At 73.5% G+C, this 55,560-nt stretch carries 52 protein-coding genes and 1 pseudogene (1 of these 53 only partly in view); 12 read left to right on the top strand and 41 right to left on the bottom strand.

Annotated elements, in window-relative coordinates:
• The 3 genes from pcrA to ACPC54_RS21585 form a co-directional block, all read right to left on the bottom strand.
• Positions 1-410, bottom strand: partial view of a DNA helicase PcrA gene (gene pcrA / locus ACPC54_RS21595; protein WP_498966851.1) — the 5' end (the start) only. It extends 2,278 nt beyond the left edge of the window; the window shows 410 of its 2,688 coding nt (coding positions 1-410); the start codon lies at positions 408-410; the stop codon falls past the left edge of the window.
• 122 nt (positions 411-532) lie between these two features.
• Positions 533-1,210, bottom strand: a complete 678-nt coding sequence (locus ACPC54_RS21590) for a LuxR C-terminal-related transcriptional regulator (RefSeq protein ID WP_498966849.1) — start codon at positions 1,208-1,210, stop codon at positions 533-535.
• Complete coding sequence (locus ACPC54_RS21585; RefSeq protein WP_498966847.1) at positions 1,203-2,675, bottom strand: PspC domain-containing protein; 1,473 nt, start codon at positions 2,673-2,675, stop codon at positions 1,203-1,205. Before ACPC54_RS21585 ends, ACPC54_RS21590 begins: the two co-directional genes overlap by 8 nt.
• A 134-nt stretch (positions 2,676-2,809) precedes the next feature.
• Between ACPC54_RS21585 and ACPC54_RS21580 the strand changes: the two genes are divergently transcribed.
• Positions 2,810-4,231 carry a PspC domain-containing protein gene (locus tag ACPC54_RS21580; RefSeq protein WP_498966845.1) on the top strand — a complete coding sequence of 474 codons (1,422 nt, stop codon included), beginning with the start codon at positions 2,810-2,812 and terminating at the stop codon, positions 4,229-4,231.
• Positions 4,228-4,434, top strand: a complete 207-nt coding sequence (locus tag ACPC54_RS21575) for a hypothetical protein (protein WP_498966843.1) — start codon at positions 4,228-4,230, stop codon at positions 4,432-4,434. The genes ACPC54_RS21580 and ACPC54_RS21575 overlap by 4 nt, the downstream gene beginning before the upstream one ends.
• Positions 4,435-4,450: 16 nt before the next feature.
• On the opposite strand, the gene ACPC54_RS21570 is transcribed toward ACPC54_RS21575, so the two are convergent.
• The 7 genes from ACPC54_RS21570 to ACPC54_RS21540 all read right to left on the bottom strand — a co-directional run bounded on the left by ACPC54_RS21570 (position 4,451) and on the right by ACPC54_RS21540 (position 17,204).
• Positions 4,451-5,470, bottom strand: a complete 1,020-nt coding sequence (locus tag ACPC54_RS21570) for a Rieske (2Fe-2S) protein (RefSeq protein ID WP_498966842.1) — start codon at positions 5,468-5,470, stop codon at positions 4,451-4,453.
• Between the two features lie 188 nt (positions 5,471-5,658).
• Complete coding sequence (gene guaA, locus ACPC54_RS21565) at positions 5,659-7,254, bottom strand: glutamine-hydrolyzing GMP synthase (protein WP_498966840.1); 1,596 nt, start codon at positions 7,252-7,254, stop codon at positions 5,659-5,661.
• A gap of 1,172 nt (positions 7,255-8,426) precedes the next feature.
• Positions 8,427-10,472 carry a hypothetical protein gene (locus tag ACPC54_RS21560; RefSeq protein ID WP_498966838.1) on the bottom strand — a complete coding sequence of 682 codons (2,046 nt, stop codon included), beginning with the start codon at positions 10,470-10,472 and terminating at the stop codon, positions 8,427-8,429.
• 120 nt (positions 10,473-10,592) lie between these two features.
• A complete protein-coding gene (locus tag ACPC54_RS21555; RefSeq protein ID WP_498966837.1) occupies positions 10,593-12,386 on the bottom strand; it encodes a GMC oxidoreductase in 1,794 nt (597 codons plus the stop codon).
• Positions 12,387-12,440: 54 nt separating this feature from the next.
• Positions 12,441-14,084 (bottom strand): succinic semialdehyde dehydrogenase, encoded by a 1,644-nt coding sequence (locus ACPC54_RS21550; protein WP_498966835.1) that lies wholly within the window; start codon positions 14,082-14,084, stop codon positions 12,441-12,443.
• Positions 14,085-14,174: 90 nt separating this feature from the next.
• Positions 14,175-15,950, bottom strand: coding sequence for a serine/threonine-protein kinase (locus ACPC54_RS21545; protein ID WP_498966833.1), 1,776 nt, complete (start codon positions 15,948-15,950; stop codon positions 14,175-14,177).
• A gap of 162 nt (positions 15,951-16,112) precedes the next feature.
• Positions 16,113-17,204: a protein kinase domain-containing protein gene (locus ACPC54_RS21540; RefSeq protein WP_498966831.1), complete on the bottom strand. Its 1,092-nt coding sequence runs from the start codon at positions 17,202-17,204 to the stop codon at positions 16,113-16,115.
• 58 nt (positions 17,205-17,262) lie between these two features.
• Between ACPC54_RS21540 and ACPC54_RS21535 the strand changes: the two genes are divergently transcribed.
• Positions 17,263-17,841 carry an SHOCT domain-containing protein gene (locus ACPC54_RS21535; RefSeq protein ID WP_498966829.1) on the top strand — a complete coding sequence of 193 codons (579 nt, stop codon included), beginning with the start codon at positions 17,263-17,265 and terminating at the stop codon, positions 17,839-17,841.
• A 34-nt stretch (positions 17,842-17,875) separates the two neighbouring features.
• Here the strand turns inward: ACPC54_RS21535 and ACPC54_RS21530 are convergent, their stop codons facing one another.
• Positions 17,876-19,837: a serine/threonine-protein kinase gene (locus ACPC54_RS21530; protein WP_498966828.1), complete on the bottom strand. Its 1,962-nt coding sequence runs from the start codon at positions 19,835-19,837 to the stop codon at positions 17,876-17,878.
• Positions 19,838-20,089: 252 nt separating this feature from the next.
• Here ACPC54_RS21530 and ACPC54_RS21525 point away from each other — a divergent pair, with 252 nt between their 5' ends.
• The gene (locus ACPC54_RS21525; protein WP_498966827.1) at positions 20,090-20,665 is read left to right on the top strand and encodes a hypothetical protein; all 576 of its coding nucleotides are present in this window, start codon (positions 20,090-20,092) and stop codon (positions 20,663-20,665) included.
• A 68-nt stretch (positions 20,666-20,733) separates the two neighbouring features.
• Here ACPC54_RS21525 and ACPC54_RS21520 read toward each other — a convergent pair whose 3' ends face one another.
• The 4 genes from ACPC54_RS21520 to ACPC54_RS21505 form a co-directional block, all read right to left on the bottom strand.
• Positions 20,734-21,861: a GuaB3 family IMP dehydrogenase-related protein gene (locus ACPC54_RS21520; protein ID WP_498966826.1), complete on the bottom strand. Its 1,128-nt coding sequence runs from the start codon at positions 21,859-21,861 to the stop codon at positions 20,734-20,736.
• Positions 21,862-22,009: 148 nt separating this feature from the next.
• Positions 22,010-23,512, bottom strand: a complete 1,503-nt coding sequence (gene guaB / locus ACPC54_RS21515) for an IMP dehydrogenase (RefSeq protein WP_498966825.1) — start codon at positions 23,510-23,512, stop codon at positions 22,010-22,012.
• 247 nt (positions 23,513-23,759) lie between these two features.
• Positions 23,760-24,485, bottom strand: a complete 726-nt coding sequence (shbA, locus tag ACPC54_RS21510; protein ID WP_498966824.1) for an RNA polymerase sigma factor ShbA — start codon at positions 24,483-24,485, stop codon at positions 23,760-23,762.
• A gap of 338 nt (positions 24,486-24,823) precedes the next feature.
• Positions 24,824-25,435: a response regulator transcription factor gene (locus tag ACPC54_RS21505; RefSeq protein WP_014136228.1), complete on the bottom strand. Its 612-nt coding sequence runs from the start codon at positions 25,433-25,435 to the stop codon at positions 24,824-24,826.
• Positions 25,436-25,998: 563 nt separating this feature from the next.
• Here ACPC54_RS21505 and ACPC54_RS21500 point away from each other — a divergent pair.
• A complete protein-coding gene (locus ACPC54_RS21500; protein WP_498966823.1) occupies positions 25,999-26,325 on the top strand; it encodes a WhiB family transcriptional regulator in 327 nt (108 codons plus the stop codon).
• A gap of 83 nt (positions 26,326-26,408) precedes the next feature.
• On the opposite strand, the gene ACPC54_RS21495 is transcribed toward ACPC54_RS21500, so the two are convergent.
• From ACPC54_RS21495 to groES, 3 genes are all read right to left on the bottom strand, one after another.
• Positions 26,409-27,404, bottom strand: a complete 996-nt coding sequence (locus tag ACPC54_RS21495; protein ID WP_498966822.1) for a LysR family transcriptional regulator — start codon at positions 27,402-27,404, stop codon at positions 26,409-26,411.
• A 171-nt stretch (positions 27,405-27,575) separates the two neighbouring features.
• Entirely contained in the window at positions 27,576-29,204 is a 1,629-nt protein-coding gene (gene groL, locus ACPC54_RS21490; protein WP_498966821.1) for a chaperonin GroEL, read from the bottom strand.
• Positions 29,205-29,337: 133 nt separating this feature from the next.
• Positions 29,338-29,643, bottom strand: coding sequence for a co-chaperone GroES (gene groES, locus ACPC54_RS21485; protein WP_014136232.1), 306 nt, complete (start codon positions 29,641-29,643; stop codon positions 29,338-29,340).
• Between the two features lie 249 nt (positions 29,644-29,892).
• Here groES and ACPC54_RS21480 point away from each other — a divergent pair, with 249 nt between their 5' ends.
• The 3 genes from ACPC54_RS21480 to ACPC54_RS21470 are packed head-to-tail and all read left to right on the top strand — an operon-like array spanning position 29,893 to position 31,687.
• Positions 29,893-30,207 carry a hypothetical protein gene (locus ACPC54_RS21480; protein ID WP_498966820.1) on the top strand — a complete coding sequence of 105 codons (315 nt, stop codon included), beginning with the start codon at positions 29,893-29,895 and terminating at the stop codon, positions 30,205-30,207.
• Positions 30,204-30,479, top strand: coding sequence for a hypothetical protein (locus ACPC54_RS21475; protein ID WP_498966819.1), 276 nt, complete (start codon positions 30,204-30,206; stop codon positions 30,477-30,479). The genes ACPC54_RS21480 and ACPC54_RS21475 overlap by 4 nt, the downstream gene beginning before the upstream one ends.
• An 8-nt stretch (positions 30,480-30,487) precedes the next feature.
• On the top strand, positions 30,488-31,687 hold the full coding sequence (locus ACPC54_RS21470) for a THUMP-like domain-containing protein (protein ID WP_498967018.1): 1,200 nt from the start codon (positions 30,488-30,490) through the stop codon (positions 31,685-31,687).
• On the opposite strand, the gene ACPC54_RS21465 is transcribed toward ACPC54_RS21470, so the two are convergent.
• From ACPC54_RS21465 to tsaB, 5 genes are all read right to left on the bottom strand, one after another.
• Positions 31,684-32,583: a polysaccharide deacetylase family protein gene (locus ACPC54_RS21465; RefSeq protein ID WP_498966818.1), complete on the bottom strand. Its 900-nt coding sequence runs from the start codon at positions 32,581-32,583 to the stop codon at positions 31,684-31,686. The genes ACPC54_RS21470 and ACPC54_RS21465 overlap by 4 nt on opposite strands.
• 94 nt (positions 32,584-32,677) lie before the next feature.
• Entirely contained in the window at positions 32,678-32,938 is a 261-nt protein-coding gene (locus ACPC54_RS21460; RefSeq protein ID WP_498966817.1) for a hypothetical protein, read from the bottom strand.
• On the bottom strand, positions 32,935-34,026 hold the full coding sequence (gene tsaD, locus ACPC54_RS21455; protein ID WP_498966816.1) for a tRNA (adenosine(37)-N6)-threonylcarbamoyltransferase complex transferase subunit TsaD: 1,092 nt from the start codon (positions 34,024-34,026) through the stop codon (positions 32,935-32,937). The genes ACPC54_RS21460 and tsaD overlap by 4 nt, the downstream gene beginning before the upstream one ends.
• Positions 34,019-34,525 carry a ribosomal protein S18-alanine N-acetyltransferase gene (gene rimI / locus ACPC54_RS21450; RefSeq protein WP_498966815.1) on the bottom strand — a complete coding sequence of 169 codons (507 nt, stop codon included), beginning with the start codon at positions 34,523-34,525 and terminating at the stop codon, positions 34,019-34,021. Before rimI ends, tsaD begins: the two co-directional genes overlap by 8 nt.
• Entirely contained in the window at positions 34,522-35,178 is a 657-nt protein-coding gene (gene tsaB / locus ACPC54_RS21445) for a tRNA (adenosine(37)-N6)-threonylcarbamoyltransferase complex dimerization subunit type 1 TsaB (protein ID WP_498966814.1), read from the bottom strand. Before tsaB ends, rimI begins: the two co-directional genes overlap by 4 nt.
• Before the next feature lie 157 nt (positions 35,179-35,335).
• On the opposite strand from tsaB, the gene ACPC54_RS21440 reads away from it, so the two are divergent.
• The gene (locus ACPC54_RS21440; RefSeq protein WP_498967017.1) at positions 35,336-35,902 is read left to right on the top strand and encodes a hypothetical protein; all 567 of its coding nucleotides are present in this window, start codon (positions 35,336-35,338) and stop codon (positions 35,900-35,902) included.
• 9 nt (positions 35,903-35,911) lie between these two features.
• Here the strand turns inward: ACPC54_RS21440 and ACPC54_RS21435 are convergent, their stop codons facing one another.
• Entirely contained in the window at positions 35,912-36,106 is a 195-nt protein-coding gene (locus ACPC54_RS21435) for a hypothetical protein (RefSeq protein ID WP_498966812.1), read from the bottom strand.
• Positions 36,107-36,253: 147 nt separating this feature from the next.
• Positions 36,254-36,748: a tRNA (adenosine(37)-N6)-threonylcarbamoyltransferase complex ATPase subunit type 1 TsaE gene (gene tsaE, locus ACPC54_RS21430; protein ID WP_498966811.1), complete on the bottom strand. Its 495-nt coding sequence runs from the start codon at positions 36,746-36,748 to the stop codon at positions 36,254-36,256.
• Positions 36,749-37,036: 288 nt separating this feature from the next.
• On the opposite strand from tsaE, the gene ACPC54_RS21425 reads away from it, so the two are divergent.
• Complete coding sequence (locus ACPC54_RS21425; RefSeq protein ID WP_498966810.1) at positions 37,037-38,080, top strand: LPXTG cell wall anchor domain-containing protein; 1,044 nt, start codon at positions 37,037-37,039, stop codon at positions 38,078-38,080.
• A 48-nt stretch (positions 38,081-38,128) separates the two neighbouring features.
• Here ACPC54_RS21425 and ACPC54_RS21420 read toward each other — a convergent pair whose 3' ends face one another.
• The 3 genes from ACPC54_RS21420 to ACPC54_RS21410 all read right to left on the bottom strand — a co-directional run bounded on the left by ACPC54_RS21420 (position 38,129) and on the right by ACPC54_RS21410 (position 42,231).
• Complete coding sequence (locus ACPC54_RS21420) at positions 38,129-39,373, bottom strand: alpha/beta fold hydrolase (protein WP_498966809.1); 1,245 nt, start codon at positions 39,371-39,373, stop codon at positions 38,129-38,131.
• Positions 39,370-40,569: an alanine racemase gene (alr, locus tag ACPC54_RS21415; RefSeq protein WP_498966808.1), complete on the bottom strand. Its 1,200-nt coding sequence runs from the start codon at positions 40,567-40,569 to the stop codon at positions 39,370-39,372. The genes ACPC54_RS21420 and alr overlap by 4 nt, the downstream gene beginning before the upstream one ends.
• Before the next feature lie 186 nt (positions 40,570-40,755).
• Positions 40,756-42,231, bottom strand: a complete 1,476-nt coding sequence (locus ACPC54_RS21410; RefSeq protein WP_498966806.1) for an NAD(P)H-hydrate dehydratase — start codon at positions 42,229-42,231, stop codon at positions 40,756-40,758.
• A 170-nt stretch (positions 42,232-42,401) separates the two neighbouring features.
• Here ACPC54_RS21410 and ACPC54_RS21405 point away from each other — a divergent pair.
• Positions 42,402-42,958: pseudogene (locus ACPC54_RS21405) on the top strand (Uma2 family endonuclease).
• 33 nt (positions 42,959-42,991) lie between these two features.
• Here the strand turns inward: ACPC54_RS21405 and glmS are convergent.
• Positions 42,992-44,848: a glutamine--fructose-6-phosphate transaminase (isomerizing) gene (gene glmS / locus ACPC54_RS21400; protein WP_498966804.1), complete on the bottom strand. Its 1,857-nt coding sequence runs from the start codon at positions 44,846-44,848 to the stop codon at positions 42,992-42,994.
• A gap of 99 nt (positions 44,849-44,947) precedes the next feature.
• On the opposite strand from glmS, the gene coaA reads away from it, so the two are divergent.
• On the top strand, positions 44,948-45,943 hold the full coding sequence (gene coaA, locus ACPC54_RS21395; RefSeq protein WP_498966802.1) for a type I pantothenate kinase: 996 nt from the start codon (positions 44,948-44,950) through the stop codon (positions 45,941-45,943).
• Between the two features lie 83 nt (positions 45,944-46,026).
• Here the strand turns inward: coaA and glmM are convergent, their stop codons facing one another.
• The 12 genes from glmM to mscL form a co-directional block, all read right to left on the bottom strand.
• Complete coding sequence (gene glmM, locus ACPC54_RS21390) at positions 46,027-47,391, bottom strand: phosphoglucosamine mutase (protein WP_498966800.1); 1,365 nt, start codon at positions 47,389-47,391, stop codon at positions 46,027-46,029.
• 168 nt (positions 47,392-47,559) lie between these two features.
• A complete protein-coding gene (rpsI, locus tag ACPC54_RS21385) occupies positions 47,560-48,063 on the bottom strand; it encodes a 30S ribosomal protein S9 (protein WP_224273932.1) in 504 nt (167 codons plus the stop codon).
• Between the two features lie 46 nt (positions 48,064-48,109).
• Positions 48,110-48,553, bottom strand: coding sequence for a 50S ribosomal protein L13 (rplM, locus tag ACPC54_RS21380; RefSeq protein WP_045693033.1), 444 nt, complete (start codon positions 48,551-48,553; stop codon positions 48,110-48,112).
• Positions 48,554-48,806: 253 nt separating this feature from the next.
• Positions 48,807-50,465, bottom strand: a complete 1,659-nt coding sequence (locus ACPC54_RS21375; RefSeq protein ID WP_498966798.1) for an ABC-F family ATP-binding cassette domain-containing protein — start codon at positions 50,463-50,465, stop codon at positions 48,807-48,809.
• 42 nt (positions 50,466-50,507) lie between these two features.
• The gene (gene truA / locus ACPC54_RS21370) at positions 50,508-51,443 is read right to left on the bottom strand and encodes a tRNA pseudouridine(38-40) synthase TruA (protein ID WP_498966797.1); all 936 of its coding nucleotides are present in this window, start codon (positions 51,441-51,443) and stop codon (positions 50,508-50,510) included.
• A gap of 79 nt (positions 51,444-51,522) precedes the next feature.
• The gene (rplQ, locus tag ACPC54_RS21365; protein WP_498966795.1) at positions 51,523-51,999 is read right to left on the bottom strand and encodes a 50S ribosomal protein L17; all 477 of its coding nucleotides are present in this window, start codon (positions 51,997-51,999) and stop codon (positions 51,523-51,525) included.
• A 127-nt stretch (positions 52,000-52,126) separates the two neighbouring features.
• Positions 52,127-53,149, bottom strand: coding sequence for a DNA-directed RNA polymerase subunit alpha (locus ACPC54_RS21360; protein WP_030055844.1), 1,023 nt, complete (start codon positions 53,147-53,149; stop codon positions 52,127-52,129).
• 152 nt (positions 53,150-53,301) lie between these two features.
• Positions 53,302-53,709 (bottom strand): 30S ribosomal protein S11, encoded by a 408-nt coding sequence (gene rpsK / locus ACPC54_RS21355; RefSeq protein ID WP_030232513.1) that lies wholly within the window; start codon positions 53,707-53,709, stop codon positions 53,302-53,304.
• 72 nt (positions 53,710-53,781) lie between these two features.
• Complete coding sequence (gene rpsM, locus ACPC54_RS21350) at positions 53,782-54,162, bottom strand: 30S ribosomal protein S13 (RefSeq protein ID WP_316523629.1); 381 nt, start codon at positions 54,160-54,162, stop codon at positions 53,782-53,784.
• A 177-nt stretch (positions 54,163-54,339) separates the two neighbouring features.
• Positions 54,340-54,453 carry a 50S ribosomal protein L36 gene (rpmJ, locus tag ACPC54_RS21345; protein WP_003956441.1) on the bottom strand — a complete coding sequence of 38 codons (114 nt, stop codon included), beginning with the start codon at positions 54,451-54,453 and terminating at the stop codon, positions 54,340-54,342.
• Positions 54,454-54,485: 32 nt separating this feature from the next.
• Entirely contained in the window at positions 54,486-54,707 is a 222-nt protein-coding gene (gene infA, locus ACPC54_RS21340; RefSeq protein ID WP_003956442.1) for a translation initiation factor IF-1, read from the bottom strand.
• 196 nt (positions 54,708-54,903) lie between these two features.
• Positions 54,904-55,329, bottom strand: coding sequence for a large conductance mechanosensitive channel protein MscL (gene mscL / locus ACPC54_RS21335; RefSeq protein WP_498966791.1), 426 nt, complete (start codon positions 55,327-55,329; stop codon positions 54,904-54,906).
• Between the last annotated feature and the right edge of the window lie 231 nt (positions 55,330-55,560).

Genomic DNA, 55,560 nt, shown 5'->3' with positions numbered 1-55,560 from the left:
GGCTGCACACCGCGCGCGCCCAGCAGGTGGGCGATCCGGTGGGTCAGCACCCGGGTCTTGCCGGAGCCGGCGCCGGCCACGATCAGCAGCGGCGAGCCGGCGTGCAGCACGGCCTCGCGCTGCGGGTCGTTCATGCCCTCCAGCAGCTGCGCCGGATCCACCACCGTCCGGGCGGCGCCGTTGCGGTACCAGGCGTCCCGCTCGGCCTCCGCGGCGTGGTCGGTCTGGAACAGCCCCTCCGGGATGGCCTCCTCGTAGGCGTCGTACGACTGCTCCTCCCCGTACGGCTGGTCGTCCTCGTACGGCGGGGGCTCCTCGTCGATGGCGTCGATCGGCGCGGCGGGCTGCTTCGACCCGGCGGCAGGAGCCTCGAAACCGGGGAGCGGGAGGTCGTCAAAGAGGCTATTCATGGCACTGCCGAGTCTATGGCCACCCACCGACAAGCCCGCCCGCCCGAACGGAACCGGGGCGGACGGGCTCGACGACCGGGCGCTCAGGCCGGGTGCTCAGGCCGGGTGCTCAGGCCCGGTGCTCAGACCAGGCGGCGGGCGGTGGCCCAGCGGGTCAGCTCGTGGCGGTTGCTGAGCTGCAGCTTGCGCAGCACGGCGGAGACGTGGCTCTCGACCGTCTTCACCGAGATGAACAGCTGCTTGGCGATCTCCTTGTACGCGTAGCCGCGGGCGATCAGCCGCAGCACCTCGCGCTCGCGCTGGGTGAGCCGGTCGAGGTCCTCGTCCACCGGCGGGGTGTCGGTGGCGGCGAAGGCGTCCAGCACGAAGCCCGCCAGCCGGGGCGAGAACACCGCGTCGCCGTCCGCGATCCGGAAGATCGCGTCGACCAGGTCGGTGCCGGTGATGGTCTTGGTGACGTAGCCGCGCGCACCGCCGCGGATCACGCCGATGACGTCCTCGGCGGCGTCCGAGACGGACAGCGCCAGGAACTTGACTCCCCCCTGATCCCCCATCACGCCGACCGAGCGGCGCAGCACCTCGACGCCGCCGCCGCCGGGCAGGTGGACGTCGAGCAGCACCACGTCCGGCCTGGTCTCGGCGACCACGCGGACCGCGGAGTCGACGTCGTCGGCCTCGCCGACCACGTCGATGCCGGTCACCTCGGTACGGCCGATCTCGGCCCTGACCCCCGTCCGGAACATCCGGTGGTCGTCCACCAGGACGACCCGTGCCGCACGCTCCGGAGCTGCCTCAGTCATTCGTTCTCTCCATCTCCAGCTCGACCTCGGTACCGCCACCCGCCGCCGGCCGCACCCGGGCGGTGCCGCCGTGGCGCTTCATCCGGCCGATGATCGACTCCCGTACGCCCATCCGGTCCTCGGGCACCGTGTCGGGGTCGAAGCCGGGGCCGTGGTCGCGCACGAACACCGACACCTTCCGCCCCTCCACCTCGGCGTAGACCTGGACCGGTCCCCCGCCACCGTACTTGGCCGCGTTGACGGTCGCCTCCCTCGCGGCCTGCATCTGTGCCGCGATCTTCTCGTCCATCGGGCAGTCGCCGACGACGACCAGCTCGACCGGGACACCGTGCCGGTCCTCGACCTCGGCGACGGCGGCGCGCAGGCTCTCCGCCATGGTGTCCGGCGCGGCCTCCGCGGCGGCCTCCGGGCGGTACAGCCACAGCCGCAGCTCGCGCTCCTGCGAGCGGGCCAGCCGCTGCACCTCCTTGGGGTCCTCGGCGCGGCGCTGGATCAGGGTCAGGGTGTGCAGCACCGAGTCGTGGATGTGCGCGGCGATCTCCGCGCGCTCCTGGGCGCGGATGCGGGCGGTGCGCTCGGCGCCGAGGTCCTGCCACAGCCGCAGGCCGTACGGGCCGAGCAGCACCAGCACGCCGGCGAGGACCGCGAGCGAGGCCTGGATCACCGAGCCGATGGTCGAGCCGCTGCCCTGCACGGCGAGCAGCGCGATGGTGCCGGCGACCACGAGCAGCACGCCGCCGCCGACCCGGGTGTAGGCGCCGCGCCGCTTCTCGCCCTCCTCCAGGCCGAACCAGCGCTGCCAGCGCGAGTCGTCGGCCTGCCGCCAGACCAGCGCCACGCCGACGCCGATCGCCAGCAGCGGCCAGGTGTACGGCTTGGCGGGCTGCCAGCCGAGCACGTTGAGCAGCACGATCAGGCCGATCACCAGCACGACCAGGGCGGCGAGTTGGCCGAGCCCGCCCTGCCCGCCGCGGCCGGCCGGCGCCGCCGCGGCCTCCTCGCCCTGGCCTGCGGCCGGGGGCACCGGCGCGAGCGGCTCGCCCTGCAGGGTGTGCTGCAGCAGTTCGCGCAGCCGCCCGAGCCGGCCGCCGCCGCGGCCCTTGGTCAGCGGGCTGCCCTGCTGCCCGCCGCCGGCCGGGACGAAGCCGCCGTTGACGTACACCCACTGCGCGGCGCCGCGCCGCGCGGGCTCGCCGATGCCGATCGGCACCACGAACCAGAACGCGGCGTACAGCAGCGCGCCGATCCCCTGCGCGAAGAACAGCAGCACGAACGCCAGCCGCACCCACCGCACCGGCAGCCCGAGGTGCACCGCCAGGCCGTGCGCGACGCCGCCCATCATCCGCCCGTGCGGGCTGCGGTAGAGCCGGCGGTACGGCGGGCGCTCGCCGGGTGCGCCGGGGTCGGCGCCGGCCGAGCTGCTGTCGGGGGCGAGGGGGCGGGGATCGGTACCGGGTGCTGCCACGGCACCGATGGTTCCACGCGGGCGCCCGCGGGCGCATCAGGGTGTCTCCCTACCCGTTATCAGGGACAAGTCAGGGTACGGGCAGGGCTGCTCCCGGTTGGGCGCGGCCGGGACCAGCCGGAAGGATGGTCCCCATGACCGAGGACCACCGCATCGAGGAGGCCGGGCCCGCCGCCCCGCCGGAGCCGGACCGCCCCCCGCTGACCAGGGCCGAACACCACCGCGTGGTGGCCGGAGTCTGCGGCGGCCTCGGACGGCACCTGGACATCGACCCGGTGGTCTTCCGGGTGGTCACCGTGGTGCTCTGCCTCTCCGGCGGCCTCGGGCTGTTCCTGTACGGCCTGGCCTGGCTGGTCGTCCCGACCGAGGGCAGCACCGACGCCGCGGGCAAGGGCGGGCGCACCGAACTCCAGCGGGTGCTCACCGGCCGGGTGGACGGCCAGTCGATCGGCGCGGTGCTGCTGACCGTGATCGGCACCGGGGTCTTCTTCTCCTCGATGGGCGACGGCGACCAGATGTTCCCGCTGCTGCTGCTCGCCGGGCTGGTGTTCCTCGCGGTGCGCTACGACCCGGAGCGGCGCCGCGGCCGCCGGCGCGGGCGCCGTCGCGGCGGCCCGTACGACCGGCTGTACGCCGAGGCCGGCGGGTACGCCTGGCCGCGGCCGGGCGAGGACGAGGCGGCCCGGGCCGCGCACGCCGCCGCCCGGGCCGCCGGGACCGTCCCGTCCGACACCCCGGCCCCCGGCCCGAGCGGCTACCTGTGGGACCCGCGCCACCCCGAGCGCAACCCGTACGGCACCGACGCGACGCCCGCTGCGCCGTACAGCCCGCCGACGCCGGTCGGCGCGGCCCGTCCCTGGTGGCAGCGCCCCGACCTGCCGGAGGGCGACCCGCTGCGCAAGGACGGCCCGCCGCGCCGCCGCGAGCCGGCCGTGGTCCGCCACCCCAAGGAGCGCTCGGCGCTCGGCTTCTTCGGCTTCGTCCTGGCGATCGGCGTGGGCGCCGCGATCTGGTCGGCGAACTACGGGCACACCGACGTCACCAAGCTCAGCCAGGTGGCGCTGGCCGGCGGGCTGCTGGTGGTGGGCCTGACCCTGCTGCTCGCCGCGAAGTTCGGCAAGGCCCGCAAGCTCGCGGTGATCGGCCTGCTGGCCACCCTGGCGCTGTCCGCCGTCGGCCGCTCGCCGCACTCGATGCAGAACGCGGTCGGCGAGCGCACCTGGACCGTCGCCACCGCGAGCGACCTGCGGGACCGCTACAACCTCGGGGCCGGCGAGATCAGGCTCGACCTCTCCGGGCTCGACCCGGCCGGCGCCGCCCTCGCCACCAAGGTCGACCTGGGCGTCGGCGAGGTGACCGTCGTCCTGCCGCCGGACGTCGACGTGACCGTGGTGGCCCGGGTGGGCCTCGGCAACGTCTCCGTCCCGGACGGCCACGAGGACGGCACCGGGCGGCACACCTACCAGCTGTCCCCGGCGAACGGCCGGGCCGCGAAGGGCACTCTCAACCTCCAGCTCGGCATCGGGCTGGGCGACATCAAGGTGGTCCAGCAGTGAGGAAGCACCGGCTCGACGTGTTCTCGCTGATCGCGGGCGCGCTGTTCACCGTGATCTCCGTCGTCTACCTGGTCGCGGCGCTCAACGACCAGTCGGTGAACGGACGGATCGTCATCCCGACCGCCTTCATCGTGCTCGGCGCCGGCGGCCTGATCGGCGCGGTGGTGGCGGTCGCCCGGCGCGGCCGCGGCGAGCGCGAGTAGGAGCTCCCGCCCCGGCTCAGCTCTGCAGCGGCCCGAGGTTCAGCTGGTCGCCGTTTCTGGTCACGGTGTACTTCGGCAGCGGCTTGGTCGCCGGGCCGTTGACCACCGCGCCGGTGGCGGCGTCGAAGCGCGAGCCGTGGCACGGGCAGTACAGCTGGCCGTTCTTCGGGGCGTCCACCGCGCAGCCGGAGTGGGTGCACACCGCGGAGAGGCCGCAGTACTGGCCCGCCTTGGGCTGCACGATGTAGACGGCGTCCCCGGTGGCCGGGTCCTTGACCTGGGCCGAGCCGCCGACCGGCACGCTCGCCGCGGCCACCGCGGGGGCCTGCGCCGGGGCGGCGGAGACGGGGGCCGCGGACTGCTTGGGGGCGGCCGTCCTGTCCCGGCCGAAGGTGCGGGTCAGCGAGCCGGCGAGCAGCCCGGCGCCGCCGATCGCGACCGCCGCGATCCCGCCGTCCATCACCGCCCGGCGCCTGACGTGCTCCTCGGTCAGCCCGCGCGAACGGTCCCGCCCGGCCCGCCGGGCCAGGTAGCCGTCCACCGACAGGTACGGCGTGCCGGCCAGCAGCAGCGGCGTCCAGGCCATCAGGTAGGCGAGGTCGTTGCCGAGGTAGTACGGCGAGACGTTCCAGCTGACGGTCAGCCAGAGGCTGAGGCTGATCAGCGCGCCGCCGAGCGCCGCCATCCGGCCCCAGAGGCCGAGCAGGGTGCCGAGGCCGACCGCCAGCTCGCCGAAGGCGATGGCCAGCGAGAACAGGGTGGAGTGGTCGAGGGCCGGGCCGAGCAGGAAGGAGATCAGGCTGCCGCCCGCCTTGGCCGCCCGGGTCTGCGAGACGAACGAGGCCGGGTCGCCCGCGCCGGCCAGGAAGTGCGCGTCGGAGAGCTTGTCGAGCGCGGCGTAGACGAGGGTGACGCCGAGGAACAGCCGCAGGGGCAGCAGCGCGTACCGGGACGCGAGCGCCCGCCGCTGCGCCGCCCGGTCGGCCCGGCCGGCCGCTCCCCCGTCGACCGGCACGGAGTTGCTGGCCTCCGACATCCCTCACACCTTCCCTCGCGGCCTGCCACTGCCTGACAGGTCCGCCCCGCATTCTGCCCGGTCCTGAACGCTTTCGGTGGGAGGTCCCACCCCCGGGACCGCGAACGGCCGCGCCGCCGCTCCCTCGGGTCAGGGAACGACGGCGCGGCCGTCGAGGCTCCGGTCGGGTCAGCGACCGGCGGGAGTGATCACTCCCACTCGATGGTGCCCGGCGGCTTGCTGGTGACGTCGACGACGACGCGGTTCACGTCGCGGACCTCGTTGGTGATCCGGGTGGAGATCTTGGCCAGCACGTCGTACGGCAGGCGCGACCAGTCGGCGGTCATGGCGTCCTCGGACGAGACCGGGCGCAGCACGATCGGGTGACCGTAGGTGCGGCCGTCGCCCTGCACGCCCACGCTGCGGACGTCGGCGAGCAGCACGACCGGGCACTGCCAGATCTCGCGGTCCAGACCGGCCGCGGTCAGCTCCTCGCGGGCGATCGCGTCGGCGTCGCGGAGCAGGTCCAGCCGCTCCTCGGTGACCTCGCCGACGATCCGGATGCCCAGGCCGGGGCCCGGGAACGGCTGGCGCTGGACGATCTCCTCCGGCAGGCCCAGCTCCTGGCCGACCATCCGGACCTCGTCCTTGAACAGCTTGCGCAGCGGCTCGACCAGCTGGAACTGCAGGTCCTCGGGCAGGCCGCCGACGTTGTGGTGGGACTTGATGTTGGCGGTGCCGGTGCCGCCACCGGACTCCACCACGTCCGGGTACAGGGTGCCCTGGACCAGGAAGTCCACCGACTCGCCCTGCTCGCCGGCCTCGGCCACGATCTCGGCCTGGGCCTGCTCGAAGACCCGGATGAACTCGCGGCCGATGATCTTGCGCTTCTCCTCGGGGTCGGTGACCCCCTTCAGCGCGTTCAGGAAGCGCTCGGAGGCGTCGACGACCTTCAGCTGCACGCCGGTGGCGGCCACGAAGTCCTTCTCGACCTGCTCGGTCTCGCCCTTGCGCATCAGGCCGTGGTCGACGTAGACGCAGGTCAGCCGGTCGCCGATGGCCTTGTTGACCAGGGCGGCGGCGACCGCGGAGTCCACGCCGCCGGACAGGCCGCAGATCGCGCGCTTGTCGCCGACCTGCTCGCGGATCAGGGCGATCTGCTCCTCGACCACGCTGCCGGTGGTCCAGGTCGGGGCGATGCCGGCGCCGCGGTAGAGGAAGTGCTCCAGGATCTGCTGGCCGTGGTCGGAGTGCAGCACCTCGGGGTGGTACTGGACGCCGTACAGGCGGGCCTCGTCGTTCTCGAAGGCCGCGACCGGGACGAGGTCGGTGGAGGCGGTGACGGTGAAGCCCTCCGGGGCCGCCGAGCACGCGTCGCCGTGCGACATCCACACCGAGTGCTGCGCCGGGACGCCCTCGAACAGGGTGGAACCGCTCCGGGACACCGTCAGCGGGGTGCGGCCGTACTCGCGGGCGCCGTTGTTGTCGACGGTGCCGCCGAGGGTCTTGGCCATCAGCTGGAAGCCGTAGCACATGCCGAAGACCGGGACACCGGCCTCGAAGATCGCACGGTCGAGCTGCGGCGCGCCCTCTTCGTAGACCGACGACGGACCGCCGGAGAGGATGATCGCCTTCGGGTTCTTGGCGAGCATCTCGGCGACCGGCATGCTGCTCGGCACGATCTCGCTGTAGACCCGCGCCTCACGCACCCGACGGGCGATGAGCTGGGCGTACTGGGCACCGAAGTCGACGACCAGGACGGTGTCGTTGTCCGGTACGGGCTGGACGGGAATTGCAGAGGACACGGACGGCCTTCCGGCAGCGGTATCGAGGGTGTCTCGCCGGACCACCTTCCCGGCGGGGCGGGCGGCGGCGGACGGGTGTGGGGTGTCTGGACACCGATTCTACCGGGCTGTCCGGTTTCACTCGTCTGCCCGTCCGAACGACCGTGACCGGGCGGGCCTCCGGTTCGTTGCTTCCTACGACCGTACGGCCGCGCCGCGCCCGCCAGACGCGCCGCCGCCGCCCCCGGCCGGGGGCACGCCGCACGGGCAGCAGGACCACGCGTGGAGCTCCACCCCAGTCCACCGGCGCATGTGGCGCCGCCGCCCCGGCCCGCCGGGGAGCGCGGCACCGTGGGACCGTGCGCGGGTGTCGCGGCCGGCCAGCAGGGGACAGCGACCCCGGCCGCGACTGGGTCAGCAGAGGTGGGGCGGCCGGCCCTCGGGGACGCCCGGACCGGCCGTCGCACCCCGGTACGACCCCGCACGACCCGTCGCGACCCCGGGGTGCGCCCGGGCGCACCCCCGCCCCCGTCCCGTACCGCTACGCGCGTCCCCGTGCGCCGCAACCGAACGTTCCGCTACGCACCGTGATCATTCGCGTCCCGGTCCGCGCAGCCCCGCAACCGGCCGGACGGGCCGGGGCCGCGCCCGAGGCTACTCGCCAGTCGTGAAAGAGACTGAAGCGAACTGTGCCGAATCGGTTGCAGAGCAAGCCCTTCGTCCAGCACGATGCTGCGTGTAAGCGGTTCTCCCGGCGGCCGGACGGCTCAACGGGAGGCCGGACCACTGTCGCCGCCCAGGGAAGCGGCAGCGGTAAGCTCCTCACGCTCCGTGAGCGAAGGTCAGGCGCGAAGCCGCGCGCCGACCCGCCCCCAGCCGCCGGCCGGGGGTGCCCCCACCGCGACACGGACACGCCCGCCCCGCGCCCCGGCCCGTGCCGGGACCGCGTCGGCGGCCCGATGCCAACCGACACGACGGCGCCCCTCCCCCGGCGCCGTCACCACAGCACCCGGCGCGGCCCTGACGCCGAGTGCTGAGCGACAAAGGGCCCCGTTCCCCCGCGGGGCCCTTTGCCCTGTCCGGACCCATTTTCGGCCGCTGCCCGGCCGCCGCCCCGCCGCTCCCGGGCGCGAAACCCCCGCCGCCCCGACCGGGGAACGGGCGGGGCGGCGGGGGTCGCGGAACGGAAGGTGTTACGGGTGGTCGCGCCAGACGCTCGGGTCGACCGGCGCGTCGCCGGTCGGCGGAGCGGCGGGAGCGGCCGGCGGCTCGTGCGAGCCCAGCACCTCGCCCACCCCGCCCGCGGGCGCGGCCGGCGCGGCGGCCGGGGGCGCCGGCAGCGCGTGCGGCTCCGGCGCGGCGGCCGGGTGCGGCACCCCGAACGGCACGGGCGCCTGCCCGGGCGGCGGCACCGGGACGCCGTACGCCGGCCCGCCCGGGTACGGCGGCTGCGGCGGCACGGGGGCACCGGCGAAGCCCGGCGTGCCCGGGTAGTCCGGCCCGCCCGGGTACGGCGGCTGCGGCGGCACGGGGGCACCGGCGTAGCCCGGCATGCCCGCGTAGCCCGGCGCGCCCGCGTAGTACGGCCCGGCCGGGTACGGCTGGGCGCCGCCCCGGCGCAGGCCCGTCAGCAGCGCCGGGACCGCCAGCGCGCCGACCGCCGCCCAGACCACGCTCGCCAGCAGCACGGTCGGGAAGCTCAGGCTGACCGACATCTCCGTGGACATGGACGAACGCGCCGCCGAGGCCCAGCCGGCCATGCTGATCGACACGGTGATGATCCCGCCGGCCAGCATCGACAGCAGGACGAGCGCCGCCGCGTACACGGCCGCCAGCCGCAGCCGGTCCGCGGACTCCAGCCGCCGCCGGACCGCGACCCAGCCGAGCACGGCCACCGAGACGAGCGCCAGCAGTCCGGCCAGGCGCCACTCGCCGCCGAGCTCGTGCAGGTCGAAGAAGGACACGTCCGTGCCGCTGGGGCCCGTGTCCCGCGTCGAGGAGCCGAAGCCGCCCGTCCGGTCGGCCTCGCCCTGGAAGGTCGCCCCCGAGCCGAAGCCGAGCAGGGCGAGGCCCAGGTTGGGCATGAAGGCGAACGCGGCGCCGATCTCCCAGCCGTTGTCGCTGTTCGCCGCGGCGATCACGAAGCCGGCCACCGAGGCGATGCCCCAGGTCAGGGCGAGCGCCTGGCCCGCCGTCAGCGCGGCCACCGCCCAGCCGCGCACCGCCGCGCTGCGCCAGGCGGCCCAGCGCAGGGCGTCGGTGCCGTAGACCGCGAAGGCCACCAGGAAGGCGAGCAGGACCGTCCAGCCGAGCGCCTCCGCCCAGCCGGTGTCCGCGAAGAAGGACATTCCGGCGTCCCGCTTGCCGCCGGAGCCCGGGCTGGAGCCGTAGTCCCCGAAGTCGCCGTAGTCGTAGCCGGAGAAACCGCCGCGACCGCGCTGCTCGGGCTTCCAGGTCGTCCCGGCGACCAGGCCGAGCAGCAGCGTCACCGCCCCCATCACCAGGGCGGAGCGCAGCGCCTCCCCGGCGGCCTGCGCCCGGGTCAGCTGGACGCCCTTGGCCCTGCGCCGCCGCAGGCCGGCCCGCAGGCCGAGCCAGAGCGTGAGGATCCACAGGACGGTGACGGTCAGCGGCAGGGCACGGATCTCGTACTCCATGCCCGTGCCGAAGCCCGTGTTGCCGTGGTAGCCGATCCGCAGCGGCGCGCCGAGCGCGCCCAGCGCCGCCCCGAGGGCCGCGCCGTAGACGTTGCCGAACCCGGGCGCCGAGCCGGCGCCGTCCGGCCGGTAGTCGGCCGGCGCGGCCACGGCCAGCGCGGCCACCAGCAGCACCAGGGTCGGCGCGATCGCCGAGACCAGCGCCGGGCGCCAGTCCGAGCCGGTCAGCCAGCGCAGCAGCGGCGGCTGGCCGACCCGCGGCTGGACCGGCTGCCCGGCACCCCAGTTGCCCAGCGAGGGCGGGCCGCCGGCGGCGGGGTACCCGGCGAAGCCGGGCGCGCCGGGCGGCACGAAGCCGGGGCCGCCGCCGGGCGGCGGCGGGAAGCCGGGCGCACCGGGCGGCGGGAAGCCGGGGGCACCGGGCGGCGGCCCGTACGGCGGCGGGGCCGCCGGCACGGCGTCGACCGGCGAGATCGCGGGCGCCGCGACGGCGGTCGGCGGTGGGGCCGCCGGCTGTCCGCACGACGCGCAGACCGACCCTCCTCCCGTCGAAGTCGCCCCGCACCATGCGCAGTTGGTCATGGACCGCTTACCCCCGCTCGACGAATTCCTGGTCCCCCCAGAAAGCCCGTTTATCCCACCGGACCCGAACTGGTGTCAACCGAGAACCGCACCGGCAGGTTTGCCCCCGGAAAACCGGTGTCAGCCCTGCTGACGCGGCACTTCCGGGACGGGCAGCAGCACCGGCGGCCGCAGCGCGCCAAAGGCCCCCGCCGGCACCGCCGGCCGCACCGGCGCCACCGCGGCGACCGGCCGGTAGGCCTCGCCCGGGGCCGGGCGCGGGTCGGTCTCGCCCTTGTTCGGCCACATCGACAGGGCCCGCTCGGCCTGCGCGGTGATGGTGAGCGAGGGGTTGACGCCGAGGTTGGCGGAGACGGCCGCGCCGTCCACCACGCTGATCCCGGGGTGGCCGTACAGCCGGTGGTAGGGGTCGACCACGCCGGTCTCGGGGGCGTCGCCGATCGGGCAGCCGCCGAGGAAGTGGGCGGTCAGCGGGATGTCGAAGATCTCGCCGACGGTGCTGCCCGCGAAGCCGTTGATCTCCTCGGCGAGCGCCTGGGCGCCCTGCTGGGCGGCCGGGATCCAGGTCGGGTTGGGTTCGCCGTGGCCCTGGGTGGAGGTGAGCCGGGGCTTGCCGAGCGGGCCCTTCTTCAGCGAGACGGTGATCGAGTTGTCCAGGGACTGCATGACCAGCCCGATGATCGTCTTCTCGGACCAGCGGTGCTGGTTCATCGAGCGGGCGAAGGTCACCGGGTGCAGCACCGAGTTGCCCAGGTAGCGCAGCCAGCGCGGGGTCTTCCCGCCGCCCCTGACCTGGGCGATCGACAGCGCGCCCATCGCGTTGGAGCCCTTGCCGTAGCGGACCGGCTCGATGTGGGTGTTCTCGTCGGGGTGCACCGAGGAGGTGATCGCGACGCCCTTGGTGAAGTCCGCCTTGGCGCCGTAGCGCCGGTCGGTGGTCTGCGCGCCGACGATCGCCTCGGAGTTGGTCCGGGTCAGCTCGCCGAGCCGCGCCGAGATCCGGGGCAGGTGCCCGCCGTCGCGCATCCGGTGCAGCAGCGACTGGGTGCCGTAGGTGCCGGCCGCCACCACCACCTTCGCCGCGGTGATGGTCCGGGCGCCGGCCTTGACCCGGTCGGTCCTCGACCGCGAGTCGGTGCGGCGCACGTCCACCGCGAAGCCTCCGCCGTGCTCCCGGATCCGGGCCACCGTGGTCAGCGGGTGGATCTCGGCGCCGCCGCGCTCCGCCAGGTACAGGTAGTTCTCGGTGAGCGTGTTCTTGGCGCCGTGCCGGCAGCCGGTCATGCACTCGCCGCACTCCACGCAGGCCTTGCGGGCCGGGCCGGCGCCGCCGAAGTACGGGTCGGCGATCTCCTCGCCGGGCGCCGCCTTGGCGGTGCCGTCGGTGTCCTTGCCGTCGCCGAAGAACACCCCGACCGGCGCCATGTGGAAGGTGTCGCCGACGCCCATCCGCTCGGCGGCCGCCTTGAGGTGGACGTCGGAGGGGGTGACGGTCGGGTTGAGCCGGACCCCGAGCATCCGCTGCGCCTGGTCGTAGAACGGCGCCAGCTCCTCCTGCCAGTCGGTGATGTGCCGCCACTGGCGGTCCTCGAAGAAGGCCTTCGGCGGCACGTAGAGGGTGTTGGCGTAGTTCAGCGAGCCGCCGCCGACCCCGGCGCCGGCCAGGATCAGCACGTTGGCCAGCAGGTGGATGCGCTGGATCCCGTACAGGCCGAGCTGCGGCGCCCACAGGTAGTTCGCCAGGTCCCAGGAGTTGCGGGGCAGTTCGTCCCGCTCGAAGCGGCGCCCGGCCTCCAGGACGGCGACCCGGTAGCCCTTCTCGGTCAGCCGCAGCGCGGCGACCGAACCGCCGAAGCCGGAGCCGACCACGACCACGTCGTAGTCGAACTCCGCCGCATCGCCGGACTCCACCATCTGCACCGCTCCTTCGGGGGTCGAACCTGTCGTGGGGGAAAGCCGGCCGGGGGCCTACTTGAAGCGCAGGGCCTTCAGCGCCCGCAGCCCGCCGGTCATCACCGCGGCGAACTTCCGGTCGTCCAGGCCGAAGGCGGGCGCGATCGGCATCAGCCGCTGGGTCGCGATGGTCTGCGCCTCGGTGAAGCGCAGGATGCCCTCGGAGCCGTGCCGGCGGCCCAGCCCGGAGTCGCCCATGCCGCCCATCGGGGAGGCGACCGAGCCGTAGGTGGCCGCGTAGGCCTCGTTGACGTTGACGGTGCCGGTGCGCAGCCGGGCCGCGACCGCCCGGCCGCGCCGGTGGTCCCTGGTCCAGACGCTGGAGTTCAGGCCGTACGGCGTGGAGTTGGCGGCGGCCACCGCCTCGTCCTCGGTGTCGAAGCGGTAGACCGACACGACCGGGCCGAAGGTCTCCTCGGCGCAGACCGCCATCTCCGGGGTCACCCCGTCGAGAATGGTCGGCTCAAAGAAGTACGGGCCGAGGTCCGGCCGGGCGCGGCCGCCGGCCACCACCGTGGCGCCCGCCTTGACGGCCTCCTCGACGTGCCGGGTGGTGGTCTCCAACTGCCGGACGGAGACCAGCGATCCCATGTCGGCGCCGTACGCGAGCCCGCCGCCGAGGCGCAGCGCCCGGGTGCGGGCGGCGAAGCGCTCGACGAACTCGTCGGCCACCGAGCGGTGCACCAGCAGCCGCTCGATCGAGATGCACAGCTGCCCGGCGGAGGAGAAGCAGGCCCGGACGGCGCCTGCGGCGGCGGCGTCGAGGTCGGCGTCGGAGAGCACCAGCATGGCGTTCTTGCCGCCGAGTTCGAGCGAGGCGCCGACCAGCCGGGCGGCGGCGCGCTGGGCCACGTCGCGGCCGGTGCGGGTGGAGCCGGTGAAGGAGACGTAGTCGGCGTGCTCCACCACGGCGGGGCCGATCACCGGTCCGTCGCCGACCACGATCTGCCACAGGTCGGCCGGCAGCCCGGCCTCGATCAGCAGCTCGCGGGCCCACAGGGCGGTCAGCGCGGTCTGCGTGTCGGGCTTGTTGACCACCGCGTTCCCGGCCACGAAGGCGGGCAGGGCGTCGCCGACGGACAGCTCCAGCGGGTAGTTCCAGGGCGAGATGTGGCCGACCACGCCCTTGGGGCGGCGGGCCTCGACGGTGTGGGTGAGCACCGGCAGCGCGCCGCCGCGCCGCTTGTCCCGCAGGTAGCCCTGGGCGGCGCGCCCGTAGTGCCGGGCGGCCATGGCGACGGCCAGCACCTCCTCGAAGGCGTGCAGCCGGGCCTTGCCGGTCTCGGCCTGGACGAGGTCGAGCACCTCGTCCTGCCGCTTCAGCAGCAGGTCGTGGAAGCGCAGCAGGACGGCGGCGCGGCGGCGCACCGGCTGCGCGGCCCAGGCGGGCTGGGCGCGGCGGGCCAGCTGGAACGCGACCTCGACGTCCGCCGGGGTGGACTGCGGCAGGCCGGCCAGCCGCTCGCCGGTCAGCGGGGCGACGGTCTCCACCAGGCTCGGCTCGCCGGTGGCGGTGATGCCCGCCGCGAGCCGGGCGACCAGGGACGACGGCACGGCCGACGAGACCGTCCGACCGCCGCCGGGGGCGGCCGGGTTACCGCCGGCCGGGCCGGCGTCGGGGTGTTCGGGGGCCGCTGCGCCTGCTGTGAGGTCCGACATACGGCGCAGCCTAGGCGCTCGGCGGCCGGTCCGGTACCCATGGGTAACAAGAATCTGCCACTATCGGGCGAACGCGGCGAACCCGCACCGTCAGCGGGTCGGGGTGAAGGCGTTCAGCACCGTTCTGAACCGGTGCTCGGCATCGGTCCACTCGCCGCCCTTGTCGGGGCTGGAGGAGTAGACGGCGTACCCGGTGCCGTCCTCGTCGATGAACTCGGCCTCGATCGCGCGCCGCCGGCCGCCCTCCTTGGCGAGGTAGCTGAACTCCCAGACGGCGGCCTCGTGGCTGTTCACCGCGGCGCCGGTCAGCTGGTGCTGCTTGTAGTCCTTCAGCGACTTGGAGACGCTGCCCTCCATCTGCCGCATGTGGTCCAGCGGCTTGACGGACTGGCCCACGGTGACGGCGAACTGCAGGTAGTGCACCTTGTCGTCCGGCGTGTAGAAGATCTGGTTGCCGTCCGGGGAGGTGACCCGCTGCCAGGTCGGGGTGCCGTTCGGCAGCGGGAAGCGGAAGCCGGCCGGGTCGTCCACCCAGTGGTAGCCGGCGGGCGCCGCCTGGCCGGGTCCGGCCGGGGTGCTCGGGTCCGAGTCGGTCGGGGTGCCGGTGGGCGCGGGGTCGGCGGTCGAGGGGCCGACCATGTGCCGGGTGGCGAAGAAGGTCGCCCCGGCGGCCAGCACGCCCACGGCCAGTCCGACCGCGGCGAGCTTCAGCAGGTTGCGGCGCCGGGCCGGGCCGCGCGCGGGCGCGACGGGGTGCGCGACCGGGTGCATGCCGGGGCCGGCGACCGGCGCATCGGCGTGCGCGACCGGCGCGACGGCCGTGGTGGGCGCGTGCGCCTGCGCGAGCGCGCCCCCGGCGGTGTCCACCGCGACGGCCGGCGGGCGCGGCTCGGTCGGCTCCTCCGACCCCTCCGGGCCGTCCTCGGCCGACTGCGCCTCCCCCTCCGGGCGGTCGCTGCGGTCCACCACCGGGACGGACTGGGTGGGCGTGCGCGTCGACGGCACGGACTTCAGGCCCATCGTGTGCCCGGACCGCACCTCGGCCAGCATCCGGGCCGCCTCGTCCGCGCTCGGCCGGTCGGCCGGGTCCTTGGCCATCAGCGCGGCCAGCACCGGCCCGAGCGGCCCGGCCCTGCGCGCCGTGGGCAGCGGCTCGTCGACCACCGCGGCCAGCGTGGTGATCGGCGAGTCCCGGCGGAACGGCGACCGGCCCTCGACGGCCGCCCACAGCGTCGCACCGAGGCCCCACAGGTCGGAGGCCGGCCCGGGCCGCTCGCCCTGGGCGCGCTCCGGCGCCAGGTAGTCCGGCGACCCGACCAGGTCCCCCGGCCGGGTCAGCTCGGTCGAGCCCTCGTACTTGGCGATGCCGAAGTCCAGCAGCACCACCCGCCCGGTGCCGCGCTCCAGCAGCACGTTGGCCGGCTTGACGTCCCGGTGCAGCACGCCCAGCTGGTGGCCGCGGTGCAGCGCCGCCAGCACCTGGCTGCCGACCTCGGCGGCGGCGCGCGGCTGCAGGGTGCCGTCCTGGCTGATCACGTCGGCCAGCGAGCGGCCGTCGACCAGCTCCATCACGATCCACGGCCGGCCGTCCTGCTCCAGCACGTCGTGCACGGTGATCACGCCGGGGTGCTTGATCCGCGCGGCCGCGCTGGCCTCGCGCTTCATCCGGGTGTGCAGGATCTGCAGTTCCTCCTCGGGGAGGTGGTTGACGGTCAGCTCCTTGACCGCGACCTCGCGGTCCAGCATGCGGTCCCAGGCCCGCCAGACCGTCCCCATCCCACCCCGGCCGAGCCGCTCACCGAGCTCGTACCGCCCGGCCAGCAGCCGCTCCGCCTCGGCCGCCTCCGGCCGGTCCTGCCCGCCCATCGGCGACCGCTCCCCCGCTCATCCGCCTGCCGTCACCGCGACGGAGGAGGGCCTGTGCAGACCACTGTTCGAACTGATTCCACGCACAGATTAGGCGCACCTTGCCAAGCCCGGTAATCACGTCCACGAGGCGTGTCGTCCGAGCGGTGCGCATCCGGGCCGTCAGCCTGCGAACAGCACCACGGCGGCCAGCGCCACCGCCAGCAGCACGAACACGCCCCCCACCAGCAGCGGGCCCAGCAGGGCCGGGGGTATCCGGGGCGGCTTCGCCCGGTCGTCCGCCGTCCGCCCGGCCCGGGCCGGCCTCCGGCGGGGCCGCTGCGGCACCAGCGGCGCGTCCGGCTTCAGCGCCACCTCCCGCGTCACCGGCTCGCGCCCCGCCCGTCCCTCGTCGACCGGCTCCGGCGCGCCCGCCAGCAGCGCCGCCAGCTCCCGCCGGACGTCCTCGGCGTTCGGCCGCAGCGACGGGTCGGGCTGCAGCAGCCGCTCCGCCAGCGGCGCCAACGGCCCGCACACCACGCTGGGTTCGCGCCGCCCGTCCCGGACGGCCGTCACCAGCTCCGGCACGCCGCCCTCCGGGAACGGCGAGCGGCCGGTGACCATCCGCTGCAGCAGCACGCCGAGCGCCCAGCAGTCCCCCGCCGGGCCGCCGTCCAGCGGCCAGCGCTCGGCGACCGGGCCGACCAGGGCGGCCCGGACGTCGTACCGTCTGCGCCCGCCCGGCCCGCCGAGGTCCTCCGCCAGCGCCTCCTCGGCGACCCCGGAGAGCAGCCCGCCGAGCATCGCCGCGCCGTCCTCGCAGACCAGCACCGACTCGGCGGTGAGGTTCCCGTGCGCGAGCCCGGCGCCGTGCAGCGCGCGCAGCGCGCCCGCCAGATCGGCCGCCAACTCGGCCGCCCGGTACGGCGGCACCGGCCCCACGGCGAGCAGTTCGGCCAGCGAGCAGCCGGCCGGCCGCTCCTCGACCGTCCACAGCAACTCACCCTCGGCGAAGGCCCCGAGGCCGCGCAGCAGCCGGGGGTGCCAGGCCGGCGCCGCGGCACCGGCCGCCGCCACCCGGCGCACCAGCCGGTCCGCCTGCGCGGGCAGCGGGTCGTCCAGGCCCTGACCGGCGGCCAGCAGCGCGGGCAGCTCCAGGGCGCGGAGCAGTACCGATTCGCCGTTCTGCTCGTCCACCGCCCGGGCGCGCAAGGGTTCGGGACGGTCCGTCAGCCGGTACCGCCCTGCCAGCAACTGCCCGGGGCCGCCTCGCATGCCAGTTCCTCTCGCTCACCGAGCAGCCTACTGAGCGGCTCCTTATACGCTCGATCCCATGGACTGGACCGATCTGATCGACACCGCCTTCAAGGTGGCGGGCAACAGCAACCAAGCCAACCAGGCCGCGGCCCTGCGCACGGTCGAAGCCACCGTGATCACGGGCGAGTCGCCGGTCGCCTCCACCGCCGGGCGCCACCCCGACCACTTCCGCAGGGGTGCGCTGGTGCTGACGACCCACCGGCTGCTCTTCCTGAAGGACGGGAAACCACCGGTCGCGGTTCCGCTTGCCGCCGTCACCGACGCCTCCGTGGTCCGGACCACGTTCAACGGCGAGGTGCTGACGGTCGTCGCGCTGACCGGCGCGCACCGCTTCGAGGACGTGGTCAAGGGCGAGCCCTTCGCCGAGCAGATCCGGGAGGCCGCCCGGCGCGCCCGCACCGCCCCGCCGGTCGACGCCGCCCCGCCCGTCGACGCCGCGCCGGCCTGCGCCGCCCCGCCCGTGGACGCCGTCCCGGCCGAGCTCGGCGCGGGCGAGCAACTCCTCGACCAGCTGGAGAGGTTGGCCGCCCTGCACACCTCCGGGGCGCTCACCGACGAGGAGTTCGGCCGGGCCAAGCAGCGCCTGCTCGGCTGAGCCCGCGGCGGTCGGCCCGGCCGGCCTGCCGGCCCTACGGCGCCGGCTGGAAGCTGTTGAACACGACGTCCCGGGCCGGGGCCTGCGCGGCCCACTGCGCGTCCGGGACGATCCAGTAGATCGAGTAGCCGTACTTGGCCGGACTGCTGGTCACGAAGCCGCGGTTGAGCGAGTGCGTCTTGGGCGTGCCGTTGGTCCACTCCCAGTCCGCCGCGTTGGTCCACTGCCGGTAGCTGATCGCCGCCAGGTTCAGCCGCTGGTAGTTGGTGACCTGCCCGCGCACGTTGGGCTCGGAGTCCTGCCAGTCGGCGACGGCGCTCGCGCCGGGCGAGGTGGTCCACTCGATCCGCAGCTGGCTGCCGTCCGCGGGGTTCTTGAAGATCCGCCGGTTGCCGTCCGAGCCGGCCGGCTGCAGCCAGTCCGGCAGGACGACGGAGAAGCCGCTCGGGTCCTTGTACTCGTGGAACCCGGCCGGCACCGGCCCGCCCGGCGCGGCCTGGGTCGTGGCCGGGGCGGGCGCCGGGGGCTGGGCCGCGGGCGTGGTGGCGGCCGGGGTCGGCGCGGCGGCCGAGCTCGCGCCGGTGGCCGGCGGCTCGGTGGGGGCGGGCGTGGTGGGGGCGGGCGTGGTGAGGGCGGGCTCGGTGGGCGCGGTCGTGCTCTGGCCCGGGGTCGGCTCGGTGGTCGCCACGACGGGCGCGGCGGAGCCCGCGCCGTGCGCGCTCCCACCGGTCGAGCCGTCGTTCCCGCCGACCGCCCGGACCACCGCGACCACCCCGGCGATCAGCAGAAGCACCAGGATCACGGTGACCAGGGCCAGCCGCCGCCGGCCCTTGCGCGGGTCGGCGCCGGCCGCCTGCGTGGCGCCCCTGGTCCATTCGCTGGTCACCGGCCGGATCGACTCGGGCTCCGGCGCGGCGGCCGAACCGGCCGACTCCGCCGCCGGCTCCACGGCGGCCGCCGACTCCTCGTCCCGCGCCCGGCTGCCCACCCGGACGGTCCCGAGCAGCCCGCCCACGGTCCGCCGACGCTCCTGCGCGGGCTTCGCCGGCTCGCTCTCCGCCTGCTCGGTCCGCGCCGACTCGGTCCGCGCCGGCTCGCCCTTCGGCTCCTCGGCGGCCGGCGTCAGCGGCACCGCGTGCTCGGTGGTCGACTCCGCCTTCGCGGTGGCCTCCGCGACCACCCGCTTCAGCATCGACCGGGTCTGCGAGGCGTCCAACCGCTTCGCCGGGTCCTTCTCCAGCAGCCCCTCGATCACCGGCAGCAGCGGCCCGGCGTTCTCCGGCACCGTCAGGTCCTCGGTCATCACCGCGGTCAGCGTGGCCAGCGCCGAGCCCCGGTCGTACGGCGGCCGGCCCTCCACCATCGCGTACAGCGTGCCGCCGAGCGACCACAGGTCGGCGGGCGGGCCGGGCTTCTGCCCGCGCGCCCGCTCCGGGGATATGTAGGACGGCGCGCCGACCAGCATCCCGGTGGAGGTGACGGAGGCGTCGCCCTCCACGCTGGCGATGCCGAAGTCGGTCAGCACCACCCGGCCGTCCTCGCCGATCAGCACGTTGGACGGCTTCACGTCGCGGTGCAGGATGCCCAGCGCGTGCGCGGAGATCAGCACGCCCAGCACGTCCAGCGCGATCTCGGCGGCCCGGGCGGGCTCCAGCGGCCCGTCCTCGCGGACGACGTCGGCCAGCGAGCGGGACTCGACCAGCTCCATGACGATCCACGGCCGGTCGTCCTCCTCGACCACGTCGAAGACGGTCACCGCCGAGTTGTGCCGGATCCGGGCGGTCGCCTTGGCCTCGCGCAGCGTCCGGACGATCAGCCGGTGCTTCTCCTCCTCCTCGACGCTGGCGTTCATCCGCAGTTCCTTGACCGCGACGGTCCGGTCCAGCATCTCGTCCTCGGCGCGCCAGACGGTGCCCATGCCGCCGCGCCCGAGCACCGCGGTCAGCCGGTAGCGGCCGGCCAGCAGGCGGCCGGTGGAGCCCTGCGCCTCGGTCATTCGGAACGTTCCCCCATGTGCTGCCGGCGGTCGTGGTGACGGCGCGTCGGTCCTGCCGGGCCCGGACGGCCAAGCCTCCATCATCCCCTGTCCCGAGGGCCCGCGGCCACCCACCCCCTGCCCAGAGCCCGGACGAACCGGAACGCTCGCGGCGCTCCGTGCCCGATCTGTGATCGAAAACTCGCCGAGATCCGTCCGAAACGCTGCTACCGTTCGGCAGCTTCATCGTCTTTCCGGGGGGACTCGACGCCCATGACCGCACCCGCACCGGACGCTGACGGCCAGTCGGTCCGCTCGCGAACCGCACAGCACTACACGGTCGCGCCGCTCCCGGCCGCCCCCGAGGGGTACGTCGCCCCCGGCATGCCCGGCGCCCCGGTCGCGGGGTACGAGCCCGACGCCCCCGCCGGCCGGGCGAGCCGGCGGGCGGCCCGGCACCACCGCACCGCCCCCGCGATCGCCCTCGCCCTGCTCGCCGCGCTGCTCGGCGCCCTGGCGTACGGCTGCGCGCCGCTGCGGGCGGCCGACAGCCTCGGCTGGCTGGCCATCGCCCAGGCCGGCCTGATCGCGCTGCCGCTCGGCCGGTTCGGCGGCCCGGGCCGCCTGCTGCCGCTGCTCGGTGCCCTGCTCGCGGCCGCCGCCCTGTTACTCGGTCAGCTGACCCAGCGGCTGCGCCTGGTCCATGCGGACGGCCCCGGGCCGGACGGCCTGCTGCACGACGCGCTGGCCGGCTGGCGCGCCGGCCTCCGGCCCCTCGACCTGGCCTTCTACGCCATCGCCCTGATCGGCGGGTACCTGCTCACCCGCCGCACCGCCGTCCGCCCCTGACATGCCGCAGGCCCCCGCCGGGCCCCGGAACAGAGCTCACGGGGTGGCGGGGGCCTGCGTCAGCGGACTCAGCGGTGGTTGAGCGCCGGGTTGACCGTCACCTCGACCCGCTGGAACTCCTTGAGCTCCGTGTAGCCGGTGGTGGCCATCGCCCGGCGCAGCGCGCCGAACAGGTTCATCGTGCCGTCCGGGGTGTGCGACGGCCCGGTCAGGATCTCCTCGGTGGTGCCGACCGTACCGAGGTTCACCCGCTTGCCGCGCGGCAGCTCCTCGTGGACGGCCTCCATGCCCCAGTGGAAGCCCTTGCCCGGCGCGTCGGTGGCCCGGGCCAGCGCGGCACCGATCATCACCGCGTCGGCGCCGCAGGCGACGGCCTTCGGGATGTCGCCGCTGTAGCCGACGCCGCCGTCCGCGATGACGTGCACGTAGCGGCCGCCGGACTCGTCCATGTAGTCCCGGCGGGCGGCGGCCACGTCGGCGACGGCGGTGGCCATCGGCACCTGGATGCCGAGCACGTTGCGAGTGGTGTGGGCGGCGCCGCCGCCGAAGCCGACCAGCACGCCGGCCGCGCCGGTGCGCATCAGGTGCAGCGCGGCGGTGTAGGTGGCGCAGCCGCCGACGATCACCGGGACGTCGAGCTCGTAGATGAACTGCTTGAGGTTCAGCGGCTCGGCGGCGCTGGAGACGTGCTCGGCCGAGACGGTGGTGCCGCGGATGACGAAGACGTCGACGCCCGCGTCCACGACGGCCTTGGAGAACTCGGCGGTGCGCTGCGGCGAGAGCGCGGCGGCGGTGACCACGCCGGAGTCGCGCACCTCCTGGATGCGCTGCTTGATCAGCTCGGCACGGATCGGCGCGGAGTAGACCTCCTGCAGGCGGCGGGTCGCGGCGGCCTCGTCGGTGATCGAGGCGATCTCGTCGAGCAGCGGCTGCGGGTCCTCGTAGCGGGTCCAGAGGCCTTCGAGGTTCAGCACCCCGAGGCCGCCGAGCCGGCCGATGGCGATGGCCTGCTGCGGCGAGACCACGCTGTCCATCGGGGCCGCCAGGAAGGGCAGCTCGAAGCGGTAGGCGTCGATCTGCCAGGCGATCGAGACCTCCTTCGGGTCCCGGGTGCGGCGGCTGGGGACGACGGCGATGTCGTCGAAGGAGTACGCCCGTCGGCCGCGCTTGCCTCGCCCGATCTCGATCTCAGTCACTTCGAGCCCTTCTGGTTTGTTGCTCATGCCCGCCGGGTCACCCCGGCCGCCCCCCAGTATCCCGTACGGGAGGGACCGCCGCCCGGACGGCCCGGCCCCCGGACACGCGGAAGGGCCCGCCGGAGCGGGCCCTTCGTGGTGCGGTGCGTCAGCGGGCCGAGTAGTTCGGCGCCTCGACGGTCATCTGGATGTCGTGCGGGTGGCTCTCCTTGAGGCCCGCCGCGGTGATCCGGACGAAACGGCCCTTGCTCTCCATCTCGGCGATGGTGGCGGCGCCCACGTAGCCCATGGTCTGGCGCAGGCCGCCGACCAGCTGGTGCAGCACGGCCGACAGCGGGCCGCGGTACTGCACCTGGCCCTCGATGCCCTCGGGGACGAGCTTGTCGTCCGAGGCCACCTCGGCCTGGAAGTAGCGGTCCTTGGAGTAGGAGCGGCCCTGGCCGCGGGACTGCATCGCGCCCAGCGAGCCCATGCCGCGGTAGGACTTGAACTGCTTGCCGTTGATGAACAGCAGCTCGCCCGGGGACTCCTCGCAGCCGGCCAGCAGCGAGCCGAGCATCACGGTGTCGGCACCGGCGGCCAGCGCCTTGCCGATGTCGCCCGAGTACTGCAGGCCGCCGTCGCCGATGACCGGCACGCCGGCCGCCTGGCAGGCCTGGGCGGCCTCGTAGATGGCGGTGATCTGCGGGACGCCGATGCCGGCGACCACGCGGGTGGTGCAGATGGAGCCGGGGCCGACGCCGACCTTGACGCCGTCCACGCCGGCGTCGATCAGCGCCTGGGCGCCGTCCCGGGTGGCGACGTTGCCGCCGACCACGTCGACCTTGACGGCCGACTTGATCTTCTCGATCCAGGCCAGCGCGTTGTGGCTGTGGCCGTGCGAGGTGTCGACGACCAGGAAGTCCACGCCCGCCTCGACCAGGGCCTGGGCCCGGTCGAAGGCCTCGGCGCTGGCGCCCACGGCGGCGCCGACCAGCAGCCGGCCCTCGGAGTCCTTGGCGGCGTTCGGGTACTGCTCGGCCTTGACGAAGTCCTTGACCGTGATGAGGCCCTTGATCCGGCCCTCGTCGTCGACCAGCGGCAGCTTCTCGATCTTGTGGCGGCGCAGCAGCGCCATCGCGTCCTCGCCGGAGATGCCGACCTTGCCGGTGATCAGCGGCATCGGGGTCATGATCTCGCGGACCTGGCGGCTGCGGTCCGACTCGAAGGCCATGTCGCGGTTGGTGACGATGCCGAGCAGCTTGCCGGCCTCGTCCGCGATCGGGACGCCGGAGATGCGGAACTTGGCGCACAGCGCGTCGGCCTCGGCCAGCGTGGTGTCCGGGCCGACCGTGATCGGGTCGGTGACCATGCCGGACTCGGAGCGCTTCACCAGGTCGACCTGGTTGGCCTGGTCCTCGACCGACAGGTTGCGGTGCAGCACGCCGACGCCGCCCTGACGGGCCATCGCGATGGCCATCCGCGCCTCGGTGACCTTGTCCATCGCCGCGGACAGCAGCGGGATGTTGACGCGGACGTTGCGCGAGACCCGGGAGGAGGTGTCCACCTGGTTCGGCAGCACCGCGGAAGCCCCGGGCAGCAGCAGGACGTCATCGAACGTGAGCCCGAGCATCGCGAACTTCTCGGGTACGCCTGCGGCGTTGTAAGACATTTCGGGGGTACCTTCCGTGGCCGGCTTGATCCGCTCGCGCCCTGAGGGTGGGGGCGCATACATCGCTCACTCGTCCGGACCGCCGAAAGCCGGGTGGAGTTGGAGGAACCTCCAAGGGAACCCCGTGCTCACCCGCGAAACTTTGGCAACCCGCCCAGGCGCCGATACCCCATGGTACTGGCACCGCGAATGTGTCCTCGTGTGCCCTTGACAACAACCACACCCCATGGGCCATTCCGGCCCACGGTCAGGACGACTCCTCCGCGAGCGCCCGCAGCCGGCTGAGGGCCCGGTGCTGCGCCACCCGGACGGCGCCCGGCGACATCCCCAGCACCTCGCCGGTCTCCTCCGCCGACAGCCCGGCGGCCACCCGCAGCAGCACCAGCTCGCGCTGGCGGGCCGGCAGGTTGGAGAGCAGTTCCTTGGCCCAGGCCGCGTCGCTGCTCAGCAGCGCCTGCTCCTCCGGGCCGAGCGCCTCGTCCGGCACCTCCGGCAGGTCGTCCTGCGGCACGACGGTCGAGCCGGGTCCGCGCATCGCGGCCCGCTGCAGATCGGCGATCTTGTGCGCGGCGATCCCGTAGACGAAGGCCTCGAACGGCCGCCCCTGGTCCTTGTACCGGGGCAGCGCGCACAGCACGGCGACGCAGACCTCCTGCGCGACGTCGTCCACGTGGTGCCGGGCACCGCCGGGCAGCCGGGCCAACTTGGCCCGGCAGTACCGCAGCGCCAGCGGGTGGACGTAGGCGAGCAGCGCGTCGATCGCCGGCCCCTCGCCCCGGACGGCGTCCGCGACCAGCTCTCCGACCAGCGGCGAGCCGCCCGTACCGAGCACCGGCGGGCGGCTGGGCCTCACCGGCACGCCGGGCTCGCCGGCGGCGCCGGTGTCGGTGTACGACGGATCGAGACCCGGCGCGGAGGGCTCGGCCTCCACCGGGTCCGCCTGGCCGGCCGCACCGGCGACGTCGTCACGCATCGGTCCATGGTGCCTGGTCGATCGGGAAAACGCGGCACCGCGTCCGGAGTTGTGCACCGGAACGTTATGCGCTGCGACACCGTACGGCATGCCGCCGCGCACCACCGGCCCCTCCTGCACCGTGCCGCCTCCCGCCCCGCCGTGGTCGGCGGTCCCGTCCGTCGCGCCGTCCGCCGAGTGTCCTGCGGCTGCGTGGTTCGCCGCAGTGCCTGTCCGCTGGTCCCCGAGGTGCTCCACTCCTCCATGGTGCAACCTCGGGGCCGCGACGTCACACGCCCGTGCGGTGTCCGCCTCCGGATTCGAGGGCGGCGCGCCGCAGCCGACGACGCCGCCGGCGGTCAGCGGACCAGGCCCCAGCGGAAGCCCAGCGCCACCGCGTGCGCGCGGTCGGAGGCTCCGAGCTTCTTGAACAGCCGTCGGGCGTGGGTCTTGACGGTGTCCTCGGAGAGGAACAGCTCGCGGCCGATCTCGGCGTTGCTGCGGCCGTGACTCATGCCTTCGAGCACCTGGATCTCACGCGCCGTCAGGGTCGGCGCCGCGCCCATGTCCGGGCTGCGCAGCCGGCGCGGGGCGAGCCGCCAGGTCGGGTCGGCGAGGGCCTGGGTGACGGTGGCCCGCAGCTCGGCGCGCGAGGCGTCCTTGTGCAGGTACCCGCGGGCGCCGGCGGCCACCGCGAGCGCGACACCGTCGAGGTCCTCGGCGACGGTGAGCATGATGATCCGCGCGCCCGGGTCGGCGGACAGCAGTCGCCGGACCGTCTCCACCCCGCCGAGGCCGGGCATCCGGACGTCCATCAGGACGAGATCGGAGCGGTCGGCCACCCAGCGGCGCAGGACCTCCTCCCCGTTCGTCGCGGTGGTGACCCGGTCCACACCGGGTACGGTCGCGACCGCGCGGCGAAGCGCCTCGCGGGCGAGCGGGGAATCGTCGCAAACGAGAACGGAAGTCATGACCGTCGTCCTCCGCAGCTGATCCGCGTCACGTTGAGCCTCCTGGCTGGTACGAACCTCTCCGACACGGCCGATCGGCGACAGACTCCGTGCTGATCGCCCCAACTCGTCCGCGATCGTTCCCGACGTCCGGCGCCCGCTAACCGCCTCCGCACTTCCAACGACCGTCACTCGAATGAGTTACGGCCTTCAGGGCCATCTCCGCCACTGTACGTGGCCAACCCATTACCGATCAGCCGCATCGCGGTGCACACGCCGCACTTTTCCGCAGCTCGCGCGCGGTGGGCGTGCGACCCGCACACCGGTGCGGAGCGTCGCGCGCCCGCGAGCCACCCGATTGCCACGCCCCGTGCCCGCCGAAACCCTTGCCCCCTTTGCCCGTTTTTATAGCTTTCGTATGGTCATTGACTGTTGTGCCAGTCTGTGGGTGACTTGTCCATGGAGTTGCCTTAAGTCATATTTCCAGGTGTCCACACCGGTGCATCGACGCCCCGCCGCAACGCCCGGCAGCAGCCCGCCGAGCGTCCGGCCCACGGCAGACGAGCCTCTGAAGGGAATGAGCCATGGCAGATTTCTCCCGCCTCCCGGGCCCCAACGCGGACCTCTGGGACTGGCAGCTCTCCGCGGCCTGCCGTGGCGTGGACAGCTCGCTCTTCTTCCACCCCGAGGGCGAACGCGGCGCGGCGCGCAGCTCGCGCGAGACCAGCGCCAAGGAGGTGTGCATGCGCTGCCCGGTGATCGCCGAGTGCGCGGCGCACGCGCTGGCGGTGCGGGAGCCGTACGGCGTCTGGGGCGGGATGACCGAGGACGAGCGCGAGGAGATGCTGGGACGCTCGCGGCACCGGCTGGTGGAGGTCCCGCTGACCCCGCCGGCCGTCGCGCGGCACTAGGTCCCAGCCGCCACGACGCGCCGTGGAGAAACGTTTCTTCGCGGCGCCGCAGGCCGAGGGCGTGCCGCGCCGACCGTCCGCCGTCAGCGGTCGGCAGCCGCCCCCGCGAGCCGCTCCAGCATCAGCGCCACCGCCGGCACCTCGGCGAGGTCCGGCAGGGTGAGCGCCACCACCTGACGCACCGCCGGCGCCCCGGAGGCCGTCCGCACCGGCACCGTCGACACGCCGTCAGGACGCACCGACTGCAGCGCCAGCCGGGGCAGCACCGCCACCCCGAGCCCGGCCGCCACCAGGCCGACCACCGCCGGGTAGTCGTCGGTCGCGAAGTCGATCCGGGGCTCGAAGCCGGCCGCCGCGCACAGCTCCACCAGGTGGCCCCGGCACTGCGGGCAGCCGGCGATCCACTGCTCCCCCGCCAGTTCGGCCAGCCCCACCGGCCCGGCGCGCCCGGCCAGCGGGTGCGCGGCGGGCAGCAGGCCCACCAGCGGGTCGTCCAGCAGCGGGGTGGCCACCAGGTCGGACCAGTCGGCGCCGGCGCTCAGCTGCTGCGCCTCCAGGTTGGCCTCGGCGCGAGCCTCGCGGGCCGTCCCGTGCGCGGGCGCCGCCGGCGCACCGCCGTCCGACTGCGGGTAGCGGAAGGCCAGCGCGATCTCGCACTCGCCGCCGCGCAGCATCGCCAGCGACTCCGGCGGCTCCGCCTCCACCAGCGACACGCGCACCCCCGGATGGCCGTCCCGCAGCCGGGCGACGGCCGGCGGCACCAGGGTGGAGCTGGCGGTCGGGAAGGACACCAGCCGCACCCGCCCGGCCCGCAGCCCGGCGATCGCGGCCACCTCCTCCTCGGCGGCGGAGAGCCCGGCGAGGATCCCGGTGGCGTGCTTGAGCAGGACCTTCCCGGCCTCGCTGAGCTGCATGCCGCGGCCCGAGCGGACCACCAGCGGGGTGTCCACGGACTTCTCCAGGGCCTTCATCTGCTGGCTGATGGCGGGCTGCGTGCAGCCCAGCTCGCGGGCGGCCGCGGAGAAGGAACCGGTGCGGGCGACGGCACGCAGGACGCGCAGATGGCGGGCCTCGATCATGCCTCAGTTATAAGGCAATCTTTGCCGAGAGCAAAATTACTCTGATAGTTGAGTCTTCAAGCGGATCGTACCGGGAAACACCGGAGGCCCGGACCGCGGCCCCGAGGGGCGCGGACCGGGCCTCCGGTCGGGCGTTCAGGCCTTCAGGCGTTCAGGCCTTCAGGGCCGCACTCAGTGGGAGTGGCCGTGGCCGCCGTGCGAGTGACCGGCGTCGGCCTCCTCCTCCTTCTTCTCCACCACGAGGGTCTCGGTGGTGAGCAGCAGGGAGGCGATCGAGGCGGCGTTCTCCAGGGCGGAGCGGGTGACCTTGACCGGGTCGATGACGCCGGCCTTCACCAGGTCGCCGTACTCGCCGGTGGCCGCGTTGTAGCCCTGGCCGATCTCCAGGTCGGCGACCTTGGAGGTGATGACGTAGCCCTCCAGGCCGGCGTTCTGGGCGATCCAGCGCAGCGGCTCGTGCAGCGCCTTGCGGACGACGGCGACACCGGTGGCCTCGTCGCCCGACAGGCCCAGGCCGTCGTTCAGCACCTTGGCGGCGTGCACCAGGGAGGCGCCACCACCGGCGACGATGCCCTCCTCGACCGCGGCACGGGTCGCCGAGATGGCGTCCTCCAGGCGGTGCTTGCGCTCCTTCAGCTCCACCTCGGTGGCGGCGCCGACCTTGATGACGCAGACGCCGCCGGCCAGCTTGGCCAGGCGCTCCTGCAGCTTCTCGCGGTCCCAGTCGGAGTCGGTGGCGGCGATCTCACCCTTGATCTGGGCGACGCGGCCGGCCACGGCCTCGGTGTCACCGGCACCGTCGACGATGGTGGTCTCGTCCTTGGTGATGGTCACGCGGCGGGCGGTGCCCAGCACGTCCAGACCGGCCTGGTCGAGCTTGAGGCCGACCTCCTCGGAGATGACCGTGCCGCCGGTCAGGACGGCCAGGTCGCCGAGGATCGCCTTGCGGCGGTCGCCGAAGCCGGGGGCCTTGACGGCGACGGCGTTGAAGGTGCCGCGGATCTTGTTCACGACCAGGGTCGACAGCGCCTCGCCGTCGACGTCCTCGGCGATGATCAGCAGCGGCTTCGAGGCACCGCTCTGCAGGATCTTCTCCAGCAGCGGCAGCAGCTCCTGGATGGAGGAGATCTTGCCCTGGTTGATCAGGATGTACGGGTCCTCCAGGACCGCTTCCTGACGCTCCGCGTCGGTGACGAAGTACGGCGACAGGTAGCCCTTGTCGAACTGCATGCCCTCGGTGAAGTCCAGCTCCACGCCGAAGGTGTTCGACTCCTCGACGGTGATGACACCGTCCTTGCCGACCTTGTCGATCGCCTCGGCGATCAGCTCGCCGACCTGGGTGTCCTGGGCGGAGAGGGACGCGACGGCGGCGACGTCGTCCTTGCCCTCGATCTCGCGGGCCACGGACAGCAGGTGCTCGGAGACGGCGGCGACGGCCTTGTCGATGCCCTTCTTCAGGGCGGCCGGGCCGGCGCCGGCGGCGACGTTGCGCAGACCCTCGTTGACCAGGGCCTGGGCCAGCACGGTGGCGGTGGTGGTGCCGTCGCCCGCGACGTCGTTGGTCTTGGTGGCGACCTCCTTGACGAGCTGCGCGCCAAGGTTCTCGTACGGGTCGTCCAGCTCGACCTCACGGGCGATGGTCACGCCGTCGTTGGTGATGGTCGGGGCGCCGAACTTCTTGTCGATGACGACGTTGCGGCCCTTGGGGCCGATGGTCACCTTGACGGTGTCGGCCAGCTTGTTGACACCGCGCTCCAGCGAGCGGCGGGCGTCCTCGTCGAACTGCAGGATCTTCGCCATGTTCCCTATTCCCTCGGGGCTGCGGCCGGCCGACCGGCCGCCGAACTACGTGAACCAACAACCACGCCCCGGGCCCCTGTCACTGGGACACGGATCCGGGGCGGGTCGGAACGACTTACTTCTCGATGCCGCTTTACTTCTCGATGATGGCGAGAACGTCGCGGGCCGAGAGGACGAGGTACTCCTCGCCCTGGTACTTCACCTCGGTGCCGCCGTACTTCGAGTACAGGACGATGTCACCCACGGCGACGTCGAGCGGCAGACGCTGGCCGTCCTCGAAGCGGCCCGGGCCGACAGCCAGGACGACGCCCTCCTGGGGCTTCTCCTTGGCGGTGTCCGGGATAACCAGGCCGGAGGCCGTGGTGGTCTCGGCGTCGAGCGGCTGGACCACGATGCGGTCCTCGAGCGGCTTGATGGCAACCTTGCTGCTGGTGGTCACGTCCGAGCTCCCCTTCGGAGATTACGGGGTTTTCTAACGGGTAGGGGCGAACCTGCGAGCCTGCCGTCGCGGGGGTCAGACACGCGTCTTCGCGTTAGCACTCCCCCAGTGGGGAGTGCCAAGGACGACCATAGGCCGGTGTTAGCACTCAGTCAACCAGAGTGCCAACGGCGCGCCCCCGGGGTCCGGTGCGACGGTTGAGTAGCCGTACTCATGTGCGACACCGCCCCCGCGCCCGACACTCGTGCCATGCCCCAGAAGCCCAAGCGCATCGGCCCGGCGCTGTCGGACGACCTGCTCCCCGCGGTACTGCTCCTGCCCCTGCTGACGGTCCTTCCGCTCGTCGCCGTCTCGCTCACGGTCGCCCTCGTCCTGAACGCGCCGGGGCACGCCCAGGAGCTGGTCCTGGCCGTCACCCTGCTCCTCGACACGGCGCTCGTCCTCGGGGTGCCCGGCATCCTGGCCTTCCGCACCTGGCGGAAGGGGTACCGCGTCCTCCCGGTCGCCGCCGCACTGGCCCCGTTCGTCCTGCCGGTGCTGTTCTGGTCGGGCGCCCTCCGGTGACCGCGCCGGCCCGGGCGCGGGACGCGGCGGTCGCGCTGCTCGCGGCGGTCGCGGTGCTGGTCGCCGTGGTGGTCGAGAGCGCGGTGACCATCGTCCTCATGTGGGACGGCGCCCCGCACTCGGCGACCACCGTCGCCACCGTCGAGGCCGTCTGGTTCGCGCTCCCGCTCCTGTCCGCCGGGTGGGCGGCCCGCGGCAGCCGGCGGCGCGGGTACCGGATCACCCCGGTCGTTCTCGTGGCCACGCCGCTCACCCTCGATCTGGCGCTGTGACTGATCGACTGACCGGCGAGAATGGCCCCGTGGACACCGAGAACCTCCAGCCCCTGCTGACCTCCGAGGGCCAGGCCCTGCTCGCCGAGCTGCGCGAGTTCGCGCCCGAGGAGGAGCTGGCGCTGGCCACCAGGCTGCGGCGCGAGCACCCGGCGGAACTGGTGTCGGCGGCGTTCGGGCAGGCCCGGCTGCGGCAGCGGGCGCGGGCGAAGTTCGGCACCGACGCCGACCTGATGTACTTCACGCCCAACGGCGTCGAGCAGTCCACCCGGCGCAGCGTGGCCGAGTGGCGGGCCCGGCGGTTCGCCGAACTGGGCGTACGGCGCCTCGCGGACCTGTGCTGCGGCATCGGCGGCGACGTGCTGGCGCTGGCCCGGGCGGGCATCGAGGTGCTGGCCGTCGACAAGGACCCGGCGGCCTGCGCCGCGACCGCCGCGAACGCCGCCGCGCTGGGCCTGGCCGAGCTGGTCGAGGTGCGCTGCGCGGACGTCGCCGACGTGGACGTCACCGGCTACGACGCGGTGTTCACCGACCCGGCCCGGCGCACCGCGCGCGGCCGGGTGTTCGACCCGGAGGCGTACGCCCCGCCGCTGTCCTGGGCGATCGAGGCCGGCCGGCGGACCCCGATCGGCGCGCTGAAGGTGGCCCCGGGCATCCCGCACGAGGCCGTGCCGGCGGACGCCGAGGCCGAGTGGGTCTCCGACCACGGGGACGTCAAGGAGGCCGTGCTCTGGTTCGGCACCGGGGCCGCCCGCCCGCACCGCGCCACCCTGCTGCCGCAGGGCGCCAGCCTCACCGGCGGCGACCTGCCCGACCCGCCGGCCGGCCCGGTCGGGCGGTACCTGTACGAGCCGGACGGCGCGGTGATCCGGGCCCACCTGGTGGCCGAGGTCGCCGGGGCGGTCGGCGGCCGGCTGATCGACCCGAAGATCGCCTACGTGACCTCGGACCGGCTGGTCCCGACCCCGTACGCGCACGCCTTCGAGCTGACCGACGTGCTGCCGTACAACGTCAAGAAGCTGAAGGCGCTGCTGCGCGAGCGCGCGGTCGGCACGGTGGTGATCAAGAAGCGCGGGATGGCGATCACCCCGGAGGAGCTGCGCCGCCAGCTCAAGCCCTCCGGGCCGAACACCGTCACGGTGATCCTCAGCCGCACCGACCACGGGCCGCTGATGATGCTGGGGCAGCCCGTCCAGGCCCGGGCCTAGCCGGCGGGCGCCTGGATGTAGTCCTCCAGCCGGGCCACCGAGAAGCCCTGCTCCTGGATCCGGGCCAGCAGGTCGCCGAACATCTGGGTCATGGTGGCGCCCTTGAGCTCCTTGGGGCCGCGGAAGTGCGCCAGGATGATGTCGCCGGGCTTCAGTTTCTTGTCCGCCGCCTGGTACTGCATGTCGTGGATCTGCATCGACTCGCGCCACAGCACGATCGCGCGCGGGCCGCACTCCTGCACCGAGGTGTTGAGCATCGCGGTGTTGGCGCCGTCGCCGAACGGCGGGCGGAACAGCAGCGGGGCGGCGCCGTACTGCTGGGTGAGCGCGGTCTGGTCGTCGCAGATCTCGGACTTCTGCTTCTCCGCCGGGATCTTGCTCATCACCGGGTGGTCCACGGTGTGGTTCTGGATGTGGTTGCCGAGCGCCTGGAGCGGCTTGAAGTAGCCGTAGTCGTTCTTGACGATGTCCTTGGTCAGGAACATCGTGATCGGCACCTTGAGGTCGGTCAGCATCTCGACGAACTTCGGGTCCTTCTCGGCACCGTCGTCGATGGTGATGAAGACGACCTTGTCGCTCGTCCTCACGTCGCTGAACACCGGCACGGTGCCGGTCTTCTCCAGCTTGATCGGCTTGTCCGCGGGCGCCGCGGGAGCCGGGGCGAGCGGCTTGAGGTTCCACTTCGCCCAGGCGGCGTCGCCGGCCGCCGGGGCCGCGCCGGGCGTGGTGGCCGCGGCGGTCGGCGCGGCGGTGCCGCCCGCGGGCTGGGGCGCGGCCGTGGTGGCGGCCGGCTTGGCGCCGCCGTCCCCGTTGTCGCCGCACGCGGTGGCGAAGGCCAGCAGGGCCAGCGCCCCCGCCGCGTACGTCCTGGTCCTGCTCAGCCCGTCCCTGTTCACCGCAGCGCGCTCCCGGCTTCCGTCCAGCTCTTTCCCAGCTAGCACGGTAGCGGCCGCGGCGGCGGTTCCCGGTCTCCGCCCATTCGGTCGGGGCCTACTCGACGTGCTCGCTGGTGAAGGACCAGCGGTGCACCGGGCGGCCGAGCAGTTCGGCCGGCGGCTCGGCGACGGGCACCGGATCGCCGCTCCACCAGGCGATCAGCAGGACGCGCTCGCCGGGCGCGGAGAGCAGCTCCAGCCGCTCCAGCCCGGCCCTGCCGCGCAGCGCGGGCAGCGCGGACTCCCGCGCCCAGGCGGCGAGTTCGGGCCCGCGCCCGGCCGCCGCCCGGGCCTCCCACATCGCGGCGACGGTCACTTCGCGCCGCCGCCGAGGGCGTCGTAGGCCTGGTCGTGGAAGTGGGTGTGCGGCACGTGCACCTCGGTGACGGGCAGCGAGGAGTCCGCCGACAGGTCGAAGGCGGACGGCGCGCGGTCGCGCCACACCATCTCGGCGCCCAGCGCCGCCACCATCGCGCCGTTGTCGGTGCACAGGCCCGGCCGGGGCACCCGCAGCCGGATGCCGGCCCGGTCGCAGCGCTGCTGGGCCATCTCGCGCAGCCGCGAGTTGGCCGCGACGCCGCCGCCGATCATCAGGTGGTCGACGCCGTTGTCCTTGCACGCCTTGACGGCCTTGCGGGTGAGCACGTCGGTGACCGCCTCCTGGAAGGACGCGGCGACGTCGGCGATCGGCACCTCCTCGCCGGCCCGGCGCTTGGCCTCCACCCAGCGGGCGACGGCGGTCTTCAGGCCGGAGAAGGAGAAGTCGTACGCGGGGTCGTTCTTCCCGGACAGGCCGCGCGGGAACTGGATCGCCTTGCGGTCGCCCTCGCGGGCCGTCCGATCGACCACGGGGCCGCCGGGGAAGCCCAGGCCGAGCACCCGGGCGACCTTGTCGAAGGCCTCGCCGGCCGCGTCGTCGATGGTCGCGCCGAGCGGGCGGACGTCGCTGGTGATGTCCTCGCTGAGCAGCAGCGAGGAGTGCCCGCCGGAGACCAGCAGGGCCATCGTCGGCGAGGGCAGCCGGCCGTGCTCCAGCTGGTCGACGCAGATGTGCGAGGCGAGGTGGTTGACCCCGTACAGCGGCTTGTCCAGCGCCCAGGCGTACGCCTTCGCCGCGCTGACGCCGACCAGCAGCGCGCCGGCCAGGCCGGGCCCGGCGGTGACGGCGATGCCGTCCAGGTCGCTCGCCTTGATCCCGGCGGTGTCGAGGGCGCGCTGGATGGTCGGGACCATCGCCTCCAGGTGGGCGCGGCTGGCGATCTCCGGGACGACGCCGCCGAAGCGGGCGTGGTCGTTGACGCTGGAGGCGACCGCGTCGGCCAGCAGCGTGGTGCCGCGCACGATGCCGACGCCGGTCTCGTCGCAGGAGGTCTCGATGCCGAGGACGAGCGGTTCGTCAGCCATGGTGGGTGTCCTCAATGTCCTTCGGTTCGGTGCTCGGGTGGTCGAGGCGCATCACCAGCGCGTCGACGTTGGCGGGCTGGTAGTAGCCGCGCCGGATGCCCACCGGCTGGAAGCCGTAGCGCTCGTACAGCCGCTGGGCGCGCGGGTTGTCCACCCGGACCTCCAGCAGCAGTTCGGCGCAGCCCCGGTGGGCGGCCTCCCGGATCAGATCGGTGAGCAGGGCCGCGCCGAGGCCGGCGCCCTGGTGGGCCTCGGCGACGGCGATGGTCTGGACGTCGCCCTCGCCGGAGATCGCCATCAGGCCCGCGTAGCCGACGATGGTGCCGTCCTCGGCGGTGGCGACGGTGTAGTGGCGGGAGCCGCCGGGGTGGGTCTCGGCGAGTTCGGACCAGTACATCCCGTGGGACCAGGCGTCCTCGGGGAAGAGCTTCAGCTCCAGTTCCATCACCGGCTCGATGTCCCACCAGCGCATCGGGCGCAGGGTGGTGCGCTGCCTCACGCCGGGAGCACCGCCTTGTAGCCGGCGGGCACCTGGGCGTCCGGGCGGCGCAGGTACAGCGGGACGTTCGGCAGCAGCTCGCGCCCGGCGGCCAGTTCGGCGGCGGCGAAGCCGGCCAGCGCACCGGCCGAGACGTGCTCGGGGCCGTGCGCGCCCGGGAAGGCGTCGGGGTAGAGCAGCGCGCCGGCGCCGACCGAGCGGGCCGCGGGCGTCAGCTCGGCCGGGCGGTCCACGCCGGGGCCCTCGGTGCGGCGGCCCTCGGCGTCGTAGGAGGCCCAGTAGACCTCCTTGCGGCGCGCGTCGGTCGCCACCGTGAAGGGCTGCCCGGCCAGGCCCTCGGCGCGGGCCTGGAAGGCGATCGCGTCCAGGGTGCAGACGCCGTGCACCGGCAGGTCCAGCGCGTGGCCGAGCGCGGCGGCGGTCACCAGGCCGACCCGCAGGCCGGTGTACGGGCCGGGGCCGACGCCGACCGCGATGCCGGTGAGCTCGCGTTTGTCCGCGCCGGCGGCCCGCAGCACCTGGTCGATGGCGGGCAGCAGCAGTTCGCCGTGCCGTCTGGCGTCGACCTGGTGGGTCTCGGCGAGGACGGCCGTGCCGTCGTGGACGGCGGCGGTGACGGCGGGGGTGGCGGTGTCGAACGCGAGCAGCAGCACGGGGTCAAGGTTAGACCGACGTTGGTCCGACCGGCCGATCGAGCTGGTGTACCCATTCGGAACACACGTGCCGGGCGCTGCGAACCGGCCGGACGGACCTGGCACGATAAGGGGCGTTACGTACAGAGGACGGCGGCGGGAGCGGCACGTGGCGAAGATGGGTCCGGGAGTGGTGGTCACCGGGCTGACCCTGGGGGCCCTGGCGGCGGTCAGCCTGCTGGCCTTCCAGGCCAACGGCGCGCAGGACCGGGCCGGCGGCGCCAAGCCCGTCGCCAGCACCTCCGCCGCCGGCGGCCCGACCTCGGCGGCGCCGAGCGCCTCGGCCACCCCGACCGCGCCGACCCTGCCGGCCTCCTCGGGCAGCGGCACCCGGGTCGTCTACTCGGTGAGCGGCCACTTCGTCTGGCTGATCGACCCGAAGAAGAACCCGCAGGTCACGGCCGCCTTCCCGGTCGCGCCCGGCTCGGTCGAGCCGACCCCGGGCAGCTACTCGGTGTACAGCCGCGCCCAGAGCGGCACCGGGACGGACCAGAAGCAGATCGAGCACGTGGTGCGCTTCGCGCAGCAGAACGGCGTGGTGTTCGGTTTCAGCTCGGCCGTGGACGGCTCCACCCCGACCACCGACCCGAAGGGCAAGACCGGCGGCATCCGCAGCAGCCGCCCGAACGGCCAGCTGCTCTGGGACTTCGCGCCGAACGGCACCAAGGTGGTCGTGGTCGCCTAGCGGCGGCCGTCAGGCGGCCCGGGGCGTCCGCGCCTCGGGCTCCTCGGCATGCCGGGGCGCGGGCTCGGGCGGGGTGGACACCGCCTCGGCGGCCGCGCAGGCGGCCAGCAGCGCCCGCATCGGTTCGCCCGGAGCACGGCGGGCGGGCTCTCCGGCCCCGGCGGGACGCACGGCCCGCTCCGGGGCGGGGGTGGGGCTCGACATGGCGCCTCCCTAGTTAGGCAGACCTAACCGCAGCACCCATCCCACCACGCCCGGCGCCCCGCCCGCAACACCTTGCCGACAGCCTGTCGGCAAAACGGCGTACGGGCCGCCGCGAGCGCCCCCGGCGGGCGACGCGCGGCGCGGGCCCTATCCGAGCGCCCCCAGCTGGACGTCGTCCCAGCGCGAGCCGATCCCGGTCAGCACCACCCGGCGCGGGTCGTGGTCCTCCCCGGCGTCGTCGCCGATCGCCCGCTCGATCCGCACCTCCAGCCGGTCCTCGGAGAGCCGCTCGACCTTGCCCTCGCCCCACTCGACCACGACCACCGACTCCGGCAGCGAGACGTCCAGGTCGAGGTCCTCCATCTCGTCCAGGTCCCCGCCGAGCCGGTACGCGTCCACGTGCACCAGCGCCGGGCCGCCGACCAGTGAGGGGTGCACCCGGGCGATCACGAAGGTCGGCGAGGTCACCGCCCCGCGCACCCCCAGCCCCTCCCCCAGGCCGCGGGTCAGCGTCGTCTTCCCCGCCCCCAGCTCGCCGGAGAGCAGAACCAGGTCCCCCGGCCGCAGCAGCGCGGCGAGTTCACGGCCGAGCCGGCCCATCCGCTCCGGGGTGGGGACGGTGAGAGTGGCGTGCGAGCCCATGCGCGTGTCTTGCCCTTCGGTCCGTACCGGCGCCCGACCACCGGCCGCCACCGCTACCGTGCCACATCCCCGCCCGGCAGCGCTCGGGGCACCGTTTCGTCCTGAACCGGTCGCGTTCGCGCCATGTGCGCCGTCCACGAACCGCCCCCCGCTCTCATCCGATTCTCATGAAGCGGATACCGTCCTCCCCACCTGTCCCTTCCGTACCTGCGTGAGCCCGACTCTGCGGGTGCGGACCCGTTCCGCCGGGCCGTCCGCAGGCCCGGCCGGCCCCCAGAGGTCCATTCCATGAAGCTCCGTCGCGGTCTCGCGATACCGGCCGTCGCCACCCTCGTCTCGGCCGCCGTCATCGCCGCCGCCCCGGTCGCCACCGCCGCGGGCGCCGTCACCACCACCCGGACGGACACCAAGGGCGACGTCCCGATCGTTGCGATCAAGAACGTCCCGTCCCAGATCGTCGCCGGGGGCCCCGCGGCCGCGTTCACCGTCGAGTACAACAACACCTCCGGGCACGACGTCGTCTTCCTGCCCTACCTGGCCATCGGCGCGGACCACTACCAGCTGAACGCCGACCACGAGAAGATCCAGTACCAGGACGTCGACAGCAAGGTCTGGCGGGACGGCACCCTCGTGTCGGACCCCAAGGAGCCCCTCGCGTTCACCCTGCTCGGCTCGATGGCGAACCGCACCGAGGCCGCCGACGACGCCTACCTGTACGTGTCCGCCGGCGAGAGCCTGAGCATCCAGGTCCGCCTCTCGCTGACCGGCGAGGCGACCCTGGACAGCGCGAGCGTGATGTTCGTGACCACCTCGTTCGACCCGGCCCAGCAGGAGCCGCTGCCGGTCGCGAACAACACCGCACCGACCCACTTCACCATCGTCGCCTCCGGCGGCGGCACGCCGAAGCCGAGCACGTCCCCCACCCCGGCCTCGCCGTCCCCCACGGCCACGCCCACCGCGACGACGACCGCGACCGCCTCGGCGTCCGCCACCGCGTCGGCCGGCGCCTCGCCGACCGGCGGCGCGACCAGCACGCCCACCAAGCCCGCCCCGGCCACCTCCGCGCCGACCGCGGTGCCCTCCCCGACCGGCGGCGCGGTGCCGCCGGTGAAGCTCGACCCGGCCGTGACCAAGGCGAAGAAGCCGTCCGCCGTCGCCGTCGCCAACGCGAAGAGCAAGGCCGCTTCCCGTCCGTCCGGCGGCGCCGGCCTCGCCACCACGGGTGGCGGCAGCAACACCACCGCCATCGCCCTGACCGGTGCCGGTGTGGTCGCCCTCGGCGCCGGCACCCTGGTGTTCCTGCGCCGCCGCAAGACCGGCGCGGGCGTCTGATCCCGCTGTTCCACGGCCCGGCGCCCCTCGGGGTGCCGGGCCCCGGCGCTACGCGGGGCCGAGGACGGCCTCGGGCGGCTCGGCCGCCCCGCGGAACTGCGCGGCGCGCCCGAGCAGCGCGGTCAGCTCGCGGTCGACCAGCTCCGGACGCTCCAGCATCACCAGGTGCCCGGCGCCCCCCACCAGCACCAGCTCCGCGCCGGGCAGCCGCTCGGCCATCGCCTCGCTGTGCGCCGAGGGCGTCAGCAGGTCCTTCGTCCCGGCCAGCACCAGCGTCGGCAGGCCGCGCAGCACGGCCAACGCCCCGTACTTGTCGTGCGCGCCGAACACCGGGTAGAACTCGGCGACCACGTCGATCGGCGTCGCGTCCAGCAGCTGCTCGGCGAAGCGCACCACGCCCGGGTCGACGTCCTTGCCGCCGAACGAGAACCGCCGGTAGAAGACGCCCGTCACGTCCGAGCCCAGCCGCCTGGTCGCCTCCACCAGGTCGACCTGGCGGCCCAGCAGCTTCACCACGCCCGGCGCGACCTTCTTGAACAGCTTCGCGCCGACCTTCGGCAGGCCGAGGCTCACCTCGTTCCAGTCCCCTGCCAGGGTTCCGATCAGCGCCACCCCGGCGACCCGCTCCCGGAACAGCTCCGGGTGCTGGTCGGCCAGCGCCATCACCGTCATGCCGCCCATCGAGTGGCCCACCAGCACCAGCGGCCCGGTCGGTGCGACGGCGTCGAGCACCGCCTTGAGGTCCCCGCCCAGCTGGTCGATGCCGGCCGGATCGCCCGCCAGGTACGAGCGGGAGCGCTCGGAGCGGCCGTGGCTGCGCTGGTCCCAGAAGACCAGCCGGGCGCCCTCGCGCAGCGCGGCCCGCTGGAAGTGCCAGCTGTCCTGGTTGAGGCAGTAGCCGTGGCAGAACACCACGGTCAGCGGCTCGGCGCCGTCGCCGGCACCACCGCCGTCCGGCGCCTCCCAGCCGGTGCCGTCCAGTTCCACGTACAGCTCGGTGCCGTCCGGCGCCGGCACCGTCAGCGGGCGGCCGCGCAGCGAGCCGTACGGGGCGCTCGCGTCCAGCTCGTCCCGGACCCGGCGGCGCATCGCCCGGCCGACCGTCAGCCGTTCGATCGCCACCCCGGCGGCCGCACCGGCCGCCAGCACACCGACCGAGATCCCGATCACCCCGGCCCGGGACACCCCGGAAGCCCCGGTGGCCGCACCGGCCGCCGCCCTGACCGCGTCGACCGTGCCGGCGGCCCTGGCCACCGCCGCGGCCGGGCCGCCCTCGGCCGGTGCGTCGGTCATGCCGGCCGGCCCTCGACGGCGCTGCCGCCCACGTAGCGGCGCGGCACCCGGGCGCCGATCCGGGTGACGATCTCGTACGAGATGGTGCCGGCGGCCCGGGCCCAGTCCTCGGCGGTCGGCTCGCCGCGCTCGCCGTTGCCGAACAGCAGCACCTCCGCGCCGATCGCGGGAGTGTCGCCGCCCAGGTCCACCACGAACTGGTCCATCGCCACGCGGCCCGCCACCGCGCGCCACTTCCCGTCGACCTGCACCGGGCCGGAGCCGCTCGCGTGCCGCGGGATGCCGTCGCCGTAGCCGACCGGGACGAGACCGAGGGTGGTCGGGCCCGGCGTCGTGTAGTGGTGGCCGTAGCTCACGCCGTGCCCGCCGGGAACGTGCTTGACCAGCGCCAGCCGGGCGCCCAGCGCCATCACCGGGCGCAGCCCGAAGTCGGCCGGCGAGCCCACCTCCGGCACCGGCGACAGCCCGTACGCGGCCAGGCCGGTGCGGACCAGGTCGAAGTGCGACTCCGGCAGCAGCAGCGTGGCCGGCGAGTTCGCCAGGTGCCGCACCTCCGGGCGCAGCCCGGCCGCCTCGGCCTCGGCCAGCGCGGTGCGGTACGAGTCCAGTTGCGCCTGGATCGACGGGTGGCCCGGCTCGTCCGCCGCCGCGAAGTGCGACCAGATGCCGACGACCCGCAGCAGCCCCTCCGCCTCGGCGCGGCGGGCGGCGGCCACCAGCTCCGGCCAGTCGTGCGGCTGGCAGCCGTTGCGGCCCAGGCCGGTGTCGGCCTTCAGGTGCACCCGGGCCGGGATGCCGGTCTCCCGGACGGCGGGCAGCAGCTCGTCCAGCGCCCACCGGCCGCTCACCGAGATGTCCAGGTCGGCGCGCAGCGCCTCCCGCCACGGGCCGCCCGGCGTCCACAGCCAGCACAGCACCCGGGCCTGCTCCGGGCGGATCCCCGCAGCCCGCAGCGCCAGCGCTTCCTCCGGCGTCGCGCACCCGAGCCAGCCGACCCCGTTGGCCACCGCCTCCCGGGCGCACGCGACCGCCCCGTGGCCATAGGCGTCCGCCTTGACCGCGAGCATCACCGCCGTGTTCCCGACGCGCTCCCGCAGGGCGGCGAGGTTGCCGCGCAGGGCGCCCAGGTCGATGGTCGCCTCGGCCCGTACGCCGTCGGTGAGGGGGGCTGTGCCGGTCGTGTTCGCTGTTGTCATCAGGGTCAGTCTCCCAGACGTCCTGGAGTCCTCGCCGAACGGCCCATCGGCGCGGCGGTCGGCGGCGGCGGTCCGGCAGCGCGCCGACCTGCGGCGGACCGCCCGTCCGCGCTGCTGAGGACGCGGCGGCCGGACGCTCCGGTTCCGCACGGCGGACCGGCGGTTCCGCCCCGGCCGCGCCGCCGGTCAGACCTGGCGGACCGCGCGCCACACCGCCGGGAGCGCCCCCGCGACGGCCAGGGCCGTCACCGGCGCGCCCGGCTCGCCGGCCGCCTCGCGGCCCGCCAGGCCGTGCAGGTAGGCCGCGACCGAGGCCGCGTCCAGCGGCGGCAGGCCCGCGGCCAGCAGGGAGCCGGCCAGGCCGGCCAGGACGTCGCCGCTGCCCGCGGTGGCGAGCCAGGAGGTACCGGTGGGGTTCACCCGGACGGCGCCGCCCGGGTCGGCGATCACCGTGGTGGAGCCCTTGAGCAGCACGGTCGCCCGGTAGGCGGCGGCGAGCCGGCGCGCGGTGGCCAGGCGGCTCGCCGCCAGGTCGGCGGCGGCCGGGGGCGGGCCGCCGTCCGCGCCGGCGAGCAGCCGGGCGGCCTCGCCGGTGTGCGGGGTGAGCAGCGTGGGTGCGGTGCGGCCGGCCAGTGCGGGCGGGCCGAGCCGGCCCAGTTCGGTGAGGCCGTCCGCGTCGACCAGGACGGGGACATCGCTCGCGAGCGCCTCGGCCAGCGCCTGCCGGGCCCCTTCGCCGCCGCCGGGCCCGACCACCCAGGCCTGCACCCGCCCGGCCCCGGCCGGGCCGCCCTCGGTGACCAGCGTCTCCGGGAAGCGCCGCACCACCTCGTCCGCCGCCGTGCCGACGTACCGGACGGCGCCCGCGCCGCCGCGCAGCGCCCCGGCGACGGCCAGCAGCGCCGCGCCCGGGTAGGTCGCCGAGCCGGCCGCCACCCCGACCACACCGCGCCGGTACTTGTCGCTCTCCGCACCCGGCAGCGGCAGCAGCGCCGCCACGTCCGCGTGCTGCAGGGCCGTCACCTCCGCCTCGGGCAGCGTCAGGCCGATGTCCACCAGCTGCGGGGCGCCCGCGTACTCGGCTCCCGGATCGATCAGCAGCCCGGGCTTGTACGTGCCGAAGCAGACGGTGACGTCCGCGCGCAGCGCCGCGCCGGGCACCTCGCCGGTGTCCGCGTCCACCCCGCTGGGCAGGTCCACCGCGACCAGCACGCCGCGCCGTTCGGCCCGCGCGTACGGCTCTGCCTCGGGGCGCAGCCCGCCCCGGCCGCCGATGCCGACGATGCCGTCCAGCACCAGGTCCGCGCACGAGAAGTCGGCCAGGCCGACTTCCCGCTCCGCCGTCACCCGCCCGCGCGCCGCCCGCAGCGCGGCCAGCCCGCCCGGATGCGCCTTTCCGGGCGCCAGCAGCACCGCCGTCACCCGCGCCCCGCGCCGAGCCAGCGCCGCCCCGGCGTACAGGGCGTCACCCCCGTTGTCCCCGCTGCCCGCCAGCACCACCACCCGGCTGCCGTACACCCGCCCCCGACGCCGCGTCAGCAGCCTCGCGCAGGTCGCCGCCAGCCCGGCGGCGGCCCGCTGCATCAACGTGCCCTCGGGCAGCCGCGCCATCAGCTCGGCCTCGGCGGCCCGGACGGTTTCCACAGGGTGTGCATGACGCATGCGGGAGCTCCTTCGGCGGTCGGCTACCGCCGACGCTAGCCCGCGTCAGCGCCCCGCGGGAGCCGGGCCTGCGGCACACTTTCGAGTGACACCCACTTCGATCCCCCGCCGGTGTCGGTCCGTACGCCTACCTTGTCGCCTGGCACGGACCAGCAGGAGGGAGAAGGGCCATGGTCGCCATGCCAGCAGTCGAGGGCCCGCTGGGCCAGGACAACCTCCTCCAGGCATTTCTGGAGCTGGACACACCGCCTGGCTACAAGGCAGAGCTCATCGAAGGGGAAATCGTCGTGACGCCACCGCCGGACGGGGAACACGAGACCGCGTTCTCGCTGCTGGCCAAGCAGTTCTTCCGCAAAGCCGCGATGGACCTCGACCTCTCCGGCAACAAGGGATTGATCGTGCCGACCGGGCGCTTCATCCCGACGGCACCATCGGTCCGGTCGGCCACTTCCTGAACGCCGGTTCCTGGGCGGACCCGTCCGGTGTCCTTCTGGTCTTCGAGGTGACCTCGACCAACCCGACCAAGGATCGCGAGCAGAAGCGCCGGGGCTATGCCGCCGCCGGCATCCCCTGCTACCTGCTGGTCGACCGCGGCAAAGGCATGGTGACGCTCTTCACGGAGCCGAAGGGGGATGACTACCTCGCCCGGAACGAGGTCCCCTTCGGCAAGCCGCTCGACCTCCCCGCCCCGTTCTCCTTCACGCTCGACACGGCGCCCCTGCGGTAGGACACAGCCACCGCAGGGGCACCGGAGCCGTCGCTACTCGACCGTGACCGACTTGGCCAGGTTGCGCGGCTGGTCGACCTCGTGGCCCTTGGCCGTGGCCAGCTCGCAGGCGAAGACCTGGAGCGGCACGGTGGAGACCAGCGGCTGCAGCAGCGTGGGGGTGACCGGGATGCGGATCAGGTGGTCCGCGTACGGGACGACGGCCTCGTCGCCCTCCTCGGCGATCACGATGGTGCGGGCGCCGCGGGCCCGGATCTCCTGAATGTTGGAGACGATCTTGTCGTGCAGGATCGACCGCCCGCGCGGCGAGGGCACGACCACGACGACCGGCAGCCCCTCCTCGATCAGCGCGATCGGGCCGTGCTTGAGCTCGCCCGCCGCGAAGCCCTCGGCGTGCATGTACGCCAGCTCCTTGAGCTTGAGCGCGCCCTCCAGGGCCACCGGGAAGCCGACGTGGCGGCCCAGGAACAGCACCGAGCGGGCGTCGGCCAGCGAGCGGGCCAGCTCGCGGACCGGCTCCATGGTCTCCAGCACCTGCTCGACCTGCTTGGGCGCGTCGCCGAGCTCGCGGATGACGGCGAAGATCTCGTCGCCCCACTTGGTGCCGCGCACCTGGCCCAGGTAGAGGGCGACCAGGTAGCAGGCGACCAGCTGGGTGAGGAACGCCTTGGTGGACGCGACCGCGACCTCGGGCCCGGCGTGGGTGTACAGCACCGCGTCCGACTCGCGCGGGATGGTGGAGCCGTTGGTGTTGCAGATCGCCAGCACCTTGGCGCCCTGCTCGCGGGCGTGCCGCAGCGCCATCAGGGTGTCCATGGTCTCGCCGGACTGCGAGATGGCGATGACCAGCGTGCCGGGGCCCATGATCGGGTCGCGGTAGCGGAACTCCGAGGCGACCTCGACCTCGCAGGGGATGCGGGTCCAGTGCTCGATCGCGTACTTGGCGATCATGCCGGCGTGGAAGGCGGTGCCGCAGGCGACGATGACGACCTTGTCGACGGCGCGCAGCTCGGCGTCCGAGATCCGCAGCTCGTCGAGGGTCAGCCGGCCGTCGGTGCCGATCCGGCCGAGGAGGGTGTCGGCGACGGCCTTCGGCTGCTCGGCGATCTCCTTGAGCATGAAGTAGTCGTAGCCGCCCTTCTCGGCGGCGGAGGCGTCCCAGTCGACGTGGTACTCGCGCACGTCGGCCGGGGTGCCGTCGAAGTTGGTCACCGTGACGGCGTCGCGGCGCAGTTCGACGACCTGGTCCTGGCCCAGCTCGATCGCCTCGCGGGTGTGCGCGATGAACGCGGCGACGTCCGAGGCGAGGAAGTTCTCGCCCTCGCCGCGACCGACGACCAGCGGCGAGTTGCGGCGGGCGCCGACCACCACGTCGGGCGCGTCGGCGTGCACGGCCACGAGGGTGAAGGCACCGTCCAGCCGGCGGCAGACGACCCGCATGGCCTCGGCGAGGTCGCCCTGGTAGGCCTCGCCGAGCAGGTGGGCGACGACCTCGGTGTCGGTCTCGGAGCGCAGGGTGTGGCCGCGCTCGGCGATCTCGGCGCGCAGCTGCGCGAAGTTCTCGATGATGCCGTTGTGCACCACGGCGACCTTGAGGTGGTCGTCGAGGTGGGGGTGGGCGTTGGCGTCGGTCGGGCCGCCGTGGGTGGCCCAACGGGTGTGGCCGATGCCGGTGGTGCCGCCGGGAAGAGGGGTCTCGGCGAGCGACTTCTCCAGGTTGGCGAGCTTTCCGGCCCGCTTGTCCGTGACCAGGACCCACTGCCCTTCGGGGTCCTGCGTCTGTACCGCTACTCCGGCCGAGTCGTAGCCCCGGTACTCCAGTCGCTGCAAGCCGGCGATGACGACGTCGAGGGCGGACTGAGCGCCCACATATCCAACAATTCCGCACATGCGTGCCAGCATAAGGGCGGTTTCGCGGCGCTTTTCCCGGCTCTCCGGAACGTTGGGTGACCGACACCACAACCACCGTGAACGGGGCTACGGCTCACAATGGAGCATGTGCTGACCGAACTCTGTACGCGGGGCGCCCCCGCGCCCGGCCCGTCGCCGTCCCCCTACGTGGACCTCAGCCGGGCCGAGTGGAGCGCGCTGCGCGAGCGAACGCCGCTGCCGTTGACCGCCGAGGAGGTCGAGCGACTGCGCGGCCTCGGCACCGCCCTCGACCTGGACGAGGTCCGCGACGTCTACCTGCCGCTGTCCCGGCTGCTCAACCTGTACATCCACGCCACGCACGAGCTGCGCGGCGCGCTGGGCACCTTCCTGGACACGCCGGACACCGAGCGCACCCGGACGCCGTTCATCATCGGCGTGGCCGGCTCGGTGGCGGTCGGCAAGTCGACCACCGCGAGACTGCTGCAGGCCCTGCTGGCCCGCTGGCCCGAGCACCCCCGGGTCGAGCTGGTCACCACGGACGGCTTCCTGCTGCCCAACGCCGAGCTGCGCCGCCGCGGCCTGATGGCCCGCAAGGGCTTCCCCGAGTCGTACGACCGCCGGGCGCTGATGCGCTTCGTCGCGGACGTGAAGGCGGGCAAGGAGCGGGTCACCGCGCCGGTGTACTCCCATCTGGTCTACGACATCGTGCCGGACCGGGTGCTGACGGTGGAGCGCCCCGACATCCTGATCGTCGAGGGCCTGAACGTGCTGCAGCCGGCGCTGCCCGGCAACGACGGCCGCACCCGGCTCGCGGTGGCCGACTACTTCGACTTCTCGATCTACGTCGACGCCCGCACCGACGACATCGAGCACTGGTACCTGGATCGCTTCCGCAAGCTGCGGCAGACCGCCTTCCAGGACCCGAACTCCTACTTCCGCCGCTTCACCGAGGTGCCGGAGGACGAGGCGATGGAGTACGGCCGGCAGGTCTGGCGCACCATCAACAAGCCGAACCTGCTGGAGAACGTGCTGCCCACCCGCGGCCGGGCCACCCTGGTCCTGCAGAAGGGCCAGGACCACAAGGTCCGCCGGGCGCTGCTGCGCAAGCTCTGAGCGCCCGTCCGACGGAGCGCACGCCGAAGGGCCCCTTCCGGGAGGAGGGGGCCCTTCGGCGTGCGTGCGTGCGGCGGCGGGGGTCAGCCCAGGTGGGTGCGGACCGCCTCGGCGAGCCGCTGCGCGACGGCCTCGGCCTGCGCCGCGTCCGCGGCCTCGACCATGACCCGCACCAGCGGCTCGGTGCCGGACGGGCGCAGCAGCACCCGGCCGGTGTCACCCAGCTCGGCCTCGGCGGCGGCGACGGCGGCGGACAGCTCCTCGCTGGTGCGCACCCGGGACTTGTCGACGCCCTTGACGTTGATCAGCACCTGCGGCAGCCGGGTCATCACGGCGGCCAGGTCGGCCAGCGGCTGCTTGGTGGCGGCCAGCCGGGCGCCCAGCATCAGGCCGGTCAGGGTGCCGTCGCCGGTGGTGGCGTGGTCGAGCAGGATGACGTGGCCGGACTGCTCGCCGCCCAGCGCGAAGCCGTGCTCCTTCATCGCCTCCAGCACGTACCGGTCGCCGACCGCCGTTTCCACCAGCTCGATGCCCTCGCGGCGCATCGCCAGCTTGAAGCCGAGGTTGGACATCACGGTGGCCACCGCGGTGTTGCGGCGCAGCGTGCCGGCCTCCTTCATGGCGACGGCGAGGATCGCGATGATCTGGTCGCCGTCGACCTCGTTGCCGTCCGCGTCGGCGGCCAGGCAGCGGTCGGCGTCGCCGTCCAGGGCGATGCCGAGGTCGGCCTTGTGCTCCTTCATCGCGACCTGCAGCCGGTCCAGGTGGGTGGAGCCGACGCCGTCGTTGATGTTGAGGCCGGTGGGCTCGGCCCCCAGGGTGTGGACGACCTCGGCGCCGGCCCGGGCGAAGGCCTCGGGGGCGACGTAGGCGGCCGCGCCGTGGGCGCCGTCGATGACGACCTTGATGCCGTCCAGGCGGTTGGGCAGCACGCCGATCAGGTGGGCGACGTACTTGTCGAAGCCCTCGGTGTACTCGCGGACCCGGCCGACGGCCGCGCCGGTCGGGCGCTTCCAGTCCTCGTCGCCGAGCGTGTGGGTCCGGTAGTGGGCCTCGATCGCGTCCTCGATGCGGTCGTCCAGCTTGTGGCCGCCGCGGGCGAGGAACTTGATGCCGTTGTCCGGCATGGCGTTGTGGCTGGCGGACAGCATCACGCCGAAGTCTGCGCCGAGCGCGCCGGTGAGGTACGCGACGGCCGGGGTGGGCAGCACGCCGACCCGCAGGACGTCGACGCCGGCGCTGGCCAGGCCGGCGATGACGGCGGCCTCCAGGAACTCGCCCGAGGCGCGCGGGTCCCGGCCGACCACCGCGACCGGCCGGTGGCCGTCGAAGGCGCCGGCCTCGCCGAGCACGTGCGCGGCCGCGACCGACAGCCCGAGCGCCAGCTCGGCCGTCAGGCCCTCGTTGGCCACGCCGCGAACGCCGTCCGTACCGAAGAGTCGTCCCACTGTTCCGTCCTCCATCACCATGCTCGGAACCCCACCGATGACCCGGCCGCCGCACGATAGCCGGGGAACACGTCGCCCCGGAGTACACGGGGTACTCCGGGGCGACGGTTTCGCGCGACCGGGGGGTGCGACGCCGCCAGGGCGGTCCGCACCCCCCGGGGGACGCGATTAGCGCTTGCTGTACTGCGGCGCCTTGCGGGCCTTCTTCAGACCGGCCTTCTTGCGCTCGACGGCGCGGGCGTCACGGGTCAGGAAGCCGGCCTTCTTCAGCGCGCCGCGGTTGTTGTCCACGTCGGCCTCGTTCAGGGCACGGGCGACGCCGAGGCGCAGCGCGTAGGCCTGGCCGGAGACGCCGCCACCGCTGATGCGGGCGACGACGTCGTAACGGCCGTCCAGCTCAAGGAGCTTGAAGGGCTCGTTCACGGTCTGCTGGTGCACCTTGTTGGGGAAGTAACCCTCAAGGGTGCGACCGTTGATCTTCCACTGGCCGGTGCCGGGGACGATGCGCACGCGGGCGATCGCCTCCTTGCGACGGCCGAGGCCGGCGCCCGGGACGGCCTCGCCGAAGCGGCCGGCCAGCGACTCGGAGGTGTAGCTCTCCTCGGAGGTGTACTCGCCCTCGACGACGGTCTCGTCGAAGTCGACCTCAAGGGTTTCAGTGGTCTCGGCCACGGTTTTCCTCAGCTCTTTTCAGTGTTGGGGGGCTTGGTGGCCGAAATTACTGGGCGACCTGGGTGATCTCGAACGGAACCGGCTGCTGGGCCGTGTGCGGGTGCACCGGGCCCGAGTAGACCTTCAGCTTCGAGAGCATCTGACGGCCCAGGCTGTTCTTGGGGATCATGCCCTTGATGGCCTTCTCGACGGCCTTCTCGGGGTTGTTCGCCAGCAGGTCGTCGTAGCGCACCGAGCGCAGACCGCCCGGGAAGCCCGAGTGGCGGTAGGCCAGCTTCTGGGTCTTCTTGTTACCGGACAGGTGCACCTTGTCGGCGTTGATGATGATGACGAAGTCACCAGTGTCAACGTGCGGCGCGTAGATCGCCTTGTGCTTGCCCCGGAGGAGGTTGGCGGCCTGGGAAGCCAGGCGGCCGAGCACGACGTCGGTCGCGTCGATGACGTGCCACTGACGCTGGACGTCGCCGGGCTTGGGGCTGTACGTACGCACGGTCGTAGCCTTCGCTTTTCAGTGAGTGAGTCCTGACAGGAGCACCCGGACGGAAGAGCAGCCTGGTCAACCTTGGACGCAATTCAAGGGGGACCGCTGGTCGTCGACCTGATGTCTCCGGCGTACCGACCTCTCACGTGAGATAGAGCGAGCCAATACGCACATCAAGCGTCCAGGTTACCGGGCGGGCGGGAAGGGGTCAAAAATCCTCTCCCGCCCACCCGCCGAAGGCCGCCGCCGCGGGCCGCTCCACTCAGCGTTCGCGCTCGACACGGGTGACGTCCCAGACCGGCTCGGGCGACTCGAAGACCCGGCCGTCCGCGCCGAACACCAGGAACCGGTCGAAGGTCCTGGCGAACCAGCGGTCGTGCGTGACGCACAGCACGGTGCCCTCGAAGGCCTCCAGCCCGGCCTGCAGCGCCTCGGCGCTCTCCAGGTCCAGGTTGTCGGTCGGCTCGTCGAGCAACAGGGCCGTCACACCGTCGAGTTCGAGCTTGAGGATCATCAGCCGGGCCTGCTGCCCGCCGGACAGCGACTCGAACTTCTGCTCCTCCTGGCGGTCCAGCTCGTAGCGGCGCAGCGCGCCCATCGCGGCGCCGCGGCTGAGCGCGTGCTCCTCCTCGATGATCGAGCGGACGGTACGGCCGAACAGCTCCGGGTGGGCGTGGGTCTGCCGGAAGTGGCCGGGGACGACCCGGGCGCCGAGCTTCCAGGAGCCGCTGTGGGCGACCGTCTCGTCGCCGGCCAGCAGCCGCAGCAGGTGCGACTTGCCGGCGCCGTTGGCGCCCAGCACGCCCACCCGCTCGCCGTAGAAGACCTCCAGGTCGAAGGGCTGCATCAGGCCGGTGAGCTCCAGCCGCTCCATGGTGAAGGCGCGCACGCCGGTGCGCCCGCCCTTGAGCCGCATGGTGATGCTCTGCTCGCGCGGGGGCTCCTCCGGCCGGCCGGCCTCCTCGAACTTCTTCAGCCGGGTCTGGGCGGCCGCGTAGCGGGTGGCCAGGGCGTGGCTGACGGCCGCGGCCTGGCGCAGGGTGACGACCAGCTTCTTGAGCTTGGCGTGCTCCTCGTCCCAGCGCCGGCCCAGTTCCTCGAAGCGGGCGAAGCGGTCCTTGCGGGCGTCGTGGAAGGAGTCGAAGCCGCCGCCGTGCACCCAGACGCTGCTGCCGGCCGCGCCGGACTCCACGGAGATGATCTTGTCGGCGGTCTTCGACAGCAGCTCGCGGTCGTGCGAGATGTACAGGACGGTCTTCGAGGTGGCCTTGATGGCCTCCTCCAGCCAGCGCTTGGCCGGGACGTCCAGGTAGTTGTCGGGCTCGTCGAGGAGAAGCACCTCCTCCGGGCCGCGCAGCAGCGCCTCCAGCACGAGCCGCTTCTGCTCGCCGCCGGAGAGGGTGCTCAGGCCGCGCCACTGGGCCTTGTCGAAGGGCATGCCGAGGGCCGCCATGGTGCAGACGTCCCAGTCGGTCTCGTAGTCGTAGCCGCCGACGTCGGCCCAGTCGGAGAGCGCCTGGGCGTAGGCCATCTGGGTCTTCTCGTCGTCCTGGGCGATCATGGCCAGCTCGGCCGCGTCCACCGCGCGGGCGGCGACGGCGATCCGCTCGGGGGCGACCGACACCAGCAGGTCGCGCACCGAGGCGTCGGCGGGCAGCGCGCCCGGGGTGTTCTGCTGGTCCTCGCGGCCGGTGGTGCCGACGAACTGGCGCATCACGCCGAGCCCGCCGCTGATCGTCACCGAACCGCCGTGTGGCTGCAGGTCACCCGCGATCATGCGCAGCAGGGTGGTCTTGCCGGCCCCGTTGGCGCCGACCAGGGCGACCGCGGCGCCCTCGCCGACCCGGAAGGACGCGTCGTCGAACAGCACCCGTCCGTCCGGCAGGTAGTACTCAAGGTGCGAAATCTCGACGTGTCCCATGCGGACGATTGTCCCAAGCGGACGCTCCCGGCCAAAACCGATTTAGGGCCTGGTTCCGGGCTCCGCCTGCGGCGACACCGGCTGCCCCGGCAGGGTGCGCAGCCGCCGGGCCTGGCGATTGCGCTCGGCCAGCTGGTCGTCCGGCGGGTAGCCGACCTCCTCCAGCGTGAGCCCGTACGGCCGGATCACGTTGACGGCCGAGTTGCGGACGCCGCCCGCCAGCACCTCGCCGGGGAACTCCACCGGCCGGTGGCCGTCGCCGACCAGCAGCATCGCGCCGACCAGTGCCCGGACCATGTTGTGGCAGAACGCGTCGGCCCGGACGGTGGCGACCGCGAGGGTGCCCTCCTGGGCCGCGTAGGAGTCCACCGGGACGCGGTCCCAGTGCAGCTCCAGCAGGGTGCGGATGGTGGTGGCGCCCTCGCGCTTCTTGCAGTACGCGGCGAAGTCGTGCTCGCCGAGCAGCAGCTTCGCGGCGGCGTTCATCCTGTCCAGGTCCAGCGGCCGGTCGTGCCAGAGCACGTGCCCGCGCAGCAGCGGGTCGACGCCGCCGGGGTGGTCCGCGACCCGGTAGGCGTACCGGCGCCAGATCGCCGAGAAGCGGGCGTCGAACCCGGCCGGCGCCTCGCCGATCCGGTAGATCCGGACGTCCCCGGGAAGCCGCCCGGCCAGCCGGCGCAGCAGCTTCTCCCGGTGCGCCGCCCACAGCTCGGCCGGCAGGTCGACGTGCGCGACCTGGCCGCGCGCGTGCACCCCGGCGTCGGTGCGGCCGGCCACGGTGAGCGGGAACAGCTCCGCGCTGCGGGTGACGACCTGCAGCGCGCTCTCGATCTCCTCCTGCACGGTGCGACGGCCGCCCTTCTGGCGGGCCCAGCCGGAGAACTCGGCGCCGTGGTAGGCGAGGTCGAGCCGGACCCGGACGTACCCGTCGGCCGGGCCGTCCTTCACCGGCGGCTGCTCGGCGCAATCGTTGAGCACTGCTTCCCAATCTCCATGGATGCGGAACGGGCCCGCTCCCCCATCACTGGGGAAGCGGGCCCGCGAACACCTAGCGGTGTCAGGCCTGCTCGGCAGCCTCGACCTCGGCGGTCTCGGTGGCCTCGACCTTGGCGTCGGCCTCCTTGACGGCACGCTTGGTGGCGGCCTCGGCCTCGCCGACGGCGGTCTGCGCGACGGTCAGCGCCTCGACCAGCTCGATCACGGCCATCGGGGCGTTGTCGCCACGACGGGGACCGATCTTGGTGATACGGGTGTAACCACCCGGGCGGTTCTCGTAGCGCGGCGCGATCTCGGTGAAGAGGGTGTGCAGCACCGACACGTCGGTGATGGTCTTGCGCACCAGGCGACGGTTGTGGATGTCGCCCTTCTTCGCCTTGGTGATCAGCTTCTCCGCCAGCGGGCGCATCCGACGGGCCTTGGCCTCGGTCGTGGTGATGCGGCCGTACTGGAACAGCTCCCGGCACAGACCGGCGAGCAGCAGCGGCTCGTGGTGCGGGCCGCCGCCGAGGCGGGCACCCTTGGTGGGACGCGGCATGGATTACTCCTCGAATCTCCGACTGCGGCCGTACCAGGTACCGCAGCGGGCGTACGGGCACTGTGCCCGCACGACTTTCACGACAGCGGAGGCGGTTCGTGGTGAACCGCCCCCGCGGTCAAGTCTCTCAGTACTGCTCGGTCTCCGCGTAACCCGCGTCGTCCAGGTCGTCGGCGCCGAAGGCGTCGGCGGCGGCGGTCGGGTCGAACCCGGGCGGGCTGTCCTTGAGGGCCAGGCCCATGCCGGCCAGCTTCGCCTTGACCTCGTCGATCGACTTCGCACCAAAGTTGCGGATGTCGAGCAGGTCGGCCTCGGAGCGGGCGACGAGCTCACCCACGGTGTGGATGCCCTCGCGCTTGAGGCAGTTGTAGGAGCGGACGGTGAGCTCCAGCTCCTCGATCGGCAGCGCCAGGTCGGCGGCCAGGGCGGCGTCCGTCGGGGACGGGCCCATGTCGATGCCCTCGGCGTCGATGTTCAGCTCGCGGGCGAGGCCGAACAGCTCCACCAGGGTCTTGCCGGCCGAGGCCATGGCGTCGCGCGGACGCATGGCGGGCTTGGTCTCGACGTCGACGATCAGCTTGTCGAAGTCGGTCCGCTGCTCGACACGGGTGGCCTCGACCTTGTAGGTGACCTTCAGCACGGGGCTGTAGATCGAGTCGACCGGGATGCGGCCGATCTCCTGGCCGGAGGCCTTGTTCTGGACGGCGGAGACGTAGCCGCGACCGCGCTCGACGGTCAGCTCCATCTCCAGCTTGCCCTTGCCGTTCAGCGTGGCGAGGACCAGCTCCGGGTTGTGCACCTCGACACCCGCCGGCGGGGCGATGTCGGCGGCGGTCACGACGCCCGGGCCCTGCTTGCGCAGGTACATCACGACCGGCTCGTCGTGCTCCGAGGAGACGACCAGCTGCTTGATGTTGAGGATGAGGTCGGTCACGTCCTCCTTGACGCCCGGCACGGTGGTGAACTCGTGCAGGACGCCGTCGATGCGGATGCTGGTGACAGCGGCACCCGGGATCGACGACAGGAGCGTACGGCGCAGGGAGTTGCCGAGGGTGTAGCCGAAGCCCGGCTCCAGCGGCTCGATCACGAACCGGGAGCGGAACTCGTCGACGACCTCTTCGGTCAGCGAGGGACGCTGAGCGATAAGCATGGGGTTTCGATCCTCCAGTCTTCGGCGCCCACTATTTGACGCCGAACGAATGGCCATGAGGCAGTGGCCTCACGCCAAGCGTACGGGCTCCCGCCGAAAACGGGAGCCCGTACGAGGTTTAAAGCGTTACCCGCGTGCCCGAAGGCGCTGCGTCAGACGCGGCGGCGCTTCGGCGGACGGCAGCCGTTGTGCGGGGTGGGGGTGACGTCCTGGATCGAGCCGACCTCCAGGCCGGTGGCCTGGAGCGAACGGATCGCGGTCTCGCGGCCGGAGCCCGGACCCTTCACGAAGACGTCGACCTTGCGCATGCCGTGCTCCTGCGCGCGACGGGCAGCGGCCTCGGCGGCCATCTGCGCGGCGAACGGGGTGGACTTGCGCGAGCCCTTGAAGCCGACGTGGCCGGCGGAGGCCCAGGAGATCACGTTGCCCGCGGGGTCGGTGATCGAAACGATGGTGTTGTTGAACGTGCTCTTGATGTGCGCGTGGCCGTGAGCGACGTTCTTCTTTTCCTTGCGGCGGATCTTCTTCGCGCCGGCAGCCTGACGACCCTTGGGGGGCATAAGTCTGTTCTCCTACTGAGGTGGTCGGTCCGCTGACCCGCGGGCCGGAGGGATGTCCGGTTACGGGACGGACTACTTCTTGCCCGGCTTCTTCTTACCGGCGATCGCGCGACGCGGGCCCTTGCGGGTACGCGCGTTGGTGTGGGTGCGCTGGCCGCGGACCGGCAGGCCACGGCGGTGACGCAGACCCTCGTAGCAGCCGATCTCGACCTTGCGGCGGATGTCGGCGGCCACCTCACGGCGGAGGTCACCCTCGACCGTGTAGTTGGCGTCGATGTACTGGCTCAGCTTGACCAGGTCGTCCTCGGTGATGTCGCGAACGCGGACATCCGGGTTGACGCCGGTCTCGGCGAGGGTCTGCTGGGCGCGGGTACGGCCGATGCCGTACACGTAGGTGAGGGCGATCTCGATCCGCTTCTCACGGGGGAGATCAACGCCGGCGAGGCGTGCCATTCATGGCTCCTGTGGTTCTTCAGAGGTCTGGCGTGCCGCCTACTCCGTCATCTCTCGATGAGGGAGCCCCGGCCTCTGACCGGGGGTGGCAGTCCGGCCCCGTGGGGACGGATCGGGCAGCCCGCGTATGACGTTTTTCGCGTCGCGCGAAGTACTACGAGAAATGCTGGGGAGAGATCAGCCCTGGCGCTGCTTGTGGCGCAGGTTGTCGCAGATCACCATGACCCGGCCGTGGCGGCGGATCACCTTGCACTTGTCGCAGATCTTCTTGACGCTCGGCTTGACCTTCATGTTCAGGTTCTCCGGGTCTAGATCTGGCGTTCTTACTTGTAGCGGTAGACGATCCGGCCGCGCGTGAGGTCGTAGGGGCTGAGCTCCACGACAACCCTGTCGTCCGGCAGGATGCGGATGTAGTGCATGCGCATCTTGCCGCTGATGTGCGCGAGGACCTTGTGACCGTTCTGCAGCTCGACCTTGAACATCGCGTTCGGAAGAGACTCGATCACGGTGCCCTCGATCTCAATGGCGCCTTGCTTCTTAGCCATGAACTGCGAGATCCACCTTCCGGGACCGGCTACCGTATGCGGAACGCTCGTGCGTACCTGGGTTCACCCCATCCCGTCGAGCGGGAAGAGGGCGTGCCGAAGCACGCTACGAGTGAGCCGACGGTCCATCCTACGCCAGTGGTTCGGGTGGACCAAAACCGGGGTACCGGAAGGCGACCGCCGTCACACCCGCCGGTCAGACCTTCGTCGGGACGGACAGCGGCTCGACGTGCGCGGTGCAGGCCGAGCAGCGGCGGGCGGCCTCGGGGATCTCGGTCAGGCACTCGGGGCAGGGGCGCTTCGGCGTGGCGGGCTTCTTCGGCAGGTACCGCGCGGTGGCCTTGGAGATCGGCAGCACGACGCAGAAGTACAGCACCGCGGCCGTCATGAAGAACGCGATCAGCACGTTCAGGAACTGGCCGTACGGGAACTTCACCCCGGCGATCTCCGCCTTGTACGAGCTGAAGTCGCCGGCCGCGCCGACCACCACACCCACCAGCGGGGTGAGGAAGGCGGACACGAAGCCGGTCACCACGGCGGTGAACGCGGCACCGATGACGACACCGACCGCCATGTCGACGACGTTGCCGCGCATCATGAAGTCGCGGAATCCCTTGAGCACGTGCTCTCTCCTGAACGCTCGGAAGCTCGAACTGCCTCTGCCAGCCGTTAAAAATAGGACAAAAGCCCTGGAGGTCCAAACCTCCAGGGCTCTGATCCCTTGTCGGCAGCGGCGGTCGGCCGCCTCCGGGCCTAGCTGTACTTGGTCATGACGTTGGTGACAGCCTGCTGGTCGGGGGTTGGCCGCCGAGCGCGGTGTGTCTGCGTCGAGTGTTGTAGAACTCGAGCCAGG

This window comes from Kitasatospora sp. NPDC094028 (assembly GCF_049543595.1).
GTDB lineage: Bacteria > Actinomycetota > Actinomycetes > Streptomycetales > Streptomycetaceae > Kitasatospora.
Note: the sequence above shows the minus strand (reverse complement) of the source record. Positions and strands in the feature narration are given on the sequence as shown.

What these genes read in the sequence shown, in the direction of transcription:
- ACPC54_RS21590 (WP_498966849.1), bottom strand. Translation starts at nt 1,210, where the DNA reads ATGACTGAGGCAGCTCCGGAGCGTGCGGCACGGGTCGTCCTGGTGGAC.
- ACPC54_RS21580 (WP_498966845.1), top strand. Translation starts at nt 2,810, where the DNA reads ATGACCGAGGACCACCGCATCGAGGAGGCCGGGCCCGCCGCCCCGCCG.
- ACPC54_RS21570 (WP_498966842.1), bottom strand. Translation starts at nt 5,470, where the DNA reads ATGTCGGAGGCCAGCAACTCCGTGCCGGTCGACGGGGGAGCGGCCGGC.
- ACPC54_RS21560 (WP_498966838.1), bottom strand. Translation starts at nt 10,472, where the DNA reads ATGACCAACTGCGCATGGTGCGGGGCGACTTCGACGGGAGGAGGGTCG.
- ACPC54_RS21555 (WP_498966837.1), bottom strand. Translation starts at nt 12,386, where the DNA reads ATGGTGGAGTCCGGCGATGCGGCGGAGTTCGACTACGACGTGGTCGTG.
- ACPC54_RS21550 (WP_498966835.1), bottom strand. Translation starts at nt 14,084, where the DNA reads ATGTCGGACCTCACAGCAGGCGCAGCGGCCCCCGAACACCCCGACGCC.
- ACPC54_RS21545 (WP_498966833.1), bottom strand. Translation starts at nt 15,950, where the DNA reads ATGGGCGGGCAGGACCGGCCGGAGGCGGCCGAGGCGGAGCGGCTGCTG.
- ACPC54_RS21540 (WP_498966831.1), bottom strand. Translation starts at nt 17,204, where the DNA reads ATGCGAGGCGGCCCCGGGCAGTTGCTGGCAGGGCGGTACCGGCTGACG.
- ACPC54_RS21535 (WP_498966829.1), top strand. Translation starts at nt 17,263, where the DNA reads ATGGACTGGACCGATCTGATCGACACCGCCTTCAAGGTGGCGGGCAAC.
- ACPC54_RS21530 (WP_498966828.1), bottom strand. Translation starts at nt 19,837, where the DNA reads ATGACCGAGGCGCAGGGCTCCACCGGCCGCCTGCTGGCCGGCCGCTAC.
- ACPC54_RS21525 (WP_498966827.1), top strand. Translation starts at nt 20,090, where the DNA reads ATGACCGCACCCGCACCGGACGCTGACGGCCAGTCGGTCCGCTCGCGA.
- guaB (WP_498966825.1), bottom strand. Translation starts at nt 23,512, where the DNA reads ATGTCTTACAACGCCGCAGGCGTACCCGAGAAGTTCGCGATGCTCGGG.
- shbA (WP_498966824.1), bottom strand. Translation starts at nt 24,485, where the DNA reads ATGCGTGACGACGTCGCCGGTGCGGCCGGCCAGGCGGACCCGGTGGAG.
- ACPC54_RS21505 (WP_014136228.1), bottom strand. Translation starts at nt 25,435, where the DNA reads ATGACTTCCGTTCTCGTTTGCGACGATTCCCCGCTCGCCCGCGAGGCG.
- ACPC54_RS21500 (WP_498966823.1), top strand. Translation starts at nt 25,999, where the DNA reads ATGGCAGATTTCTCCCGCCTCCCGGGCCCCAACGCGGACCTCTGGGAC.
- ACPC54_RS21495 (WP_498966822.1), bottom strand. Translation starts at nt 27,404, where the DNA reads ATGATCGAGGCCCGCCATCTGCGCGTCCTGCGTGCCGTCGCCCGCACC.
- groL (WP_498966821.1), bottom strand. Translation starts at nt 29,204, where the DNA reads ATGGCGAAGATCCTGCAGTTCGACGAGGACGCCCGCCGCTCGCTGGAG.
- ACPC54_RS21480 (WP_498966820.1), top strand. Translation starts at nt 29,893, where the DNA reads ATGCCCCAGAAGCCCAAGCGCATCGGCCCGGCGCTGTCGGACGACCTG.
- tsaD (WP_498966816.1), bottom strand. Translation starts at nt 34,026, where the DNA reads ATGGCTGACGAACCGCTCGTCCTCGGCATCGAGACCTCCTGCGACGAG.
- ACPC54_RS21440 (WP_498967017.1), top strand. Translation starts at nt 35,336, where the DNA reads ATGGGTCCGGGAGTGGTGGTCACCGGGCTGACCCTGGGGGCCCTGGCG.
- ACPC54_RS21435 (WP_498966812.1), bottom strand. Translation starts at nt 36,106, where the DNA reads ATGTCGAGCCCCACCCCCGCCCCGGAGCGGGCCGTGCGTCCCGCCGGG.
- tsaE (WP_498966811.1), bottom strand. Translation starts at nt 36,748, where the DNA reads ATGGGCTCGCACGCCACTCTCACCGTCCCCACCCCGGAGCGGATGGGC.
- ACPC54_RS21425 (WP_498966810.1), top strand. Translation starts at nt 37,037, where the DNA reads ATGAAGCTCCGTCGCGGTCTCGCGATACCGGCCGTCGCCACCCTCGTC.
- ACPC54_RS21420 (WP_498966809.1), bottom strand. Translation starts at nt 39,373, where the DNA reads ATGACCGACGCACCGGCCGAGGGCGGCCCGGCCGCGGCGGTGGCCAGG.
- alr (WP_498966808.1), bottom strand. Translation starts at nt 40,569, where the DNA reads ATGACAACAGCGAACACGACCGGCACAGCCCCCCTCACCGACGGCGTA.
- ACPC54_RS21410 (WP_498966806.1), bottom strand. Translation starts at nt 42,231, where the DNA reads ATGCGTCATGCACACCCTGTGGAAACCGTCCGGGCCGCCGAGGCCGAG.
- glmS (WP_498966804.1), bottom strand. Translation starts at nt 44,848, where the DNA reads ATGTGCGGAATTGTTGGATATGTGGGCGCTCAGTCCGCCCTCGACGTC.
- coaA (WP_498966802.1), top strand. Translation starts at nt 44,948, where the DNA reads ATGGAGCATGTGCTGACCGAACTCTGTACGCGGGGCGCCCCCGCGCCC.
- ACPC54_RS21375 (WP_498966798.1), bottom strand. Translation starts at nt 50,465, where the DNA reads ATGGGACACGTCGAGATTTCGCACCTTGAGTACTACCTGCCGGACGGA.
- rplQ (WP_498966795.1), bottom strand. Translation starts at nt 51,999, where the DNA reads ATGCCGCGTCCCACCAAGGGTGCCCGCCTCGGCGGCGGCCCGCACCAC.
- ACPC54_RS21360 (WP_030055844.1), bottom strand. Translation starts at nt 53,149, where the DNA reads ATGCTTATCGCTCAGCGTCCCTCGCTGACCGAAGAGGTCGTCGACGAG.
- rpsK (WP_030232513.1), bottom strand. Translation starts at nt 53,709, where the DNA reads ATGCCCCCCAAGGGTCGTCAGGCTGCCGGCGCGAAGAAGATCCGCCGC.
- rpsM (WP_316523629.1), bottom strand. Translation starts at nt 54,162, where the DNA reads ATGGCACGCCTCGCCGGCGTTGATCTCCCCCGTGAGAAGCGGATCGAG.
- rpmJ (WP_003956441.1), bottom strand. Translation starts at nt 54,453, where the DNA reads ATGAAGGTCAAGCCGAGCGTCAAGAAGATCTGCGACAAGTGCAAGGTG.
- infA (WP_003956442.1), bottom strand. Translation starts at nt 54,707, where the DNA reads ATGGCTAAGAAGCAAGGCGCCATTGAGATCGAGGGCACCGTGATCGAG.